The sequence below is a fragment of the Blastococcus sp. SYSU DS0541 genome (assembly GCF_054050875.1).
On record NZ_JBJHAD010000006.1, the window covers coordinates 172156 to 229099 of the forward strand.

Here is a 56944-nt window from a genome sequence, read left to right on the forward strand (position 1 = left end):
GATCGGGCTGGCCTCGCCGCCTGCGTCGTGCTGGGCAGGTACGTCGGCCGGCCGCTGGGCGGCAGAGCCGGGGCTCGTCTCCCTGGATCGAGGATCTGGGGTGAGGCGGCCCGACCGCCGGGGCCCTAGCATCGATCGCACCGCCTGCTCCGACCGTGGAGGAATCAGTGCTGGATGACGCCGACTTCGCCTATGTCAGTGCGACGGAGCTCGCCCGGCGCGTCCGGGACCGAGAGGTGTCACCGACGGAGCTCGTCGATGCCTGCGCCGCCCGGATCGAGGAGCGCAACCCCAGCCTGAACGCCTTCGTCTTCACCGACGTCGACGGCGCCCGGGGGGCCGCCCGGGAGGCGGAGAGGGCGCTCGCCGACGGCTCGGAGATCGGCCCGCTGCACGGCGTACCCACCGCGATCAAGGACCTGTTCGACTTCAAGCCCGGCTGGCCGGCCACCTTCGGCGGCGTCCGCGCGCTGGCCGACTTCTCCCTCGACGCCTACTGCATCTTCGCAGAGCGCGTCGAGAGGGCCGGCGCAATCATCGTCGGCAAGACCAACTCGCCGGTCATGGGCTTCCGGGGCACCTGCGACAACCCGTTGTTCGGGGCGACCGCCAACCCCTTCGACACCTCCCGGAACCCCGGGGGGTCCTCCGGTGGCAGCGCCGCAGCCGTGGCCGACGGGCTCGTGCCGTTCGCCGAGGGAACGGACGGTGGCGGATCGATCCGGATCCCCGCCGCCTGGTGCGGGCTGTACGGGTACAAGGCGTCGTTCGGGCGAGTTCCCTCGGTCGTCCGGCCGAACGCGTTCGGCAGCACGATGCCCTTCCTCTTCGAGGGACCCCTGACGCGCACCGTCGAGGACGCCGCCTTGGTGCTCGACGTGCTGTCGGGCTACCACCCGGGCGACGTGTTCAGCATCGACGGCCAACCGCACGAGTTCACCCGCGATGTGCGCCGGGACATCTCCGGCATGCGGATCGCCTATACCCCTGACTTCGGGGTCTTTCCCGTCGACCGACGTATCCGCGAGACGGTCGGCCAGGCGGTTCAGGCCTTCCGTGACGCCGGGGCCGTCGTGGAGGAGATCGACCTGACGCTGCCCTATGGCCAGCGCGAGCTCAGCGACCTGTGGTGCCGGCAGATCATGCTGGTCAACGTGGGCGCCTTCGAGAACATGAAGAAGAACGGTCTGGACCTGCTCGGCGAGCACCGCGACGACTTCCCTGACGGTTACCTGCGCTGGGCCGACCACGTGTACGGGATGACGATCAGCGAGCTCGACCAGGACTACGTGATGCGCTCCGCGGTCTACGACACCGTCCAGGCGGTGTACGCCGACTTCGACCTGCTGGTCACCCCCACCCTCAGCGCCATGCCGGTCCTCAACTCCGAGGTTCCAGGCACGACTGTTGGGCCGAGCGAGGTCGAAGGTGTCGAGGTCGACCCCTACATCGGCTGGTGCCCGACGTACCTGACCAACTTCACCGGTCACCCGGCCGCATCGATCCCGGCCGGGCTGGTCGACGGGCTGCCCGTGGGCATGCAGATCCAGGGACGTCGGTACGCCGACAGCGACGTGCTCGCCGCCAGCGGCACCTTCGAGTCGCTGCGTCCCTGGGCCGACAGCTACCACGCACCGCGCGATCGCGCCCTGGGACCCTCGGCCTGACCTCCACGTCCGTCTCCGGCTCCACGCTCGGCCCATTCACTGGACTTGAGCGATGCGGTTGGTAGGTCTCGGGGCAGGAAGCCGGCAACGCACGGATCGTCGCTCCGGGCCCGGGTTCGTCGGGGATCTCCGGTCCGCAGGGACGGTGCTGTGCGTGGCATCCGGCCGGACTGCCGTGTCGCGTGGATTGGTGTACCTCGTCCGTGTGCTGGCCTGCGTGTTGCTGACCATGCCGTCTGCAGGGCGGGCCGGTCGATCACCTCGTTCCCGTCGGTGGGCCTGGTGTTCCCCACTCCAGCAGTGAGGTCAGTTGCAGAACAGTCGGTGGTGGGTGTCGGCGAAGTTGACTCCTGCCGAGCTCACTCGTAGAGCTGCTGACCAGGCCCTGGCGTGTGGTCAGGCAGTCGGCGATGTCGAGGAGCTCGCGGCCGCCGAAGCGGGTGATCTGCACGGCACGCATGCAGGGAGGCCAGGGCGTGGCTCGTCGACCACCCGAGCCGGGATGACGGACGAGAAGTGGGCGGTCCGCTCCCGACGTGGTTGACCGGCCAGTCATGGGGGTCCGAGACTGGCCACCTCCTGTGGAGGGAGCCGGAGATGTCATGGAACGTCAAAGGCAGCTACGCCGAGACGTGCTCGTGCGAGCTGATGTGCCCCTGCAACCTCTCCTTCGACCACGGCGCCACCTACGACTACTGCCGCGCGACCCTGGCTTTCGACATCCGCGAGGGCGAGGTCGAGGGCACCGATGTCCGGGGCCGTCGTGTCGTGGCGATCATCGACACCCCGAAGGTCATGACCGACGGTGGCTGGCGTCTCGGCGTGTTCGTCGACGACCAGGCCGACGACGACCAGTTCGACAAGCTGGTCAAGGTCTTCGGCGGGCAGCTCGGCGGCCCGATGGCCGCGCTGGCTCCTCTCGTCGGCGAGATCGTCGGTGTCGAGCGGGCGGAGATCGAGATCGGCCACGAGGGGCTGCTGCACCGCGTCCGGGTCGGCGACGTGATCGAGTTCCAGGTCGAGGACATCGTGCCGTTCGGCAAGGAAGACGGGCAGCCGGTCCGGTTCGACGGGATGTTCCATCCGGCCGGGGCGAACCTGACCATGGCCGAGGCGCGGAGCTCGCGGATCGACGCCTTCGGGATCAGGTACGAGGGCAAGACCGGCCTGTCGACCTCCGACTTCTCCTGGGCCGCCTGACCGCCATGAGCGCGCCCACCCGGGAACGGCTCACCGCTGGCGGGGGGATGGGGCCCGCCTTCGCCGCCGTGCGGGTGCGGCTCGTCCTGGTCGCCGCGCTCGTCATCCTGGCCGGCGCTGGGTGGTGGTGGACCGCCGACCAGATGCGGGGCATGGACGAGGGGCCCTGGACCGGCCTGGGAACGCTCGGGTGGTTCCTGGGGGTCTGGGTCCTGATGATGGCGGCGATGATGTTCCCGTCGGTCGCACCGACGATCGCCCTGTACTCGCGCATGACCAGGCAGCGGTCTCCACTCCGACCGCTGCTCTTCGCCGGGGGCTATCTGGCCACGTGGGCCGGCGCCGGACTGTTCGCCTTCGCGCTCGCCGGGATCCTCGGCCGGGTGCCGGGTGACATTCTCGGCTGGGATCGGGCGGGCCGATGGATCGCGGGTGGCACGCTGGTCGTCGCGGCGGTGTACGAGCTGACCCCGTTGAAGGACGTCTGTCTCGGCAAGTGCCGCAGCCCGCTCGGGTTTCTGCTCGGCTCGTGGCGGGACGGTCGCCGGGGTGCGTTCCTGATGGGCGCGAAGAACGGTGCCTGGTGCGTCGGCTGTTGCTGGGCACTCATGGCCTCGCTGTTCGCCCTGGGCGTCATGAGCATCATGTGGATGGCGTTCGTCGCCGGGTTGATCGCGGTCGAGAAGACCCTGCCGTGGCGCAGGATCGCGACGTACGGGACAGCGGCGGTGCTGCTCGCGCTCGGCCTGCTGCTGTTCGTCGCCCCGGAAGCCATCCCGGCCCTCACGGTCCCCGGGGCGGGGGAGATGGACACGATGAGTCCGATGAACTCCTGAGGGGGCGGGAGGCCAGTCGCCGACTCGCACGACTGGGCGTGGTGGGTGACGGCGAAGGTGCTGCCGGCGGCCGGGACGTCGTAGAGCTGCTGATCTGCCGGCCGCAGGCTCGGGGACGTCGACGACGTCGGGACCTCGGGCACGCCGAAGCGGGTGATCTGGACTGGGTTCATGGGCGACGCCGGAGGATCACCCGAGGACGTCGGGATACCGTCGATGCCAGCGGCCGGGCCACCGCAGCGTCCTGGTGGCGCCGTCCTGAGTCGAGCTCCAGCCTGTCCGGGCCGCGGCCGCAAGAGAAGAGTCGGCGTCGTCGCACGTTCGCCGTACGGGCCGGGCCGACCGTTCATCGCGGGGCCATCCGGAAGACCGGCCAGCCGATCTCCGTGCGCCAGGCAGCCGGGTCGGCGGTGTCTCGTGGGCCGACCAGATACGTCTCCCGTACGGGCCCGGCGACGGCCAGCGCGTTGCTCACCACCCAGGTGCCGAGTTCGCCGTAGGTGACGTCGATGTCGTCGTGCTCGCCGACGTGGGTGGTCACGGCGAGCTCGACGGCGGGCAGGGTGACCGGGTGCACCCGGCCGTTGCGCGGCGGTTCCGCCGTCGGCCGGTACACGAGAACGTGCCCCCGGCCGTCCTCGAACAAGGCGTTGTCGTACAGCCCGCCCGGAGCACCGGTCGGCCGGCGAACCACGGCGTCCAGCTCGGCCATGGCGCCGGCGTACCAGCCGAGCACCTCCTCGTACGCCACGTCGTCCTCGACCGCTGCCACCGTCGTCGCCGGAACCGTGCGGAGCTCGACGTCCAACGGGGCCGGCTCCGGTCGGAGCAGCCGGCGCAGCGACACGACCGTGGCGCGAGTCCGTTCCAGCTCCGTCTCGAGTCGCTGAAGATGGTCGGCGACGAGGCCGGCACGGGTGCCCGGGTCGGGGGAGCGCAGGATGCGCTGGACGTCGGACAGCGGGAGGTCGAGCTGCCGCAGCCGGTGGATGACCTGGGCGATCGGGATCTGATCCGCGCCGTAGTAGCGGTATCCGGTCGTGGCGTCCACCGCCGCGGGCTCGAGCAGGCCGGCGTCGTGATAGCGGCGCAGGGTGCGCACGCTGAGGTGGGTCAGCCGCGAGAACTCCCCGATCGCCAGCATGGGTGAACTGTGCACCCTCTCCCCGGGGGAGAGTCCAGCGCTTGACCTTCCCTCATCGGACGGCCGCACCGTGGGGCCATGACCACACCGACCAGCATCCAGCCCGACCAGCTCCCGGCCACGATCCGCAGCTACCTGGCTGCGCACGATGACGGCGACGCGGACACCGCGCTCCGCGCCTTCACGCCCACCGCTGTGGTCGTCGACGACGGCGTCACCTACCGCGGGACCGAGGAGATCCGCCGCTTCCTGGCCAAGGCCGGGGCCGAGTTCACGTACACGAGCGCCCTCGTCGCCGCGGAGCGCACCGACGACGCGCACTGGGTCGCCATCAAGCACCTGGAGGGGAACTTTCCCGGTGGGGTCATCGACCTGCGCTACCGCTTCACGATGGACGGCGACCTCGTGGCGGACCTCGTCATCGCGCCGTGACCACGGTGGCCTCGTCGTCGTCGGTCTGCGCCGGAACGGGCCGCGCTGCGTGCGCCGGATGACGTCGACGACGACTCAGCTGACGGAGGTGCATGGCCCGGCGCCCGGCGAGCATCCCGGCATGGCTGCAGACCAGGACGACCCGGCGACGCCATCGCAGAGCAGGAAGTCGGCTCCGCTCAACGTCGTCCGTCAGCTCGCCGCGAAGCGACGGCAGATCCACGACTGCGACAACTGCCTCGCCGTACCGCGAACCGGAGAGGTCGTCCCGGCCCCTTACCGGGAACGTCCCGCCGCACTAGTTTGCCGTCGTCGAGGGCGGCGCGGATCGCGCGGCAGCCGAACGGTGGTGAGCGTTGATGGGCGCGAACATGGCGACAGCCGGCCTGGTGGGCCGGGACGCGGAGATCGAGGCGCTCGACCGGCTGCTCCGCGGCCTGCCGTACCGCGGCGCCGCCGTCCTCGTCCGCGGGGAGGCCGGGATCGGCAAGTCCGCCTTGCTCCGCCACGTGTGCGAAGCCGCGGCCCGCAGCGGGCTGCGGGTGCTCGCCACCACCGGCGTGGAGTCCGAGACGACCTTGCCGTTCGCCGGCCTCCACCAGCTGGTCCGGTCCCTGCTCGGTCGTCTCTCCGCGTTGCCCGCCCCACAGCGGCGCGCGCTGAAGGCGGCGTTCGGCATGACCGACGACGCTGCACCGGAGCTCTTCCTGATCGGTCTGGCGGCCCTGACCCTGATCAGCGACAGCGCCGCGGACCAGCCCCTCGTGCTCGTCGTCGACGACGCGCACTGGCTCGACCGGCCCAGCGCCGACGTCCTCGGTTTCGTCGCACGGCGGCTGGAGTCCGAGGCGGTGGTGATGGTGGCGGCCCAGCGCGACGGCTTCCCGCCCGTCCTCTCCGGTGCGGCGCTGGACGAGCACCACCTGGAACGCCTGGACCGTCGCTCCGCCGAGGACGTGCTGGCGCGTCGGGCACCCCAGCTCGATCCGGCCGGCCGCCGGCGCCTGTTGGCAGCGGCCGCGGGCAATCCGCTCGCGCTGGCCGAGCTGCCCCTGGGAGGCGCGCGGGACGACTGGGCACCCCTGACGCTGCCCGCGCGACTGGAGCAGGCGTTCGCGGCCCGACTCCCCGGGTTGGCCGACGCGACCCGGGACCTGCTGCTGGTCGCTGCCCTGGATGATGAGGGCGACCTGGGGGAGGCCCTGGTCGCGGCGTCCGCACTCCGCGGCGCCGAGGTCACCGCGGAGGCACTGGCCCCGGCCGTCGATGTGGGGTTGGTCGCCGCGGACGGCGGGAAGCTGGTCTTCCGTCATCCGCTGGTCCGCCACGCGATCCGGCAGCGAGCCACCCTCGCCGAGCGGCAGCGCGCGCACATTGCGCTGGCCGGGACGCTGCGCGGCACCGACCGGCAGATCTGGCACCGGGCGGCCGCCGCCGATGCGCCGGACGACGCGGTCGCCGCCGAACTCGAGGACGCTGCGGCCCGCGCCCAGCGCCGAGGTGGCGTGGCGGCGGCCCAGGCGGCGATCGAGCGCGCCGCCCGACTGACCGCTGACCCGGCGGAGCGGGCGCGGCGCTTCCTGCGAGCGGCCGAGCTGGCCTTCGAGTGGGGGCGTCCCGACGTCGTCGACCGCCTCCTGCGCGAGACGGCGGGCCTCGACGTTCCCGCCCGGGAGCGGGCCCGCATGACGGTGATCCGGGACGGGTTCGAGGAGGGCGTCCACGACGTCCGGGCGGGCACCCGGATGCTGACCGAGGTCGCCGCCACGGCCGCGGCCGACGGCCGGGCCGACCAGGCGCTGAGGTTCCTCCGGGCCGCGGCGCTGCGGTGCTGGTGGGCCGAGCCGGGCGCCGAGGCGCGGGACCACCTGCTGGAGGTCGTCGAGCAGACGCTCGACGCGGAAGACGTGCTCGTGCTCGAGGTGCTCTCCTACGTGGCGCCGTTCGACCGGGGGGCGATGCTCCACGCACGGCTGCGGGCCGTGTCCGACGGTCCGCTCGACACGGCGCCGGCGCAGGCCGCCGGCGAGGCGGCCAGCGTCGTGGGTGACTTCCCGCTCGCCGTCGAGTTCCTGACGTCGGCGGTGACCGGCCTCCGGGGCGACGGCCGGCTCGGGCTGCTGGGCCGGGCCCTGGCCGTGCAGGCGTGGAGCGCGCTCAACGTCGGGCGGTTCGACCTGGCGGCCACGGCCGCCGACGAGGCCGCCCGGCTCGCCGCGGACTCCGCCCAGCCGCTGATGGGAGCCGTCGCCCAGGTGGTCCGGTCGGTCGTCTCCGCTGTCTGCGGTGGCGAGGACGTCGAGGAACGCCTCACCGCCGCGGCCCGGCTCGGCCTGCAGGTCGACTCCAACGCCGTCCTGGCGGGTGTGCAGCTCGCCCGGGGCATGGTCACGCTCAGCCAGGGGCGGCACCAGGCCGCCTGGGACCACCTCGTCCGCCTCTCCGACCCCGCCGACCCTGGCCACCACCCCGTGGTGCGCAGCTTCGCCGTCGGCGACCTGGTGGAGGCCGCCGTCCACAGCGGGCACCGCGCCGAGGTCGAGCCGGTACTGACCGACCTCGAGGCGCTCGCAGCGCGCACGCCCTCACCGGTGCTCCACATCGGGCTGCGCTACGGCCGAGCACTCCTGGCCCCTGACGACGAGGCCGAGGAGCTGTTCGCGGCGGCCCTGGCGGCCGACCTGGGCTCTTGGCCCTTCCCCCGTGCCCGCCTGCAGCTGGCCCACGGGGCCTGGCTGCGGCGGTGCCGGCGGGCGGCGGAGTCCCGGGCCCCGCTGCGGGCCGCGCGGGACACCTTCGACGCCGTGGGAGCAGCTGCCTGGGGCGACCGGGCCCGGCAGGAACTGCGGGCCTCGGGGGAGCAGAGCAGGCCGCGCACCCCGGAGGCGCGCGAGCAGCTGAGCCCGCAGGAGCTGCTGATCGCGCAGCTGGCCGCGGAGGGCCTGACCAACCGGGAGATCGGCGCGCGGCTGTACCTCTCGCACCGGACGGTCGGCACGCACCTGCACCGGATCTTCCCTAAGCTGGGGATCACCTCGCGCGTCGCCCTGCGCGCCGCCATCGGTCCGTGACCGGCTGGTCCACCGTCGGCACGACGGTCATCTGACGTACGCGACGAGGGGGCCTGGCTTCCTACGGTCGATCCATCAGCGCTGACGCGGCCGAACCGGTCGTCCCGGTCGCTGCGGATCGAGAGGAACGACGATGACCATCGACACCGACGCGGGCACGACGGCCCAGGAGAAGCCGACCGTGGTCCTCGTGCACGGCGCGTTCGCCGAATCGGCCAGCTGGAACGGGGTGATCGAGCAGCTCAGGAGCGACGGCTACCCGGTCATCGCTGCGGCCAACCCGCTCCGGGGCCTGCGCGACGACGCCGACCAGCTGCGCAGCGTCCTGGACCGGGTGCGCGGCCCGATCGTGGTGGCCGGTCATTCCTACGGCGGCTCGGTGATGAGCGTGGCCGCCGACGGGCACCCCGGCGTCCGGGCGCTCGTCTACGTGGGCAGCTTCCTGCTGGAGGAAGGGGAGAGCACCGGTGAGCTGGCCGGGAAGTTCCCCGGCAACGAGCTGGGGTCCGCGCTGGACCCCGTTCCCGTCCGCGACGGGAACGGCGGCACGGTGACCGACCTGTACATCCAGCCGGGCAAGTTCCGGCAGGTGTTCGCCGCCGATGTTCCGCCGGAGGTCGCCGAGCTGATGGTCGCGACGCAGCGGCCCATCACCAGCGAGGCGCTGGAGGAGAAGGCGACGGCGGCGGCCTGGCGGACGATCCCGTCCTGGACCTTGGTCACGCGGCAGGACCTCGCCGTTCCGGCCGCGGCGCAGATCTTCATGGCCCAGCGGGCGCAGTCGACGGCCGTCGAGGTCGACGCCTCCCACGCCGTCGCCGTGTCCCGGCCCGGCGCGGTCGCCGACCTCATCGTCGAGGCCGCCCGCGCGACAGCCGGCTGAGACCCGCCCGCAACCGTCCCGCCCGCTCCGGGCCCCAGCTGACGGAGCGGGCTGGGCGCGGTCGGGAACGCTGCGCCACCCAGCCGTGAGTAGGCCGGAGCGACATGCAGGTCCTCGACCGGATCGGCATCTACCCCTTCGCGGATCCCGGGTGGGCTGATGGTGATCGGCCGCGACTACGACGGGGTGGGGTCCCGTTCGTGGCGGTGGTCACCGCGCTGGGCGGCGAACCGCTCAGTACGTGCGGTGGTGGGTGCCGGCGGAGTCGATGTCGGCGGCGGGGACGTCGCAGAGCTGCTGACCTGGACCCGCCTCCGGCTCGGGGGGGCCGACGACGTCGAGGACCCTCGGTCCCCGGGAACGGGTTCCGGATGGCCACGCATGCGCCCACGGGGTTTCGCGGCCCCTACCGGGGGCACAGTGCCGGAACGCGCCCGGGTGGAAAGAGCCGCACCGGGAGCGGCCCCCTGACGAGCCGGTTCCTCCGCGCATCGATGACGCGCAGCGGCCAGCGCGGCTCGTCGGTGCAGGACCGAGGGAACGACATGGGCACGGTGCGCGGCCGGAGCGTCTCTCCCGGGACTCCGTCATGGTGATGCGGCCCGAGGTGCGCCGGACAGCGGTCCTGCCGGAGCCGGTGATGACCGGGTCCTGGTGGCGGGAACCGTCGGACCACCAGCTCCGCGGGATGCGGCCCGAATCGACGGTCGACCTGGGCTGGGGCCGTCTGCTGTTCGGCCAGACCTACCCGTCCCTGCGGCGGCTGCTGGAGGAGTCCCGGCGGGAAGAGCAGGGGCTGCGGGGCATCTGCATCTACCCGCGGGATCCCCAGGTGCTCGTCGGGCTGGCTCCCGACGAGCTGTTCATCGACCCCTCGTACACGATGCGGCTGGACCTGCACCGGTACCGCCCTCGTCGCGAGCTGGTGCCCGACGTGTTCGTCCGGCTGGCGACGCGCCCCGCGGACCTGTGCGACATCAACCGGCTGCAGGCGGTCAACGGCATGCTCCCGGGCGACGAGCAGGTGATGGAGCGCAACCTCCACGGGCGGGCCGTCACCTACCTCGTCGCCGAGGACCGTCACACGGGCCGTCTCGTCGGAACGGTCACCGGCGTCGACCACCTGGCCGCGTTCGGGGATCCGGAAGGCGGCAGCAGTCTCTGGTGCCTGGCCGTGGACCGGGCGGGCGCGCCTGCGGGGACCGGGGAGGCGCTGGTCCGCGTGCTCGTCGAGCGCTACGCCGCGCGCGGTCGCGCCTACCTCGACCTCTCGGTGCTGCACGACAACGACGGGGCGATCGGCCTCTACCGCAAGCTCGGGTTCCGGCAGACGTCCGCGGTCTGCGTCAAGCGCAAGAGCCGGTTCAACGCGCCGTTGTTCGTCGGCGAGCCGCCGGAGCTCGACCAGCTGAACCCGTACGCCCGCATCCTGGCCGACGAGGCGCTCCGTCGGGGCATCCGCGTGGACGTCACCGACGCCGCCTTCGGCGAGCTGCAGCTGACCCTCGGCATGCGCAGCGTGTGCACCCGCGAGTCCCTGTCCGAGCTGACCACCGCGGTCGCCATGAGCCGGTGCGACGACAAGCGGGTCACCCGCCGCATCGTGCACCGGGCCGGGGTGCGGGTCGCCGCAGCGGCCGAGGCGCGCGACGGCGACCTGGGGCCCGCGGCGGAGCTCCTGGAACGCTGCGCGGAGGTCGTCGTCAAACCTGCCCGTGGGGAGCAGGGCAAGGGCATCACGGTGGGCGTCCGGGAGCGCGGGCACCTCGAGCAGGCGGTGGCGCTGGCGCTCCGGCACTGCCCCGACGTGCTCGTCGAGGAGTGCGTCCCCGGCGCCGACCTCCGGGTCGTGGTCATCGACCACGAGGTCGTCGCCGCGGCAGTCCGGCGCCCGGCGCAGGTGGTGGGGGACGGCGAGCGGGACGTCACGGCACTGATCCAGGCGGCCAGCCGACGGCGGGAGCGGGCGACGGGAGGGGAGTCGCGCATCCCCCTCGACGAGACCACCCGTGCCGACGTCCGCGCGGCCGGCTGGGGGATGGACGACGTCCCGCCCGCGGGACTGCGGGTCCAGGTGCGCCGCACGGCGAACCTGCACACCGGCGGGACGATCGAGGACGTGACCGACCGGTTGCACCCCCGGATCGCCGCAGCCGCCACGCGCGCCAGCCGCGCCATCGGCATCCCCGTGACCGGCCTGGACTTCCTCGTCCCCGACCTCGACGGGCCCGAGCACGTGTTCATCGAGGCCAACGAACGGCCGGGCCTGGCCAACCACGAGCCCCGGCCCACCGCGGAACGGTTCATCGACCTGCTGTTCCCGGAGACGCGCCGCTGAGGGCGGGCACGACGAGCGGGACGGCGTCCCCACGGCCGGTGACCGTGGGGACGCTTCCTGCCTGGCACCGCCGCCCCGCGACGGAGGACGGCCGGCTCCGTCAGCCCCGGGTCGCGAGGGCCAGCCGTGCGAGCGGGACGAGTGCGGCGCCCTGCACGACGGCCCCGGTGACGCTGACGGCGTTCGGGAACTCGCCGCTGGCGAGCACGAACCCGACGACGGTCACCACCGCCGGCCACCAGCCGATCGCGCCACGGGAGCGGTGCATGGCGACGGCGAGCGCCACGGTGCCCACGATGGCGCAGACGAGCAGCCACCCGACCGGGTCGATGATCGCCCCTTGCAGCCGGACGAAGGCAGCGACCCCGCCCGGCCGGACGGCGCCGTCCTCGACCATGGCGAGCGCGGCCAGCCGGAGCCCGACGAACGCGCCCCCACCGACCGCCCCCAGGGCCAGCAGCGCCGCGGACAGCGCGGAGGCGATCGGCGAGGTGCGCCGGAGGACCACCGCGGCGAGCGCGCCGACGGCCACCATCGTGGTCATCGCGAGCGCGTAGGCGAGCGTCGAGGCGACCATCGCGCCGCTGTCGGCGGCGACGGCGGTCAGGTACACCTCGGCGTCCTGGCGCGGTAGCCCGGCGCTGTTGAGCGCGTACTGCGCGGCCATGGCGACCGGCGACACCAGCGCGGCGCCGGCCAGGGCGGCCCGCCGCCATCCCCGGGCGCGGTGGGTGGGTGCGGCCGGCGCGGCGTCCCGGGTGCTGGCGCCGGTGACGACCGCCTGGTCCGGTGCGCTGAGCTCCGAGCCCATCCGGATCTCGGTCGTCGGTGCGGGGGTGCTGACGTGCTGGGTCATGGCGAACTCTCCAGGTCGTCTCGACGGCGGGGGTGCCGTGCGAGCTGCCGGAAGGCTCCGGGCCGCGACGTCCTGCCGTCATCGGACGCCGGTCCCGATCGGGTGCAGGACCGCCGTCCCTCCCACTCGGGACGCCCTCTGCTGAGAACATCCCGGCATGCACCCGCGCTCCGCGTCCGGTGATCGCCGCCGGCACCCGTGGCACCGTCTGGCCACCGCCGGCGGTGCGGCGTGCGTCGCGCTGGCGGCGGCCACCCTGGTGCTGCAGCTGCTGCCGGCTGACGGGCCGGACTACCCAGCCGGGGGTGCGCTGCGCGGGGTCCTGGCTGGGATCGCCTACGGCGCCCTCGGCGCCGTCGTCGCGGCCCGCCTGCCGCGCACGCCGGTCGGCTGGCTGATGGTCGTCGTGGGCCTGAGCAACGCCGTGTCGTCGTTCAGCGGCTCGCTGGCGCACCTGCTGCTCACCGGCACCCCCGGGGACCAGGTGGGCGCGCTGCTGTACTGGGTCGCCGGCTTCACCTGGGTGCCGGGCTACACGCTGGTGCCCTCGGTGCTCCTGCTCTTCTTGCCCACCGGATCCCTGCCGTCACCGCGCTGGCGATGGGTGGCGGGCGTGTCGGTCCTCGCCACGGTCACAGCCACCGTGGCGTGGGCGGTGACGCCCTACGACCAGCGCGACATCCCACCCCCCGTGTTCTACGGCGAGCTCGACCACCCGGTGGCCGTCGACGGCGCCTGGACCGTCGTGAGCGCCACCCTGCCCGTCGTGGTGCTCGCCGCGCTGCTCGGGATCGCCTCGCTCGTGCTGCGCCTGCGCCGGGCGTCGGGGCAGGAGCGCGACCACGTGGTCCTCGTGGCCGCCGGCGCCGTGGCGACGCTGGCGCTGCTGGTGGCGGGCTGGTTCCTGCCGGTCGCCTCGGCCGCCTTCGTCGCGGCGGCCATGGTGCCGCTCCCGGCCGCCATCACCTACGCCATGGTCCGCCGCCGGCTGTGGGACCTCGACGTCGTGGTCAACCGGGCGCTGGTCTACGGAGCGCTCTCCGTGCTGACGCTGGCCGCGTACGGCGGCCTCCTGGCAGTGCTCACCGGGCTGGCGCAGCGGGTGACGGAGGACTGGGACCTCCTCCTGTTCGTGCTCGCCGCGATGGTGGTGCAGCCGCTCAAGGACCGCGTGCAGCGGACCGTGAACCGGCTGCTGTACGGCCAGGCCGACGAGCCGCACGCGGGCGTGTCCCGGCTGGCGGAACGGCTGGCGTCCGCCAGTTCGCCGAGCGCCGTGCTCCCGACGGTGGTGGACGTGGTGGCGCGGACCCTGCGGCTCCCGTACGCCGAACTGCGCGTCGCCCACCACGGCGTGGTCGTGCACGGACGCCGCGACCCGCGGGCGGAGACGCTCACCGTGCCGCTCGTCTACTCCGGCCGCTCGGTGGGGGAGCTCGTGGTCGCCGTGCCACCCGGTGGCCTCGGTGAGCGCGGGCGCAGGTTGCTGGAGGAGCTGGCCCGCCACACCGCCGTGGCGGCGCACGCCACCGCGCTCCAGGCGGAGCTGCACCGCTCCCGCGAGCACATCGTGACCTCGCGCGAGGAGGAGCGCCGGCGGCTGCGCCAGGACCTGCACGACGACCTCGGCCCCGGCTTGGCCGCCACCGCCATGCAACTGGACGTCGCCGCCGACCTCGTGCACACCGACCCCGACCGCGCCGCCGCGGTTCTCGAGGCCGCTGCCGGATACCTGCGGGACAGCGTCTCCGGCGTCCGGCGCATCGTCGACGACCTGCGGCCGGCCGCGCTCGACGACCTCGGCCTGGTGTCGGCCGTGCAGGAGATGGCGGAACGCCTGCGCACCGCCGGGGTGGAGGTCACGGTGACGGGGGAAGGACCGCTGACCGGACTGTCGGCGGCGGCCGAGGTCGCCGCGTACCGGATCACCGCGGAGGCGCTGGCGAACGTGGCAAAGCATTCGGGGGCCCAGCACGTCGACGTGCACCTCGCGCACGAGGACGGGGTGATCACGGTGCGCGTAGCCGACGACGGGATCGGGCTGCCGCGGCAGGCGACGGCCGGGGTGGGGCTCACCTCGATGCACCAGCGGGCCACCGAGCTGGGCGGGACGTGCACCGTCACCGGTGGCAGCGGCGGCACGACGGTCGTCGCGACGCTGCCTGCGGACCACCACCCCACGGCTCCGGTCCCGGAACGGCTCGCGGAGGTCGCGACGTGACCGCGCAGCTCTCCGTCCTCGTGGCCGACGACCACCCGATGTTCCGCGCCGGCATCGCCGCGCTCGTCGACGCGCTGCCGTGGGCGCGCGTGGTGGGGCAGGCGGCCGACGGCGACGAAGCGATCGCGCTGGCCCTCACCGAGCGGCCCGACGTCGTCCTGATGGACCTGCACATGCCGGGCACCAACGGGCTCGAGGCGATCCGGACGCTGGCCAGCGAACTGCCCGCTGCGGCGTGCCTGGTGCTCACGATGGTCGAGAACGACGACACCGTCGCCGCGGCCCTCCGTGCGGGCGCGCGCGGCTACCTGCTGAAGGGGGCGAGCCGGCAGGAGATCACCCGGGCGCTCGAGGCGGTGGGGCACGGCGAGGTGATCCTCGGCGCGGCGGTCGGTCCAGCGGTGCTCACGCGGCTCATGACCCGTACCGAGCGGTTGACGCCGTTCCCGCAGCTGACCGAGCGGGAGCACGAGGTGCTCGACCTGGTCGCCCGCGGGTTGAGCAACGGGGAGATCGCCCGCCGCCTCTACCTGTCGGAGAAGACCGTGCGCAACGTCGTGTCGACGGTGTTGACGAAGCTGCCCGCGGAGTCCCGGCCCCAGGCGATCGCGATGGCTCGTGACGCCGGTCTCGGCGGTGCGGAACTCCCCTGAGAGGCGCGCGGCCCCTTCTTCCCCAGGGCTGGTCGGCCGCCGGAGCGCCTGCCCTGCCGGCCGGCACCTCCAAGTGGCGCGAGGCGGATCAGCGCGGGGCCACGCCGACGCGCGCCAGCCCGAGGGTGCGCTCCAGAACGCGGAACCGGTAGGCCGCGCTCAGGACGGCGAACCAGACCAGCAACGCCGGCAGCACGGTGAAGAACACCGGGTCCGCGGCGCCGGTGAGCCCGAAGTAGTCGCTGACGGCAGGGATGAACAGGCTGCCGGTGAAGACCGCGGCCAGCACGGCGACGAGCACGGCCGGGCGTCTGTCGCCGTCGGGCCGGGTCCACGCCGCGAACAACCGGCTCGGTGGCCGCAGGAACAGGATGAGCAGGAACGCGGCGAAGGAGACGAACGTGGAGAGGGCCGTCTGGGCGCCGATGGTCGCCGCCGCCTCGGCGAACCCGACGTCGTCCGACGAGAGCCCGGTGTAGCGCTCGAACGCGGCGAGCACCTCCTCGGGGGTGCCGGAGCGGCTCAGCCCTTCGAACAGGAACGTGTAGTGGTAGGCGTACAGCGCCACCCCGCCGGCGGCCGTGGTCACCGCCGCGGGGACGACGAACCGCCCCAGGTTCGCCAGCAGGTGCGGGTCGGGTGCGATCGGATGCGCCCACGCCGTCAGGAACAGCGTCGGCACCCCCACGGTGAGCAGGGTCAGCCCGACGTTGGCCGGTGAGTACGGGAAGCCCAGCCCCAGCATGGTGACGGCGAGGATCACCAGACCCTGGGTGCTGACCCGGGCCAGGAACACCTGCATCGAGGTGCCGATGCCGTTGATGATCCGGCGCCCCTCATGCTGTGCGGGCCGCAGCGCCGCGAGCGAGTCGTCGGTCAGCACGATGTCGGCGACGTCGCGCGCGACGGCGCTGCCGCTCTTCATCGCCACCCCGACGTGGGCCCGCTTGAGGGCGCGGGCGTCGTTGACGCCGTCCCCGATCATGGCGACGTAACGTCCCTGCCGGCGCAGCGACTCGACGAGCCGCTCCTTCTGCTCCGGGGCGATGCGGCCGAAGACCGCCGCCCGCCGGACGACCCGGTCCAGCTCGGGGTCGGACAGACCGTCGAGCTCGGCACCGGCCACCGGGACCCCGGCGTCCAGGCCGGCCTGCCGGGCCAAGGCCGCCACCGTGCGCGGGTCGTCGCCGGAGACGACCTTGAGGTCGATGCCGTCCCGCGCGAACCCCGCGATGGTCTCCGGCACGTCGGGGCGCAGCTCGTCGGCGAGGGAGACGACGGCGACCGGCTCGAGAGCGTGGAGCTGCGGTCGCCCGGCGGGGTCTCGGACAGGGGTGTCCGCGGCGGCGCGGGCGACGACGAGGACCCGGAGCCCCTGCGCGGTCAGGTCGCCCACGGTGTCGGTCAGCGAGGGACCGGAGAGGTGCGGACCCAGCCGGTCGGGCGCGCCCAGCACGTAGAGCCCCTCATCGGTGCGCAGCGCGCTCCACCGCAGGGCCGACGAGAAGGGGATCTCGTCGCGCACCGCCCACCTCTCGCCGGGCAGGGCGCCGGCCAGCGCCGTGGTGGTGAGGTTGGGCGCCGACGTGCTGCGGGCCATGGAGCCGACCAGCAGGCCGGCCGCCTCGGACGTCATCCCGCCGACCGGCTGCACCGCCGCGAGGCCGAGCCGACCGGTCGTCAACGTGCCGGTCTTGTCCGTGCAGACGACGTCGACGTTGCTGACCGACTCCACGGCGTTCACCTGCTGCACGAGGGCGCCGCGGCCGCTGCTCCTGGCCGCGCCCACGGTGTAGGCGACGGTCACGAGGAAGAACAAGCCGTAGGGGACCAGCCCCGAGAGCACCGCGGTGGTCTGCACGACCCGGACCAGGGAGAACCCTTCGAGCGCCGCCTGGAACAGGATCGTCACGCTCATCAGCGCGACGAGGAGCATCACCAGCCGGACGACGAAGTCGATGCGGTCCTGCAGGGGCGTCCGGTCGGTGCTGGACCGCCGTGCGTCCGCGGTCAGCCGGCTGGCGTAGCTGGCCGCGCCGACGTCCCGCGCCAGCTGGTACCCCTCGCCGCCGACGCAGAAGCTCCCCGACAGGAGGTCGTCACCCGGAACCTTGTGCAGCGGTTCGGACTCCCCGGTCAGCAGCGACTCGTCGACGTCGACCCGGCCGCCGTCGAGCACCGGCCCGTCGACGACGAGCTGGTCGCCGGGGCGCACGTGGACGGCGTCACCGCGGACGACGTCCTCCGGGGCCACCTCGACGTCCCGCCCGTCGCGCACGACGGTGACCCGGCTGCGGTCGAGCAGTTGCAGCCGGTCGAGCTTGCGCCGGGCGCGGATCTCCTGCACGGCGCTGATCGCGGCGTTGAGCAGGCCGAGGCCGACGCTGGTGAAGGCGTCGCTGTAGCGGCCCAGCGCGAGCAGCGCGGCGCCGATGACGAACAGGATGATGTTGAAGAAGGAGAAGACGTTCGTGCGGATGATCCGGGCGTAGCCGCGGGACGAGGCGCTCACGGCGACGTTGCCCTCGCCCCGCCGCCGTCGGGCCTCGGCCTCCCGCTGGGTCAGGCCCAGGGAGACGTCGTCGCCCAGCGCGGAGCCCGACTCCTGCACAGCCATGCGGCTCGACCTCCGTCATCCGGCCCGACCGGCCGCGCTCCTCCCGAGTCTGCCGGGCGCGGTCATGGGCCGCCTGCCCGAGGCCGGTCCCGAGCCGGGCCGGCGCCGCCGGCGCTCGCTCAGACCTCGACGGCGGTGCCGCAGACGCCGCACACCTCGAGCTCCCGGCGCTTCCACCGGGCGACGGGCACGAAGAACAGCGAGAACTGCCGGTACTGCCGGATGCGCGACCACTGCGTCGTGTTGTGGCAGTTCGGGCAGGTGCGGGTCGCGCCAGCGCCGAGGTGCTTGCGCTTGGTGCCGAACCCGAAGAGCAGGAACATCACGTCAGCCTAGGGAGCGGGCGGGTCACCCGCCTGAGGAGCTCCGCCCGTCCGCCGCGCGCTGCCGCCCGATCCGGTCCAGCGGCGACTTCCCGCGGGGCTCCGCCGGGGGAACGCCCTGCGGCCGCACGTCGTCGGGACGGCGGCCTCGGCGTCGAGCGACCCCGGCGGCGCTGTCACTCGCCGGGGTACGGCGGGGTGGAGTCGGCGACGACGGCGCCGCGGGCGCCCACGGGCCGCTCCGGCCCGACGGTCGAGTCGTGCACCGTCTGCCGCTCGGCCTCCGCGTTCACCGCGGCCCCGAAGAAGATCAGCAGGACCGTCGTCCACAGCCAGAACATGCTGATCGCCACGCCCGCGAGCGAGCCGTAGGTGGACTGGTAGCTGCCCAGCCCCTGGACGTAGGAGAAGAACCCGAAGGTCACCGCCAGCCAGACGACCGTCGCCAGGACCGATCCCGGCGTCAGCCACCGCAACCGGGCGCGCGCCCGGGCGGGGCCGAAGCGGTAGAGGACGGCGAGGGCGACCGCCATGAGCGCGGCCAGCGCCACCCAGGAACCCACTCGCACGGCGAGCCGCAGCTCACCCGGCGACCCGGCGAGCCCGGACCCTGCCATCCCCCCGACGGTGAAGAGGACGGCGAGGAGGACCGCACCCCCCAGCACGAAGACCAGGGCCAGCCCCACTCGGCGCGGGAAGCTCCGCGTCTCCGGTTCGTGGTAGGCCAGGCACAACCCGTCGATGAGGTAGGTCATCGCGGTCGTCGCCGTCCACAGCGCCACGACGAGGCCCGTGAGCCCGCGGAAGGTGAGCACCTGGGCCGAGGCCGCGGTGATCGTCGTCAGCTGGTCGGTGACGATCGACTCGAGCTCGGTGGGGAGCACGTTCGCCATCCCGGAGAGCTGCCGGCGCGCCGTCTCGGGCGTGTTCACGACGCCGTAGATCGACAGCGCCGTCACCAGCACCGGGGCGATCGACAGGACGGCGAAGAACGCGACCCCGGCGCTCTGCACCATCAGGCGGTCGCTGAGCACCTGGCGGCCGACCCGCCGGAGCACCCGCCACCACCCGGCGGGCGGGATCGTGTGCGGGGAGCGCGCGTCGTGCCCGTGCCCCCGGTCGCCCCCGCGGCGGGAAGAAGGTTCACCCCGGACGACGGCCATGGCACATCCCACATCCGGCAGCGCGCGGCCGCAACGGTTCCGCCTCCACGGGGGCCGCCGACCGGGTTGTGGCCGGAGGCCGGAGCCACCAGGGTGGGGCCCCTCCACCGGACCACCCGGCGCGACCGGTCCTCGCACCGACCGCACGGACGGAGGCACCGTGTCCCCTGACGTCATCGGACTCAGCCTGCTGGTGCTGGGGGTCCTGCTCCTGGTGGCCAAGCTCATCCGGATCCGGTCCCGGATCGCCCAGAAGCTCTTCCTCCCCAGCTCCATCATCGGCGGCTTCCTGGCCCTGCTCATCGGTCCCGAGGTGATCGGCGCGGTCGCCGAGGCGATCGGCGGCGAGGATGCCCCGCTGACCGGCGGCCTGTGGCCGGCGGAGTTCCTCGACGTCTGGGCGTCCCTTCCCGGCCTGCTCATCTCGGTGGTCTTCGCCACGCTCTTCCTCGGCGAGCGGATCCCCAAGGTGAAGGAGGCCGCCGAGCTCGCCGGGCCGCAACTGGCCCTCGGCGTCACCATGGCCTCCGGCCAGTACGTGATCGGGCTGCTGCTCGCCGTCCTGCTGCTCGTGCCCTTCCTCGGCCAGGACCCGATGGTCGGTGCGCTGATCGAGGTGGGGTTCGAGGGCGGACACGGGACGGCGGCGGGTCTGGGCACGACGTTCGCCGATCTCGGCTTCCCGGAGGGGCAGGACCTCGCCCTGGGCCTGGCCACGGTGGGCGTCGTCTCCGGCGTCGTCGTCGGCATCGCGCTGATCAACTGGGGGGTGCACACCGGCCGCGCCCAGGTGCTCGAGGACGACGCGAAGACCTCGCTGGCCGAGCAGCGCGGGCTCTACGAGAAGGAGGAGCAGAAGCCGGCGGCGATGCTCACGGTGCGCACCGCGTCGGTCGAGCCGCTGGCCATCCACTTCGCGGTCGTGGCCGTGGCGATCCTGCTCGGCCTGGCCCTGCTCGAGGGGCTGCAGGCCCTCGAGGCGGCGCTGTGGGCGGACACCGTGGAGCTCTTCGAGTTCGTGCCGCTGTTCCCGCTGGCGATGATCGGCGGGGTCGTGGTGCAGAAGGTGGTCGACCGGTTCGACCGCACCGGCATCGTCGACCGGCAGATGATGCTGCGCATCCAGGGCATCGCGCTGGACCTGCTCATCATCAGCGCCCTGGCCACGCTGTCCATCCAGGCGATCGCGGACAACTGGGTGACGTTCCTCCTCCTCGCGGTCGCCGGCCTCGCGTGGAACGTCGGTGTCTTCGTGTTCCTGGCGCGCCGGATGATCCCCCGCTTCTGGTTCGAGCGCGGTATCGGCGACCTGGGGCAGTCCCTCGGGGTCACGGCCACCGGGCTGATCCTGATCCGGGTCGCCGACCCCAACGCCGCCACCCCGGCCATGGAGGCGTTCGGCTACAAGCAGCTGGCCTTCGAGCCGTTCTTCGGCGGCGGGCTGGTCACCGCGGCGTCACTGCCCCTGATCGCGCAGTTCGGGCCGGTGCCGCTGCTGGTCGTCATGGCCGTCCTCCTAGCCGTGTCTCTGGGGGTCGGCATCCTCTGGTTCGGTCGGCGGACCCCGGCCGAGGAGGAGGCGCGGGCCCCGGACGGCTGATCCGGCACGTCCGCGGCCGCAAGGGTCCGGGCGCGCGAGGTCTTGCCCCCCGGGCGCCGACGGCGCAGCCTCAGGTCATGACGCAGGGCGGCACCACCATGGGCACCGTCGTCCGGTGGGACGGCGAGGAGCACGGCGCGGTGATCGAGGCACCCGACCTGCCCGGTGGCTGCTGGGCCGACGCAGCCGCGGTGGAGGGCAGCAGCACCGGTCCGGGGGAGCTGCGGGCGGGTCAGGTCGTCGAGGTGGAGTGGACCCGCCCCGGCGCCCACGACCTCCCGTTCCGCGCCCTGCGGGTGGTCCCGCGGCACGACCTGCAGGCCACCGTCGGGGGCTGACCCGAGGGGTAGGGGCGGCGACGTCCCGGACCCCGGCGCCACGCGGGGTCTACTGTGGGGGCCGTACCGGCCGCGGGCCAGCATCCCCTCGCCTGGCGAGGAAGCCCGCTGGTGCGACCGGTGCTCCCGTCATCGCCTGACGGCTGACGGTCCCACCGTGCCCCGGGGGCGTGCGGCGCGAGACGCCGATCTCCCACCGCCGCGGAGCGGGCCGGATCGCGGAGCCCTCCGCGGGACGCAGTCCCGCGACCTCCGCCGTCCGGCCGGAGGGGCCGAGTGCGCGTCCTGCCCGGCAACCCTGCCGGGCAGTGCAGAGGAGGAGTCTGTGGCTCGACCAGCACGGCGCTCGACGGGCGCCCGGCGCGGCGCCCCGCGCACCCAGCGGCGCGTCCGCGAGGGCGACGTCATCGCGGTGCTCGCCCGCGCCGTCCGCGACGTCGAGGCGGCGGTCAAGCGCGACCGCGTGACGCCCTCGGTGCGCGCGGAGTTCCAGGCCATCGCGCTGGTGCTGCGCGAGGAGCGCGCCCGCGTGCAGGCCGACCAGAGCACAGGTGAGGGCCGCCGGGGCGAGCAGCTCAAGCGGCTCGACGGCATCGCGACGATCCTGGCCACCACCGCCGTCCGCAACTCCGGCCTGCTGGCGCTGCTCTCCGACGACGCCGTCGCCTCCGAGGCCGCCCGGTCGCACCGGCGCGAGCTGCTCGCCGCCGCCGGCATCGAGGCGCCCGTGGAGGAGGCCCCGCAGCCGGTGGAGGCCGCTCCCGTGCTCGCGGCTCCCGAGCGCCAGGTCGTGCCGCAGTCGGTCATCTCGCGGCAGCTGGCGAACCCCTTCCTGGCCCCCGACTTCGACGCCGCGCGGGCGAGCGCCGTCCGACCGCGCCGGCTGGCCGGCTGGGAGCTGCTCGAGCCGCTGTTCAACTCCTTCGAGCGCGCCGGCGGCGGCGCCCCCGCGTGCATGCCCCTGCCCTTCCCGAGCTCCCAGTTCACCCCGGCGGGGCTGGAGCTCATGCCGCACCAGGGGCAGCTGGTCGCAGCCGCGGCGGGCGGTCACCGCACCTTCCTGCTCGCCGACGAGCCGGGCCTGGGCAAGACGGCCCAGTCGCTGCTCGCGGCCGAGGCGGCGCAGGCGTTCCCGCTGCTGGTCGTCGTCCCCAACGTCGTGAAGACCAACTGGGCGCGCGAGGCCGCCCGCTGGGTGCCGCAGCGCCGCGCCACCGTGATCCAGGGCAACGGCGAGAACGTCGACGGCTTCGCCGACATCGTGATCGTCAACTACGAGGTGCTGGACCGGCACGTGGGCTGGCTCGGCGACTTCGGGTTCGGCGGGATGGTGGTCGACGAGGCGCACTTCATCAAGAACAAGAGCTCCCAGCGCTCCCAGCACGTGCTCGAGCTCTCCCAGCGCCTGCGGCTGCGCAGCGCCCGGCCGCTGCTCATGGCGCTCACCGGCACGCCGCTGATCAACGACATCGACGACTTCCGGGCCATCTGGCAGTTCCTCGGCTGGATCGACGACGAGAAGCCGCTCGGCGAGCTCATGGAGTGCCTGGAGGGCACCGGCCTGACGCCGGCCGACCCGGGCTTCTACCCGGCGGCCCGCCAGTGCGTCATCGACCGGGGCATCGTCCGCCGGCGCAAGGTCGACGTCGCCGCCGACATCCCCGCCCGCCGCATCGCCGACCTCCCCGTCGAGCTCGACGACAAGGCCGGGCGCTCGATCCGCGCGGCCGAGCGGGAGCTCGCCCGCCGTCTCGTCAAGCGCTACGACAGCGCCCTGGCGGCGCGGGAGTCGGCCACCGAGGTCGTCGGCATCGACCACGCGCTCGTGCGCAAGGTCGCCGGCTGGGAGCTCAAGGACTCGACCTCGACGACCGGTGGTGACAACGTCTTCACGATGATGCGCCGGATCGGGCAGGCCAAGGCCGGGCTCGCCGCCGACTACGCGGCCCAGCTGGCCCGCAGCGCCGGAAAGGTCGTGTTCTTCGCCAAGCACATCGACGTCATGGACGTGGCCGAGGAGACCTTCGACGGCATGGGACTGCGCTACTCCTCGATCCGCGGGGACCAGACGCCCTCGGTGCGGCAGCGGAACATCGACGCCTTCGTCAACGACCCGGACGTCGCCGTCGCGGTCTGCTCGCTGACCTCCGCCGGGGTCGGGATCAACCTGCAGGTCGCCTCCAACCTCGTCCTCGCCGAGCTCTCCTGGACCGACGCCGAGCAGACGCAGGCGATCGACCGCAGCCACCGGATCGGGCAGACGGAGCCGGTGACCGCGTGGCGGATCATCGCCGCGCAGACCCTCGACGCCCGCATCGCCGAGCTCATCGACAGCAAGGCCGGCCTCGCCGCCCGGGCGCTGGACGGCTCGGACGAGGAGATGCAGGGCTCGGCCGACGTCCAGCTCGAGGCGCTCGTCGCGCTGCTCACCGCCGCACTGGAGGACCGATGACCGCCGAACCGCTCCTGACCGAGGCGACGCGCGTCGCCGAGCTCCTGCTCGAGGTGCAGACCCGCGTCAACCGGCGGATCGACGGCGAGCTCGCGGAGCTGCTGCCCGTCGTGCAGCGGCAACTCGGCGTCGCGCCCGGCGGTGCGGCCGACCTCTCCGACCTGGTCAACACCCGGATCACCGGCTCCAGCGTCGTCGTCACCCCGGCCGCGGTCGCCGCCGTCGTGCCGGTGCCGGCGGACTCCGCCGTGACCACGCGCGCCGCGCGGCGTGCGGTGACCGGGATCCTCACCGGCGCCGACGAGCGCCTCGCGGTCATCGCCGGGCCCTGCTCGATCCACGACCCGGAGGCCGCGCTCGACTACGCCGCCTTCGTCGCCCGGATGCGCGAGCGGCACGGCGCGGACCTCGAGATCCTCATGCGCACCTACACCGAGAAGCCGCGCACCGAGGTCGACTGGAAGGGCTTCGCCTACGACCCGTTCCTCGACGCGTCGAGCCGGATCAGCGTGGGGCTGGTCGCCACCCGGATGCTGATGTGCCGCATCACCGCGGCAGGGGTGCCGGTCGCCGCGGAGCCGCTGAACGCGCTGACCCCGCAGTACGTCAACGGGCTGGTCACCTACAACGGGGTCGGCGCGCGGAACGTCACCGACCAGACCGCCCGGGAGCGGGTCTCGGGGTTCTCCTCGGTCGTCGGCTTCAAGAACTCGCCCGAGGGCAGCGTCGAGTCCGCGATCCAGGCGGTGATGACCGCGCGGGCGCCGCACCAGTTCCTCGGGGTCGACGCCCACGGCGTCTCCGCGCAGCTGTCGACGACGGGCAACCACACCGGTCACGTCATCCTGCGCGGCGCCAAGGACGGCCCGAACTACTCGGCCGCCCACATCGCCGACACCCGGCGCCGGCTGGCCGCACGCGGGCTGCCGGAGGTGATCGTCGTCGACGCCTCGCACGGCAACAGCCAGAAGAACCACCTCCGGCAGATCGACGTCGTCCGCGACCTCGCCGGGCAGATCGCCGGCGGGGAGCAGGCCATCCGGGGCGTGATGGTGGAGAGCAACCTGGTCGCCGGACGGCAGGACCTCGACCAGGCGCGGCCCGGCGACCTGGAGTACGGCAAGAGCGTCACCGACGCCTGCGTCGACCTCCCGACGACCGAGGAGCTCCTCGCCGAGCTCGCCGCGGCGGCGCGCGCCCGGCGCGGCTGAGCACCCTCGCCCGTGGGGCGGTGCGGTGCGGCCAGTACGGTCGGCCGTCCGTCCGACCAGGCAGGAGGCCCGATGTCCGGTGACCCGGAGATGCTGCTCGTGGTGAACCGGGCGGCGGGCACCGCCCAGGACGACCGGGTGGAGGCCGCGGTCGCCGGGCTGCGGAAAGGTGGCGACGTCTCCGTCGCCGCCACCGCCGACGCCGCTGACCTCGACGAGGCGCTGGCCGCCCACCCCGGCTCCCGTGTCGTGGTGCTGGGCGGTGACGGCTCGGTGCACGCGGTGGTCGCCGCCCTCGACCGGGCCGGGCGGCTCTCGGCCGACGAGCCGGTCGGCATCATCGCGTGCGGCACGGGCAACGACCTGGCCCGCACCCTCGGGCTGCCGCTGGACCCGGCCGACGGCGCCGCGGCCGTGCTGGCCGGCGTGCCGCGCCCGCTGGACCTGCTGCGCGACGACGCCGGGGCCGTCGTGGTCAACGCCGTCCACGCCGGGGTGGGTGCGGAGGCAGCCGCGGAGGCGCACCGGCTGAAGCAGCGGCTGGGTGCGGTGGCCTACCCGGTGGGCGCGGCGATCGCGGGGCTGGGGGACACCGGCTGGCCGCTGCGGGTGGAGGTCGACGGGCGCGTCGCCGTCCACGAGGCCGAGGCGTGGGCCGCCGACGGCGAGCAGCCCGTGCTCATGGTCGGGGTGTGCAACGGCGCGACGATCGGCGGCGGCACAGCGCTCGCCCCGGACGCGCGGCCCGACGACGGCCTGGCCGACGTGGTGGTCTGCGCGGCGACCGGACCGGTCGCCCGCGCGGCCTACGCGGCGGCGCTCACCGCGGGCCGGCACCTCGACCGGCCCGACGTGCTGCTGCTGCGCGGCCGCGAGGTGCGGATCTCCGGCGGGCCGGTGCCCGTCGACGCCGACGGTGAGCTCGGCGAGCTGCGGCAGACCGGTGGCTGGCGGCTCGCGCACCACGCCTGGTCGGTGCTGGTGCCCCGGTAGCGGCTCAGGCGCGGCGCTCCAGCCGGCGGCGGACGACGGCGGCCTGCTCCGGCGAGCCGATCAGCGCGCCGATCTCCGCCTGCTCGGCGGCCAGCCCCTCGGCGAGCGGCACCCGGCCGGCGAGGTCGACCAGCCGCTTCACCGCCCGCGTCGCGCTGCGGCTGTGCCCGGCGATCTCGGCCGCCAGCTCCAGCGCGGCGGCGAGCGGGTCGGCGGCCTCGCGGGTGGCCAGCCCCAGCCGCACCGCCTCGGTGCCCGACACCTTCCGCCCGGTCAACGCGAGCTCCTTGGCGACGTCGCGGCCGACCAGCTCGGGCAGCAGCTGGGTGCCGCACATGTCGGGCACGATGCCCCACAGGATCTCCATCAGCGACAGCTGCGCGTCCGGCGCGACCAGCCGGATGTCGGCACCGAGCGCGATCTGCAGGCCACCGCCGAAGGCCACGCCGTGCACCGCCGCGATCACCGGCGCGGGCACCAGCGACCAGACGTGCACCACCTGCTGGGCCAGCGCGCCGGCCGCGCCCAGCGGCTCCGGGGCGGTCGCCTCGCGCTCTCGGGTCCGCTCCTGCCCGCGTTCGGCCATGTCCGCAAAGGAGCCGAAGTCCAGGCCGGCGCAGAAGGCCCGGCCGGCCCCGGTGAGCACCACCGCGCCGACGTCCTCCCGGGCCATCAGCTCCTTCCCGGTGGCCAGTATCGCGGCGAACATCGCCTGGTCCAGCGCGTTGAGCTTCTCCGGTCGGTCCAGCCGGACGGTCGCCACGCCGTCGGTCACCGTGAGCGCCACCCGGCGCGAGACGTCGTCAGCCACCTCCGCTGTCTACGGGCGGCCCGTCCCGCCTGTCAACGCCGGGTGCCGGCGCGCGGGGCTACCGTCCGTGCATGCCCGCCGCCGCCGCCCGCACCGCTGCCCGCCTGCTGCTCGGCGCGGTCATGGTCGGTGCCGGCGTGCTGCACCTGACCACGCAGCGGGAGGAGTTCCGGGCCCAGGTACCGGCCTGGTTCCCCGTCGACGAGGAGTTGACCGTCCTGGCCTCGGGCGTCGTCGAGATCGCGCTGGGGGCCTCGTTCATCGCGCTCCCGCGGAAGCGGCGGCTCGTCGGCGGGCTGCTGGCGGCGTTCTTCGTGGTGATCTTCCCCGGCAACGTCGCGCAGTACGTCGAGGGCACCGACGCCTTCGGCCTGGACACCGACCGCAAGCGGTTGGTCCGGCTGTTCTTCCAGCCGCTGCTCGTGCTGTGGGCGCTGTACGGCGGCGGCTGGGTGCGGCGCCGCCGGCACGACTGACGCCCGCCCGTCACCGCGCGTCGAGCAGCACCCCGGACAGGAGGCGGCTCAGCTCCTCGTGCGCGTCCAGCGGCAGCACCGCCGACACGTGCTGGTCGGGCCGGACCAGGACCATGCACCCCCGCTCGCGGTCGACGCCGCGCAGGTCGAAGACGTCGTCGCTCTTCGGGTCGGGGGCGAACGCCTTCTCGTGGTCGACCAGCCCGAACCGGCCCTTGCGCGGCAGCAGCGCGGGAGGGAGCGACTCGACGGCCAGGTCCCGGTGCCCCTGCTGGAAGACGCCGCGGATGTCGATCACCGAGTCGGGGGCGGCGCCCGCAGGGGTGTACCGGGCCACCGGCGATCCCGCCGACCGGAGGTGCTCCAGCAGCACGCGGGCGCGCGAGGCGGGGGAGGTCGGCTCCGCGGCATCGGCGAAGACGTACAGCCGCCAGGCACCGTCCGCGCGCGCGACGTGCCCCAGCTGCACGGGCTTGGCGTCGGCGACCCGCACCACGGGGGCGGAGTGGAACCGCATCCCCACCGGGTAGCCCTCGGCCAGCGCCTGGTGCTCGCCCTCCCCGGTGATCAACGACGGCGCGTACCGCGTGGCGACACCGGCGGTGAACCGGCCCTGCCGCACGAAGTAGCGCTGGAACTCCTCGGGGTCCACGCCCTCGTCGCTGCCGCCCTCCTCCCTCGGCGGCGCGCTGAACATGCGGGCGAACTCGCGGTCGAAGTCGATGAGCTCCTGGGCGACCGCCTGCCGCTCCTCGGAGTAGGTGCGCAGCAGCTCGGGCCGGGCGGTGCCCCGCAGCACCGCGGCCAGCTTCCACCCGAGGTTCCAGGCGTCGGCCATCGAGACGTTCATGCCCTGGCCGGCCTTGGCGCTGTGCGTGTGGCAGGCGTCGCCGGCGATGAAGACCCGCGGCAGCCGGGTGGACTCCTCCTCGGCGGGGACGTCGTCGAACCGGTCGCAGAGCCGCTGGCCGATGTCGTAGACCGACCACCAGCCGACGTCCTTCACGTCGATCGAGTACGGGTGCAGGATCCGGTTGGCGACGGCGGCCAGCTTCTCGGGCGTGACGGTGCGCCGGTCGTGCAGGTCCCGGTCGGCGACGGCGTCGAGCTCGATGTAGAGCCGGACGAGGTAGCCGCCCTCGCGCGGGATGACCAGCAGGTTGCCCTGGTTGGCCGAGTGGACGGCGGCCTTCAGCCGGATGTCGGGGAAGTCGGTGACCGCCAGGACGTCCATGACGCCCCACGACGAGTTCATCGGATCGCCGACGAGCTCCCGGCCGATCGCCGTCCGGACGCTGCTGCGCGCGCCGTCGCAGCCGACGACGTACCGCGCGCGGATCGTCGACGTCTCGCCGGTCTCCCGGCCGCCGGTCACGTGCCGCAGGGTGACCGTCGCGCCGTCGGCGTCGACCTGCACGTCACTGGCGTGCAACCCGTAGAACGGCTGCAGCCGGCCCGCCGACCGTGCCATGTGCTCGCGCAGCCAGGCCAGCATCCGCGCCTGGTTCACGATCACGTGCGGGAACTCCGACAGGCCGTCCTCGACGTCCTGGACCCGGCCGGTGCGCGTGATGCGGGTGCGGTCGGCCGGGTCGGGGCGCCAGAAGGCGACCTCGTTGACCCAGTAGGCCTCCGCGACCAGCCGGTCGGCGAGGCCGAAGGCCTCGAACATCTCGACGGTGCGGCAGGCGACGCCGTCGGCCTGGCCGACCTGCAGCGGCCCGTCCCGCCGGTCGACGACGACGGTGCGGATCTCGGGGAAGGCGGCCAGTTGCGCGGCGAGCACGAGACCGGCCGGGCCGCAGCCGACGATGACGACGTCCGCCTCGTCGGGCAGCCCCTCCGGCCGGGTCGCGACCGACGGGTGCGGCTCCTCGACCAGCGGATCGCCGGGCCGGTAACCATCCAGGTAGAACTGCACTGCTCGACCCCCTCGTCGTGGTGCGCCGCACCGACCGTGCCCGACGTTCCGCAGAGGGGGATAGCGTTTTCTGCTGTGAGGAACAGGCCGGCGTACGCCATCGGCTCGGTGGACTCCGCCCTGCTGCTGGCCACGCTGCTCCAGCAGGAAGGTGCGCTCCGGGTGACCGACGTCGCGGCGCGCCTGGGCGTCTCGGTGTCCACGGCGCACCGGCTGCTGGGGATGCTCGTCTACCGCGACTTCGCCGAGCAGTTGCCCGACCGCCGGTACGCGCCCGGGCCGGTCCTGCGCCCCGACGGGGTGCCGCAGGCGCCGGTCGCCGCCTTGCGGGAGGCCGCCCTGCCGCACCTGAGGCGGCTGGTCGACGCGGTGGGGGAGACCGCCAACGTCGTGCTGCTGGCCGGGGCCGACGTGCGGTTCGTCGCGACGGTGGAGAGCCGCCAGGTGCTGCGCGTGGGCGACCGCACCGGCCGCATGCTGCCCGCCCACCTCGCCTCCGGCGGCAAGGCCGTGCTGGCCACGATGGACGCCGCCCGGCGTGCTGCCGTCCTCGGGCCGCTGGACCCCGACGTGGCCGCACGGCTGGACCGCGAACTGCGCACCGTGGGGCGCCGGGGCTACGCCGTCAACGACCAGGCCACCGAGGCAGGGCTGACGGCGGTCGGGGTCGCCGTCCCGGCGGCGGGTGGCTTCGAGGGGGCGGCGCTCTCCCTCGCCGCGCCCTCGGCGCGGTACTCGGCGGACCTGCTGCCCGGTTGGGTCGCCCACCTCGCGGACGCCGCGGCCGCGGTCGCCCGGGACCTCGCCGGCCGCCCGGTCGCGTGAGGCGGTGATCACGTACCCGCCGGTATCCGGTGGGACCGGCGGGCAGGCACTAGGTTCGGGGGCGACCGGGTCGTCGGCACAGGGGAGTGGGACGTGGGCAGGTCGGTGCTCGTGACCGGCGGGAACCGGGGGATCGGGCTCGCCATCGCCCGCGCCTTCGCCGAGCAGGGGGATTCCGTCGCCGTCACCCACCGCGGGAGCGGCGCACCCGACGGGCTGTTCGGCGTGCGCTGCGATGTCACCAGCAGCGAGGACGTCGACCGCGCGTTCGGCGAGGTCGAGGAGCACCAGGGGCCGGTCGAGGTGCTGGTGAGCAACGCCGGCATCACCCGCGACGGCCTGCTCATGCGGATGAAGGAAGCGGACTTCACCGACGTCGTCGACGCCAACCTGACCGCCGCGTACCGGGTCTCCAAGCGCGCGGCCGCCAAGATGGTGCGCGCCCGTTCGGGGCGGATGGTCTTCGTCTCCTCGGTCGTCGGGCTGCTCGGCTCGGCCGGCCAGACCAACTACGCGGCGAGCAAGGCCGGGCTCGTCGGCCTGGCCCGATCGATCGCCCGCGAGCTCGGCAGCCGCGGCATCACGGCCAACGTCGTCGCGCCCGGCTTCGTCACCACCGACATGACCGCGGAGCTGCCGGAGGCCCGGCAGAAGGAGATCCTCGGGCAGGTGCCGCTGGGCCGGTACGCCGACGCCGACGAGATCGCCGGCGTCGTGCGGTTCCTGGCCTCGGACGCGGCGGCCTACATCACCGGGGCGGTCGTCCCGGTCGACGGCGGACTGGGAATGGGGCACTGATGAGCGGCATCCTCGAGGGCAAGAAGATCCTGATCACCGGGGTCCTCACCGAGGCGTCGATCGCCTTCGCCACCGCCCGGATCGCGCAGGAGCAGGGCGCCACCGTCGTGCTCTCCAACTTCGGGCGGGCGCTCTCGCTGTGCCAGCGGATCGCCAAGCGGCTGCCGCAGGAGGCCGCCGTCGTCGAGCTCGACGTCACGGACGACGAGCACCTGTCGACGCTGGCCGACCGGCTGCGCGAGCAGGGCTTCGAGACCCTGGACGGCGTGGTGCACTCCATCGGCTTCGCGCCGCAGGAGGCGATGGGGGAGGGCTTCCCGGAGGTCGCCTGGGAGCACGCCGCCACCGCGTTCCAGGTCTCGTCCTGGTCCTACGCCTCGCTCACCCAGGCCTGCCGGCCGCTGCTGGCCAACCCGTCGTCGGTCGTCGGGCTGACCTTCGACGCCTCCGTCGCCTGGCCGGTGTACGGCTGGATGGGCGCGGCCAAGGCGGCGCTGGAGTCGGTCAGCCGCTACGTGGCCCGCGAGCTCGGCCCCGAGGGCGTGCGGTCCAACATCGTCGCCGCCGGGCCGCTGCGCAGCATGGCCATGAAGTCGATCCCGGGCAGCAAGCAGTTCGAGGAGGCGTGGGAGGGGCGCGCGCCGCTGGGCTGGTCGGTCACCGACACGGAGCCCGCTGGCAAGGCGGTCGTCGCCCTGCTCTCCGACTGGTTCCCTGCCACCACGGGCGAGATCGTCCACGTCGACGGGGGCTTCCACGCCGTCGGCGTGTGAGTGCATCCGCCGACGCCCCGCAAGAGGAAAGAACCCACGTGCCCCGCGCCAACGTCGACATCACCCCTGCCGGTCAGCGTCCCGACGAGGACCCCTCGCTGGCCGTCCGCAACAACGGCGGCGTCCCGCCGTCGGCGGAGCCCGCCCCGCCCGGGCGGCGGGAGGCGCTGCTCCTGCTCTCCTTCGGCGGCCCCGAGGGCCACGACGACGTCATGCCGTTCCTGGAGAACGTCACCCGTGGGCGCGGCATCCCGCGCGAGCGGTTGGCGGAGGTCGCCGAGCACTACCACCACTTCGGCGGCGTCAGCCCGATCAACGACCAGAACAAGGCCCTGCTCGCGGCGCTGGAGGCCGAGCTCCGGGCGGCCGGGATCGACCTGCCGCTCTACTGGGGCAACCGCAACTGGGCGCCGTACGTCGAGGACGTCTGGCAGCAGATGACCGACGACGGCATCCAGCACGCCTACGTGCTCGCCACCTCGGCCTACGCCTCCTTCTCCGGGTGCCGGCAGTACCACGAGGACATCGCCCGCGCCCGGGCCGCGCTCACCGGGGACGCCGCGGCACCGGGTGGGCCGACCGCGGAGAAGCTGCCGCACTACTTCGACGCCGACGGCTTCGTGCGCGCCAACGCCGACGCCCTCACCGCGGCGCTGGCGGAGCTGCCCGAGGAGGTGCGCAACTCCGCGCGCCTGGTGGCGACCGCGCACAGCATCCCCGACTCGATGGCCGCCGTCGCCGGGCCGGAGGGGCACGCCTACGAGGCCGAGCTCCAGGCCGCCGCCCAGCAGGTCGTGGACCTCGCCGCTCCCGGCCGCCCGTTCGACCTGGTGTGGCAGAGCCGCAGCGGCCCGCCGTCGGTGCCGTGGCTGGAGCCCGACGTCAACGACCACCTGACCGCCCTGGCGCAGGCCGGGGAGAAGGCCGTCGTCCTCTTCCCGGTCGGCTTCGTCAGCGACCACCTCGAGGTGATCTGGGACCTCGACAACGAGGCCGAGGAGACCGCCGAGGAGCTCGGCCTCGCCTTCGCCCGGGCCGCCACCGCCGGCACCCACCCGGCGTTCGTGACGGCGCTGCGGGAGCTGCTCGAGGAGCGCCGGGCAGGCGGGGAGCCCCGCCTGGGCACCAACTGCCCGGCCTCCTGTTGCTACGTCCAACGTCGGCCTACCGGCCTCCACGGCGGCCAGGAGCCGTCCCCGGCCTGATCGGAGCCGCTGCTTCGTGCCTGCGCGGGACCCTCCGGGCCCCACTCGGCGCGGGTCGCCCGGCGGCGACGGATCCCGCCGCCGTCACCTCGGGATGTCGTTGTAGGCGGCGGTGATCGCCCCGCGCACCGCGTCGGCCAGCGGGCGCAGGGCGGAGTCCCGGGCGGCGATCTGCGCCTGGTTGACCGCCGCACCCGGCGCGTCGGTGGTGGCCAGATCGAGCACCGCGGCCAGCCGCTGCGCCCGCCCGAGCACCGACAGCGCCAGCGGGTCGTGGTCGAACGGCAGGCCGGGGGCCGGCTTCGGCCGCGCCAGGTCGGCCAGCAGCGCGGGGACCTCGGGGTGCCACCGCGCGAGGTCCAGCCCGGCCAGCGTCCGGGCGGCGTCGCCGACGGCGAGGTCCAGCGCGCCGGACACCGACCGGAGCGTGCCCTCGACCGGCGGCGGGGGCAGGGCGCCGGTCAGCGGGAACGCCGTCCAGGTGACCACCTCGGGGCCCGACCGCGGCACCAGGGCCACCCGCTCGCCGACCGCGGCCTGGCCGGCCTCCAGGGCCGCCGGTGCGAGCCCGGGTACCGCCGGCAACCCCCGGACGTCGCCCGGCACCGGCAGCACCAGCCGCAGCCGCCGCTCGCCCAGCCCGCGCAGCGCCGTGAGGGCCGCGCCGAGCGGGACGGCCGCGGGCTCGCCCGGCAGGCCGGTGACGAGGTGGGCGTGCTCGCCGGTCAGCGCCTCCAGCGTCTCGTCGTAGGAGCTGCGCCCGGAGAGCCAGGCGGTGGCCCAGACCGCGAGCCGGCCGGCGGGGACGTCGTGCACCGGTCGAGGTTACGACGCGGCGGCCGCTCCGCAGGCGGGCGTCCCGGGCGCCCGGCTCTGCCAGACTCGGGCCATGGCGTGGTTGCTGTGGTTGATCGGAGCCGGGGCGCTGGCGGTCGGGGAGATGTTCACCCTCGACCTGGTGCTGCTCATGCTGGCCGGTGGGGCCGTCGGCGGGATGGCGGTCGCGCTGCTGGGTGGGGCGCTGTGGTTGCAGCTGGCGACCTTCATCATCGTCTCGGGTGTCCTGCTGGTGGCGGTGCGGCCGATCGCGAAGAAGCAGCTCACCGACCGCACGCCGCTGCAGCTCGACGGCGTGGACACGCTGATCGGCCGGACGGCGGTCGTGAGCGCGGACGTCGACGCCTCGGGCGGCCGGATCCGGCTGGGCGCCGACGAGTGGAGCGCCCGCAGCCAGCACAGCGCGGAGTCCTTCACCGTCGGCGAGACCGTGCGCATCCTGCAGGTCGACGGCGCGACGGCCGTCGTCGGGGACGCGCTGGAGTGAACGCCGTCCCCAGGGTGCTGACCCGGCCGGACCCGGCAGGGCAGGATCGACGGTGACCCCCGACGAAGGGAGCCAGCCGTGGATGCGGCGCTCATCGCACTGATCGTCGTCGCCGTGCTCGTGATCATCGTGATTGCGAAGAGCGTGACGATCGTCCCCCAGGCCCAGGCCAAGGTCGTCGAGCGACTGGGTCGGTACAGCCGCACCCTCTCGCCCGGCCTCTCGGTCCTGGTGCCGTTCGTCGACCGCGTGCGCGCGACGATCGACCTGCGCGAGCAGGTCATCTCCTTCCCGCCCCAGCCGGTGATCACGGCCGACAACCTGCAGGTCGGCATCGACACCGTCGTCTACTTCCAGGTGACCGACCCCCGGCTGGCCGTGTACGGCATCGCCAACTACATCACCGGCATGGAGCAGCTGACGACGACGACGCTGCGGAACGTGGTCGGTGGCCTGAACCTCGAGGGGGCGCTCACCGGGCGCGACGGGATCAACAGCCAGTTGCGCTCGGTGCTCGACGGCACGACCGGGCCCTGGGGTCTGCGGGTGGCGCGCGTGGAGATCAAGGCCATCGACCCGCCGCCCTCCATCCAGGACTCGATGGAGAAGCAGATGCGCGCCGACCGCGACAAGCGCGCCATCATCCTGACCGCCGAGGGTGCGCGGCAGTCGGCCATCACCACGGCCGAGGGCGAGAAGGCCGCGGCGATCCTCTCCGCCGAGGGCAAGAAGCAGGCCGCGATCCTCGAGGCGGAGGCCGAGCGGCAGAGCCGCATCCTGCGCGCCGAGGGTGAGCGCGCGGCGCTTTACCTGCAGGCGCAGGGTCAGGCGAAGTCGATCGAGACGGTCTTCCAGGCCATCCACGACGGCAAGCCCGACCAGGGTCTGCTGGCCTACCAGTACCTGCAGACGCTGCCGCAGATCGCGCAGGGCGACGCCAACAAGATGTGGATCGTCCCCAGCGAGTTCAGCAAGGCGCTGGACGGGCTGGCGAACCTCGGCGGCGCCGGGGAGGGGAAGTCCTGGATGGACGTGCCCCCCGCCCGCGACGGTGACGGCGGCAGCGGCCCGAAGGACGGCGGGCTGGACACCAGCACCTGGTTCGAGTCGCAGCTGCCGCGGGCGGCCGACCAGCCCGAGGCGAAGATCGAGCTCTCGAGCATCACCGACACCGCACCCGCGGTGCCGACGCCGCCGCCCCTGTCGCAGGTCGCCCAGGACGTGCGGGACAGCGGCCCGGCCGCCGATCCGCGCAACCGGGCCGGCAGCGACGACCCGGACGCGCCGGACGGCCCGCCGCAGCTGCCTGCGCAGTAGCGACCGCCGGACGCCGATGGCCCAGAACTCGTGGAGTTCTGGGCCATCGGCGTCCACGGCCTTCTCCAGGGGCCCGCCCTGAGCCTGGCGACGTGCTGGTAGGGCCTCCCTGCAGGGGCCCGCGCCTGAGCGTGCGAGGTGCGGGGGGCAGGGAGGCCCTTCCTCAGTCCTTGAGCAGGCCCTCGCGGAGCTTGGCCAGGGTCTGGCTGAGCAGGCGGGAGACGTGCATCTGCGAGATGCCGATGTCGGCGGCGATCTGCGACTGGGTCATGTTGCCGAAGAACCGCAGGATGAGGATGCGGCGCTCGCGGGCCGGGATGGTGGCCAGCAGCGGCTGGAGCGACTCGCGGTACTCCACGCCCTCCAGCGCGGCGTCCTCCTCGCCCAGCGTCGCCGCCAGGGTGGGGGAGTCGTCCTCGCCCGAGAGCCGCTCGTCCAGCGAGCTGCTGCGGTAGGCGTTGGCCACGGCCAGGCCCTCCAGCACCTCCGCGCGCGGGATGCCGAGGTGCTCGGCCAGCTCCGACGGCGTGGGCGCACGGCCGTTCTTCTGCGCCAGCTCGCCCACCGCGGCGTTGAGCGACAGGTGCAGCTCCTGCAGCCGGCGCGGCACCCGCACCGACCAGCCCTGGTCGCGGAAGTGCCGCTTGATCTCCCCGGTGATCGTCGGGACGGCGAAGGAGAGGAACTCCACGCCCCGCGTCGGGTCGAACCGGTCGATGGCCGCGATCAACCCCAAGGTGCCGACCTGCAGCAGGTCGTCGAAGGGCTCACCGCGGTTGCTGAACCGGCGCGCGAAGTGGCGCACCAGGGGGAGGTGCTCCTCGACCAGGATCTCCCGCAGCCGCTCCCGGCGGGGGTCGGCCTTCTCCAGCGTGGCGAGCTCCGCGAACAGCGGTGCCGTCCGCTCGGCCCGGCGCCGGTTCTCCGACAGCGGGGGCGCGTCCGGCTCCACCTCGGCCACCGGCTCGGCGTCGGCCACCGGCGCGGCGTCGGCCACCGGCGCGGCCGAGGTGCCCCGAGTGGGCTGCTCCGGGATGGCGACCGGCTCGTCCGCCGGGGGGTCGACCGGCGTGCCGTCGGTGGCGTCCAGCGGTTCCTCCTCGACGGAGTCGGCGGCGGCCGACCGGCTCACCGGGCCACCGAGACGTTGTCGTCGCTGCCCACGCCGGCCGGGCGCTGGCCCGGCAGGTACTTGGCGAGCGAGATGACGGCGACCGGGACGTCGTCACCGTTGCCGCCGGGCATCTCGCGCTCGGTGGACCGGCGGCCCTCCACGGAGTCGACCAGGGCAGCCAGCACCGCCCAGCCGAACCCGTCGGTGGGCACCTCGGTGCCGTCGGAGGTGGGCACCCAGGCGCTGATGTGCAGGCCGGCCCGGGTGGTCTCGAAGACGACCGTGAGCGGCGCATCGCCCTCCACGATCGTCGACAGGGTGGCGCAGGCCTCGTCGACCGCGAGGCGCAGATCCTCCACCGCGTCGAGGTCGTAGTCCATGCGCATCGCCAGGTCACCGGCCATGGCCCGGACCGCGGGCAGCTGGGTCGGGGTGGTGGGCACCCGCAGCTCCAGCCGTTCCGCGCGCCGTCCGTCCTGCGCGAGGGGGGCCCTCGAGTCGACCATCCGTCGTCCGCTCCTTCGTTCCCGGCGCGCTCGACCCTCGAGCCGCGGCGGTCCTACGTGTCGGGCGGCCCGGCCTCCGGTGGGGGCGCGGACCGGGCTCCCGGTCAGTGCACAAGGATGCTGCCTACCCGGCCCGCACCGACCGCAAAACGTGGCGCGGACCACGGGTTCTACGCCGCGGGACGCGGTTGCCGCCACCGGGGCCCTGCTGTTTGCTGGCCGGAGATGAGCACCGGTTCCGGCAGTCTGCCACCCCGTACCGACGGCGCCCTGGACGAGGGCTCCGCCGTGCTGCTCGCTGCCATGGAGAGCTCGCCCGACGCGCTGTTCTGCCTCGCGGCAGACGCCGCCGAGCCGCTGTGGGCCAACGCCCGCGCCCGGGGCCTGGAGGCGCGCCGCGGCGGCCTCCCCGAGCTCTCCGGTCGCCCGCTGGCCGACCTCGTCGACGCCGCGGTGCGCGCCGGCCGGACCGAGACCCTCAGCGGCGCGCTCGGCCCCGAAGGACCCATGGCGACGGCCACGGTGCGTCCCCTCGCGGTCGCCGGCGGGCCGGGTGCCCTCCTGGTGATCGAAGCGCTCGCCGCCGACGACGTCCACCGGGCGCAGCAGGCCTTGTTGCCGCCGTCGCTGCCGATGCTCCCCGACGTCGTGCTGTCCGGCAGCTACCACCGCGCCACCGAGATCTCGGCGGCCGGCGGTGACTGGTACGACGCCGTGCCGCTGGGCAAGGGGCGGGTGGCCCTGGCGGTGGGCGACGCCGTCGGGCACGGGGTGGCCGCGGCCGCTGCGATGAGCCGGCTGCGCGGCGCGCTGCGCTCGGTCCTGCTCGGCGACCCGGAGCCCGCAGCCGTGCTCGCGGCGCTCGACGCCTTCGCCGCCCAGATGGACGACGTCGAGGGCACCTCGGTGTTCTACGGCGTCCTGGACGCCGCCAGCGGGCGCCTGGTCTACAGCGCCGCCGGGCACCCCGCGCCGCTGGTGGTGGACGCGGGGGGCCGCAGCACGTTCCTGACCGTGACCCCCCGGCCCCCGCTCGGCAGCCTCCCCGGGGCTCCTGCCCCCCTGCACGAGGCGCAGCTGGCCCAGGGCGCCACCCTCGTGCTGTTCTCCAACGGCGCGGTCGCCGGACTCGACGAGCCCCCCGCCGAGGCGCTCGAGCGGCTCGGCTCCGCCGCCCGTGAGGCGCTGGACGAGCCCGGTGCCCTCGACGTCGAGGCGGCGGCCGGGCTCGCCGGGGCGATCGCCGAGGGCGTGCGCCGGCCGCACGGCTGGCTCGACGACGTCGCCGTCCTCGTCGCCCACCGGCGGGCCACCACCCACGAGGCGCTCCGGTTGGACCTGACGGCGGTGCCGGCGGCGCTGCCCGGCGTGCGCCGCCGGCTCAACGCCTGGCTGACCGAGCTGGGCATGGGGGAGCAGGACCGGGTGGGGGTCATGGTCGCCGTCGGGGAGGCCTGCGCCAACGCCGCCGAGCACGCCTACCGGGGCGCCGAGCCCGGCCCGATGTCGGTGACCGCGCAGGTCGACGTCGACGGCGTCCTCACCGTCACCGTCCAGGACGAGGGCACCTGGCGCCCGCCGGACCGCGACCCCGGCGACCGGGGGCGCGGGCTGCTGATCATGCGGCAGCTGGTCGACGGCGTGACCCTGACGGAGGACCACGGGACGACGGTGACGTTGAGCTTCCGGCTGCGGCGGACCCCGGACGAGGAGACCGATCCGCAGCGCGTCACCGACGGCGCCGACGTGGTGGTCGACCGCGAGGGCCCGCGCCCCGTCGTGCGGGCGGGGGGTGCCATCGACGCCGCCGCCGCCGAGCAGCTGCGCATCCGGATGCTGGAGGCCAGCCACGGCGGCGCCATCCCCATGGAGCTCGACCTCTGCGAGGTCGCCCTCTTCAGCAGCGCGGCGGTCCGCGTCGTGCTGGCCATGGCGCGCATCGCCCGGGACGAGTCGTGGCGCCTGGCGGTGCACGCCCCCGCGGGCGGCGTCACCCGCCATGTGCTGGAGATCAGCGGCCTGGACGGGCTGGTCGACCTCCGCTGAGCTGTGACCCTGCGTACCACGGCGTTTGCGGAACGCCTCCGGTGCCCATGGACGGTCCGTGAGACTGCGGCGCAGCGACGTGCACGGCCCCGGCTTCCGACGCCGCAGGGCCGGGCGCGGCTTCGCGTACTACGACACCGACGGCACCCTGATCCGGGACGACGAGCGGCTGGACCGCATCCGGTCGCTCGCCGTCCCGCCCGCCTGGAAGGACGTCTGGATCTGCCCGTGGCCCAACGGGCACATCCAGGCGACGGGGCTGGACGCCGCGGGACGGCGGCAGTACCGCTACCACGACGAGTGGCGCGCCCGCCGGGACGCCGAGAAGCACGAGCGCGTGCTCGAGATCGCCCGCCAGCTGCCCGATGTGCGCGACGCCGTGCGCGCGGGCCTGCGCAGCCGCGGTCTCAGCCGGGAGCGGGTGCTGGCCACCGCCATCCGGCTGCTCGACCTCGGTGCGTTCCGCGTGGGCAGCGAGCAGTACGAGGAGGAGAACGGCACCTACGGCCTGGCCACGCTCAAGCGCTCCCACGTCTCGGTGCGCGGCGAGCGGACCTTCTACTCCTACGTCGCCAAGGGCGGCATCGAGCGCGAGGTGGAGATCACCGACCGGCCGACCGCCACCGTCGTCCGCCAGCTGCTCGAGCGCCCCGCCGACGCGGGCGAGGACCTGCTCGCCTACCAGACCGAGGACGGCGAGTGGCGCGACGTCACGAGCGCGGAGATCAACGCCTACCTCAAGGAGATCAGCGGCGCCGAGATCTCGGCCAAGGACTTCCGCACGTGGACGGCGACCGTGCTCATGGCGGCCGCGCTCGCCGAGGCGCCCCCGCCGGCGTCGAAGACCGCCCGGAAGAAGCTGGTCAGCGCCGCGTACAAGCGGGTCAGCGAGCAGCTGGGCAACACGCCGGCGGTCTGCAAGGCCAGCTACGTCGACCCCCGCGTCGTCGACCGGTTCGAGCACGGCGAGACGGTCGCCGAGGCGCTGGGGGAGGCGGACGAGGCGGAGGCCGACCGGGACACCCAGAAGGTGCTCGAGCAGGCCGTCTGCCGTCTGCTCACCGCCTGAGCACGACGAAGGCCCCCCGGCGGACCGGGGGGCCTTCGTCGTGCTCGGGACGAGGCGTCGCTAGCGGGCGTCGGCGATCGTGAAGAGATCGATCAGGCCGGTCACCTCGAGCGGCCGGGTGACGGCGCGCGTGGTGGCGATGAGGCGCAGGGCGACCTCGCGGCTGCGGGCCGACTTCTGCGTCTCGACCAGGACGGCGAGACCGGCCGAGCCCAGGAACTGGACGCCGGACAGGTCGATCACCAGCTCACGCGGCTGCTGCTCGAGCTGGCTGTCGAGGGTCGAACGGAGGACCGGAGCGGTGAAGGTGTCCACCTCGCCGACGACCGTGACCGTGACAGCGCCGTCCTCGTCGGTGGAGGTCGACAGCGTGATCACGTCGTCGAAGGGTGCCTCGGTGCCCTCGGTCGACACGTCGGGCTGCCCCTCGGCGGGCAGGTCGGAAGTGGTCACGGACAGTGGCTCCTCTCGGCGGACCCGGACGACGGGCCGCCCGGACAATCTACCGCTCCGCGTCTCCGGGGGCCCGGGCCCCCGGCTCGCGGTGGTCGAACGTGTCGCGCACCGGGCCACCGGGCCCGGCACGTTGCGGCTGCCTGCTGAACCGCTGACCCAACGTAGACAACCTGCCGGGCGCGCGCCAACCCACCCCCCCGGCGGGCACCCGGTCGGGGCCACGGGGGGTGGGTCGGTGGTGCGTGGGGGGAGGGGCTCAGCCGTCTATGACGTGGACGGCGGACTCCTCGGGACCCTCACCCCCCACGGGGAGGTCCGCGGTGGCCTCCACGTCGTCGGCCGTGCGGTTGGTGCCGGAGTCGCTCTCGGGGGTGGTCGAGGTGTCCTGCTCCAGCTGGGCCTCCGCCCGCGACGGGTCCTCCGCCGGCCGGACGTCGAGCGCGTCGTCGGGCAGCTCCCGCTCCAGCCGGCCGGTGAGCGACTCGCCCTCGGACTGCTCCCGGGCGGTGGTGCCGAAGTCGGTGGTGGCGGTGGGCCGCTCGCCGGGCAGCGGCGCGAACTGGGGATCCTCCTTCCACGCCTGCGTGGGGGAGTCGTCCTGCGCCACCTCGGGGATGCCGTCGTCCTCGGGGAAGACGTCGCGCGCGGTCTGGCCCTCGGGCTGCGTCATGCGGTGCCTCCGTCTCTGCGCGGGGTGCGCGCGTGGTTCTCGCCGGCGTCGCACGGGGACGCCGCGCCGGTCGGGGGACCGGCGTCGGACTCCCGCCGTACCCGGGTGCCCGGCCGCCATGCGCCGGTGTGGGTCCTGGCACTGCCTCCGTGCGGGCGGCATGGTCGTGCGCCCGCCGGGTAGCGGGGGGCCATGGCGATCGCAGACGAGGTCCAGCGGGTCGGAGCACCCCTCCGCCGGTGGGCACGCACCCAGAAGCGCGAGTACACCCAGGGCGAGCCCCGGCCGCTGGCCGGGGACCTGGGGGCCATGGGCGTCTACGCGAGCCTGGTGGCCGGCGGCGCCGCGGCGGTGCGGGCCGCCGGCAAGCAGCTGCCCGACCGCATCCCGCCGGGCGACGTCGCGCTGCTGACCATCGCCACGTTCCGGCTGGCCCGCCGCATCGCCAAGGACCCGGTCACCAGCCCGCTGCGGGCACCGTTCGTGCGCTACGAGGGGACGTCCGGGCACGCCGAGGTGGCCGAGGAGGTGCGGGAGCACGGCGGCGTCAAGCACGCCGTCGGCGAGCTGCTGACCTGCCCCTTCTGCCTGGCCCAGTGGGTGGGGACGGCGTTCGTCTTCGGGTACGTGACCGCGCCCCGGGCCACCCGGCTGGCCGCGCTGACCATGACGACGGTCGCCGGCTCCGACGTCCTGCAGTTCGTCTACGACTCGATCCAGAACGGGGCGCTCGCGCCGGCGGACGACGGGGCGGCCGAGCAGGTGTGAGAGGTCCGCGGTCCTCCGTCGGGGGGACCCGGCGCGGCGTTCGCGCTGCCGCGGAGGGCGCCGCGGACCTATCCTGCGATCTTGACCCGGCTGCGGGTCCGGGACCGCCCATCGGAACGGGCGCGAGGGAGGGTCGGCATGCGATCGATCTGGCGCGGCGCCGTGTCGTTCGGCCTGGTCAGCATCGGCGTGAAGCTGTACTCGGCCACCGAGGACAAGGACATCCGCTTCCACCAGGTGCACGCCGCCGACGGCGGCCGCGTGAAGTACCGGCGGGTGTGCTCGGTAGACGGCGAGGAGCTGGAGTACTCCGACATCGCCAAGGGCTACGAGCTGCCCAGCGGCGAGGTGGTGATCCTCACCGACGAGGACTTCGAGGAGCTGCCGCTCAGCACCCGCCGGGAGATCGAGGTCCTGGAGTTCGTCGACCAGGGCGAGATCGACCCGATCATGTTCGAGAAGACCTACTACCTGGAGCCCGACGGCCCCGCGGCCCGCCCCTACGTGCTGCTGCGCGACGCGCTGGAGAACGCCGGCCAGGTGGCGATCACGAAGATCGCGCTGCGGCAGCGCGAGTCGCTGGCGGCCCTGCGCGTGCGCGACGGCGTCCTGGTGCTGCACACGATGCGGTGGCCGGACGAGATCCGGCGCCCCGACTTCGCCTTCCTCGACGAGGACATCTCGGTGCGGCCGCAGGAGCTGACGATGGCCGAGGCGCTCATCGGCTCGATGACCACCGAGTTCGACCCGACGCAGTTCACCGACGACTACCGCGAGGCGATGACCGCCCTGCTGGAGGCGAAGCAGAGCGGCGGCGAGGTGGCCCAGCCGGCGGCCGAGGCCCCGGACGACGGTGCCGCCGTCGTCGACCTGATGAGCGCCCTGCGCCGCAGCGTCGAGCGGGCCCGGGGCGGCGCGGCGGACGACGCCCCCGCCGAGCCGGCGAAGAAGGCGACGTCCGCGCGGAAGGCCGCGCCGCGGAAGGCGGCGGACGACACGGGGGAGAAGGCGCCGGCGAAGAAGGCCGCCGCGAAGAAGGCCGCCCCCCGGAAGGCGGCGGCCACCCCGGCGAAGAAGACGACCGCGCGGGCCGCCGGCGGCGACAAGCCACCGGCCAAGCGGGCCCGCCGCAGCGCCTGAGGTGGCGGCGCCCGAGCCGGCCGACCTCCCGCTGCCGATGCTCGCCGTCCCCGGGGAGATGCCCGCCGAGGACGACGGGTGGGGCTTCGAGTTCAAGTGGGACGGCGTCCGGGCGGTCGCCGGGGTGCGCGACGGGCGGCTGACGCTCGCCTCGCGCAAGGGCGGCGACATCACCGTCCGCTACCCCGAGGTGGCGCGGCTCCCGGAGACGCTGGCCGCTCGCGACGCCGTCGTCGACGGTGAGGTCGTGCTGATGGACGCCCGGGGGCGGCCGGACTTCGGCGCGCTGCAGAGCCGCATGCACCGCACCGGGCCGGAGGTGCCGCGCCTGGCGGCGGCGGCGCCGGTGAGCTACCTGGTCTTCGACCTGCTCGCCCTCGACGGCACCGACCTGCGCTCGCACCCCTACGCCGAGCGCCGGGAGCTCCTCGACGAGCTGGCCCCGGCCGGTGGCCGCTGGGTGCTGACGCCCTGGTTCCCGGGTCAGGGCGCGGAGGTGCTGGCGGCGAGCGAGGAGAACGGCCTGGAGGGCGTCGTCGCCAAGCGGCTGCGCTCCCCGTACCGCGAGGGGGTCCGCAGCCCCGACTGGCGCAAGGTCAAGAACTTCCTGACCCAGTCGGTCGTCGTGGGCGGGTGGCGGCCCGGGCAGGGACGGCGCGCGGGCACCATCGGCTCACTGCTCGTCGGCGTGCCGGACGAGGACGGCCGGCTGGTGTACGTCGGGCACGTGGGCACCGGCTTCGGCGACCAGGACCTGCGCGACCTGCAGCGGCTGCTCACCCGGCGGCGCACCCCGCCCTTCGACGGCCACCTGCCCCGCGAGGTCACCCGCGACGCGCACTGGGTGGAGCCCGACCTCGTGGGCGAGGTGGCCTACGCGGTGTGGACGGCGGAGGGCCGGCTGCGGCACCCGATCTGGCGCGGCGTCCGGGACGACCTCGAGCCCGATGACGTGGTGCGGGAGTCGTGAGCACCGTGAGCGGAGCGTCCCGCGGGAGCGAACCATGAGCCCCGCCAAGCAGCTCGTCGAGATCGGCGGCCGGCGGCTCGCGGTGTCGAACCTGGAGAAGGTGCTCTTCCCCGAGGTCGGCTTCACCAAGGCGCAGGTCATCGACTACTACGTGCGGATCGCGCCGGTGCTGCTGCCGCACGTGGCCGGTCGCCCGGTGACCTTCACCCGGTGGCCCGACGGCGTGGAGGGGCCTGCGTTCTTCGAGAAGAACAGCGCCCGGCACGCCCCGGACTGGGTGCGCCGGGTGACGCTGCCGAGCCCGGGCAGCTCGCGGGGGCGCGAGACGCTCGACATGGTCCTGCTGGCCGACGTCCCGGACCTGGCCTGGGCGGCGAACCTGGCGGCGCTGGAGGTCCACGTGCCGCAGTGGCGGGTCGACGACGACGGGGTGGCTCAGCTGCCCGACCTGCTGGTGCTCGACCTGGACCCGGGGCCCGAGACCGGCCTGTACGAGTGCTGCCTCGTCGCCGAGCGCCTGGGGGAGCGGCTGGAGGCCGACGGGCTCGATCCGGTGGTGAAGACGTCGGGCTCCAAGGGCATGCAGGTGTACGCGCCGATCGAGACGCCCGGTGACCGGGAGCACCCGAGCCGGTACGCGAAGAAGCTGGCGCAGGAGTTGTCGGCCGAGACGCCCGACCACGTCGTCTGGCGGATGGAGAAAGCGCTGCGCCCGGGCAAGGTCCTCATCGACTGGAGCCAGAACAACCCGGCCAAGACGACGGTGGCGCCGTACTCGCTGCGGGCGCGGGCGGGGGCGACGGTCTCCACGCCGATCGGCTGGGACGAGGTCGACGCCGTCCGCGACGGCTCCCTCGACCCGGCCGAGCTGCGCTTCACCACCGACCAGGTGCTGGCCCGCGTCGAGGAGTACGGCGACCTGTTCGACGTCGCCGGCGCCGTGCGCGCATCCCTCCCCGGGGTGTGAGCGGCCGCCCCTCTCCGGGGGCGCCGGCCCGGCTCTGGGACGATTCCGGCCATGTCCGCCGCTGGTCAGCTCGATCCCCGCACCGCCGACCTGGGACGGCTCGTCGTCCGCTGCCCCGACCGTCCGGGGATCGTCGCGGCGCTCAGCGGTCTGATGGCCGACGTCGGCGCGAACATCACCGAGTCCCAGCAGCACTCCTCCGACCCCAGCGGCGGCATCTTCACCCTGCGGCTGGAGTTCGTGCTGGCCGACCTCGCCGGCCGGCGCGCCGAGCTCGAGGAGCGGCTGGGCGAGCTCACCCGCGCCTGGCGGCTCACCTGGCGGCTGGTCGAGGCCGCGCACCGCCCGACCGTCGCCGTCTTCGTCAGCCGCACCGACCACGTGCTGCAGGAGCTGATCTACCGGGTCCGCGCCGGTGATCTGCGGGCCGACATCACCGCGGTGGTCAGCAACCACCCCGACCTGGAGCCGGTGGCGGCCGCGGCCGGCATCCCCTTCCACCACGTGCCGGTCACGCCGGGCGCCAAGGCCGAGGCCGAGACGCGGGCGCTGGAGATCGTGGGCGACGTCGACCTGGTGGTGCTGGCGCGCTACATGCAGATCGTCTCGCCGGAGTTCTGCGCGCGGTTCCCCGAGCGGCTGATCAACATCCACCACAGCTTCCTGCCGGCGTTCGTGGGCGCGAACCCGTACCAGGCCGCACACGACCGCGGGGTGAAGCTGATCGGCGCCACCGCGCACTACGTGACCGCCGAGCTGGACGCCGGGCCGATCATCGAGCAGGAGGTCGCCCGCGTCGACCACCGCGCCACGGTGGAGGACATGCGGCGGGTCGGGCGCTACGTCGAGCGGCAGGTGCTGGCCCAGGCGGTGACGTGGCACGTGGAGGACCGGGTCATCGTCGAGGGCGACCGCACCATCGTCTTCGCCTGACCACCACGCCCCCGTCCGCGCGATGATCAGGTGACCTGATCGCGCGGTGTCCTCCCTCGTGGTGCACGGTGAGGGAGGACGCTCGATGATCAGGGAGGCTGATCGTCGGGGCGGCGAGGCCCGGCCGTCTTCACCCACAGTGGACGCCCTTTTCTTGACTGACTCAAGAAAAGGGCGTTGGATGGATCCCGATGGAGACGACCTGGGCGCACCAGCTGCGAGAGGCAGGGCTGCGCGTGACGCGTCCCCGCCTGTCGGTGCTGAGCGTGCTGGCCGACCGTCCGCACGCGGACGCCGAGACGATCGTGACCGGCGCCCGCGTGCTGCACCCGTCGCTGTCCCCGCAGGCCGTCTACGGCGTGCTCAAGGCGTTGGTCGCCGCGGGGATCGCCCGCCGGATCGAGCCCGCGGGTGCGCCCGCGTTGTTCGAGCTGCGGGTCGGCGACAACCACCACCACCTGGTCTGCCGCTCGTGCGGCGCGGTCGCTGACGTCGACTGCACCGTGGGCGCAGCCCCCTGCCTGGCCCCGTCGGACACGGCCGGCTTCGTCGTCGACGAGGCCGAGGTCGTGTTCTGGGGCCTGTGCCGGACCTGCCAGGACCGCGGCCGCAGGGTCGCGGACGCCACCGAACCTGAGCGGCTCGAAGAGCACGGAATCCGAGGAGGAACGAGAGCATGACCGACGTCGCATCGCAGGGCACGGCGCCCAGCCAGGCCGACAAGCCGGTCCTGACCAACCGTCAGGGCCACCCGGTCTACGACAACCAGAACCAGCGGACGGTGGGCGCCCGGGGCCCCGCCACGCTGGAGAACTACCAGTTCCTCGAGAAGATCAGCCACTTCGACCGGGAGCGGATCCCGGAGCGCGTGGTGCACGCCCGCGGCGTGACCGCCTACGGCTACTTCGAGGCCGACGGCACCGTCGGCGACGAGCCGATCGCGACGTACACCCGCGCGAAGCTGTTCCAGGAGAAGGGCAAGCGCACCGACGTCGCGCTGCGCTTCTCGACCGTGGCCGGTGGCCGCGACTCCTCGGAGATGGCCCGCGACCCGCGCGGCTTCGCCGTGAAGTTCTACACCGAGGAGGGCAACTGGGACCTCGTCGGCAACAACCTGGGCGTCTTCTTCATCCGGGACGCCATCAAGTTCCCCGACTTCATCCACTCGCAGAAGCCGGACCCGGTCACCTTCGAGGCCAACGTCGCCGAGCGCGCGTTCGACTTCTTCAGCCAGACCCCCGAGGCCATGCACATGGTCTCGCTGGTCTTCAGCCCGCGTGGGCTGCCGGCGTCCTACCGGCACATGCAGGGCTTCGGCGTGAACACCTACAAGTGGGTCAACGCCCAGGGTGAGACCGTCCTGGTCAAGTACCACTGGCTGCCCAAGCAGGGCGTGAAGTCCTACACCGCCGCGGACGGTGCCGCCGTCCAGGCGCAGACCCTCGGTGCGCACACCAAGGACCTCTACGACTCGATCGCCGCCGGCGACTTCCCGTCGTGGGAGCTGCACGTGCAGCTCATGAGCGACGACGAGCACCCCGAGCTCGACTTCGACCCGCTGGACGACACCAAGGTGTGGCCGGAGGAGGTCTTCCCGCTCCGCAAGGTCGGGACGATGACCCTGAACCGGATGCCCGAGGACTTCTTCGCGGAGAACGAGCAGATCGCCTTCGGCACCGGCGTGCTGGTCGACGGGCTGGACTTCTCCGACGACAAGATGCTGGTCGGCCGGACGTTCTCCTACTCCGACACCCAGCGCTACCGCGTGGGGCCGAACTACCTGCAGCTGCCGGTGAACCGCCCCAAGGTGCCGGTGAACACCAACCAGCAGGGCGGCCCGATGTCCTACGGCCGCGACAACGTGGGCGCCAACCCGCACGTCAACTACGAGCCGTCGATCACCGGCGGGCTGCGCGAGGCGACCTACCCCACGCACGACGAGCAGGGCCCGGTCATCAACGGCCGGCTCACCCGCAAGCGGATCCCGCGGACCAACGACTACAAGCAGGCCGGCGAGCGCTACCTGCTCAGCGAGCAGTGGGAGAAGGACGACCTGGTCACCAACCTGGTCGGCGCCCTCCAGCAGTGCCGCCGCGAGATCCAGGAGCGGATGGTCTGGCACTTCTTCATGTGCGAGGACGAGTGGGGGCAGCGCGTCGGTGACGCGCTCGGCATCACCGCCGACGACGTCCGGGGCCTGCCGCCGCTGCAGACCCAGACGCTCACCGAGGAGGAGCAGCAGCGCGCCGCCAACCTCGGCAAGAACGGCCCGCGCGACGTGACCGGCCTGGTCATGACGCACTGCGTGCCCAACGAGCGGGTCGTCGTCGCCGGCTGATCCTCGGGCGACACCAGCACCACCGCGGCGGGCCGCGACCGGATCACCGGTCGCGGCCCGCCGTGCGTCGTCCGCCGGTCCCGACCCCGCGGCCAGGTGCGCCGCGGGCCGGCCGAGCAGGTCCGGCCGGCGGCGTCCTCCCTCACCGCAGCGCGTCCACCCTCACCGCACACCGCGAGGGAGGACACGCCACGATCAGGGAACCTGATCCCGGCCCGGGGCGCGCGGGGTCGCTGGGCCGGCGACGAGGGGGCTCACTCCCGGCGGCGGTCCTGGTCGGCGAGGAACCGCTCGAACTCGGCGCCGATCTCCTCGGCGCTGGGCACCTCGCCGGTGCTGCCGAGCAGGTCGGTGCCCTCGCGGGCGGCGGTGAAGGAGTCGTACTGCTGCTCGAGGGCCGCGACGACGGCGACGTTGTCGGCCGACCGCGCGATCTGCGCGTCGACCTCGGTGCGGTGCAGCTCGGCGGCCTCGCGCAGCGCCTCGGTGGGCAGCCGCAGGCCGGTGAGCTGCTCCAGGTTCTCGAGCAGCGCGAGCGACGCGGCGGGGTAGGTGGCCTGCGCCAGGTAGTGGGGCACGTGGGCGGCCACCCCGAAGGCGTCCACCCCGGCCTCGCCCATGCGCAGCTCCAGCAGCGCCGAGACGCTGCCCGGGATGCGCAGCTCGCCCCAGTAGACCGGGTAGGACTCGATCAGCTGCCGGCGCGTGGCGTGGGCGGTGACGGTGACCGGCCGCGTGTGGGGGACCGGCATCGGGATCGCCTGCAGCGCGGCGACGGAGGTGACGCCGAGCCGCTCGACCAGCCCGCCGACCGCGGCGACGAAACGCTCCCAGGCGTAGTCGGGCTCGGCGCCGTGCAGCAGCAGGAACGGCGCGCCGGCGTCGTCCTCGACGGCGTACAGCAGGATCTCCGGCGCGGTGAAGGCTTCGTAGCGGTCGGCGTTGAAGGTCATGCGTGGCCGGCGGGCCCGGTAGTCGACGAGGCTGTCGACGTCGAAGCGGGCGATCACCTCGTGCGGGAGGCCGGCCAGCAGGTGGGCGCCGGCGAGCGTGCCGGCGGAGGCGGCGTCGAAGTCGCCGGCCAGGTCGTGCACCAGCACGAGCCCCTGCCGCTCGGCCGCGTCGCCGACCGCCGCTTCGCGGGCGAGGAACGGCTCCGCCGCCGGGAGCAGCTCGACCAGGTCGTCCGGTCGCTGGGCCACGGGGCACCTCCTGTGGGGGTCGTGCGGCGTGACGGCGGGTCACACCTCGCCCGGTAGAGCCGCCGGGCGCACCGCCGCATTCCCGGTGGGGTGCGCCCGGCCGCCCTGTTCAGCGGTTCGCCGTCTCCTGCCGGCCCTCGCGCCCGTCGGCGTCCTGGCCCGCGGGCTCGGCGACCGGCTCGCGGGTCAGGTGGGCGCCGACCTCGTCGGGGACGATCTGCGCCCGCGTGCCGTCGGGGAGGATCTCCGGCGACTTCCCGTCGAGCTGGTCACGCGCGTAGCGGTAGGCGACGGCGATGAGCGCGGTGACCGGGACCGCGAGGAAGGCGCCGACGATGCCGGCCAGGCTGGCGCCCGCGGTCACGGCCAGGATGACCACGGCGGCGTGCAGGTTCAGCCCCCGGCCCTGCAGGATCGGCTGCAGGATGTTGCCCTCGATCTGCTGCACGAGGATCACGATGCCGAGCACGATCAGGGCCGTGGTGAGGCCGCTGTCGACGAGGGCGATCAGCACCGCGAAACCGCCGGCGACGAAGGCACCGATGATCGGGACGAAGGCGCCGAAGAAGGTCAGCACCGCCAGGGGCAGGACCAGCGGGACGCCGAGGATCCAGAGCCCGAGGGCGATGAAGAAGGCGTCGAAGAACCCCACCAGGGCCTGCTGCCGGATGAACTCCGACAGCGTCGACCAGGTCTTGTAGGAGAGGGCGGCGACGTGCGGGGCGGCCGGGGGGCCGGTCTGCGCGGCGAGCCACGGCACCCAGCGGGGGCCGTCCTTGAGGAAGAAGAAGGTCAGCACCAGCGCCAGCACCAGGTTGATCAGGATCCCGCCGATCGCGGTGGCCCCGGTGACGGCGTAGGAGGCGATGTTCTGCGCGTTGCCCTGGATCGAGTCGATCGCCTGGTCGACGGCGGTGCCGATCTGCTCCTGGCCGAGGTTGAACGGCGGGCCGGTCAGCCACTCCTGCAGCTGCTGGAGGCCCACGCTGACCCCGTCGGCGAGCTCCTCGACCTGCCGGACGACGGGGGGCGCGATCAGCGCGATGATCCCGCCGAAGGCGGCGAGGAAGGTGAGCAGGACGGTGAGGGCGGCCAGGGCTGCCGGCCAGCCGTGGTTGCGCAGGAAGCGGGTGGGCGGCCACAGCACGGTGGTGAACAGCAGGCCCAGCACGACCGGCAGCAGGACGACCCAGAGTTGTCCGACGACCCAGCCGAGGACGTACACACCGCCGACGATCAGCAGCAGCTCGGCCGAGGCGACGGCCACGGCCCGGCTCGCCCGGTGCAGGCGTTCCCCGCGCTCACGGGTGGGGGCGGGGGCGTGCGTGGCCGGCTGGACACCGGCCTCCGGCGTCGGCTGGTCGGGCTCGACGTCGTCGGGGGTCCCGTCCGGCGGCGGGTCGGTGCGACCGGGCAAGCGGATCCTCATGCACCGATCTCAACACAGATGTGCGCGACCGACCGGGCAGGAAACGATCATCACACCCGCGTCGTAGCGTGCGCGTCATGCCGAAGATCGCGACCGCCGACCGGGTCGACCGGGAGTCCCTGCTGGAGTTCCTCCGCCCACGGCACCGGGCGGTGCTGCTCACCCGACGTCGCGAGGGGGGCGTCCAGCTCTCCCCGGTCACCTGCGGGGTGGACGCCGAGGGGCGGGTGGTCGTCTCCACCTACCCCCAGCGGGCGAAGGTGACCAACGCCCGGCGCGACCCCGCGGTCTCGCTGTGCGTGCTCTCCGACGAGTGGGACGGTCCGTGGGTGCAGCTCGACGGGGAGGCCGAGGTGCTCGAGCTGCCGGAGGCCCTCGAGCCCCTGGTCGAGTACTACCGGTCCATCAGCGGGGAGCACCCCGACTGGGCGGAGTACCGCGCGGCCATGCAGCGGCAGGGGAAGGCGCTGGTCCGGGTGACCGTGACCGCGTGGGGCCCGATCGCGACCGGCGGCTTCCCCGCCGAGGTGGCCGACAAGCTCTGAGACTTGCACGCGGAGGTGAAAGGTGTAAGTCTTTCGCGATGGTGTACGTCCTGACCGTCGACCAGCGAGGCAGCCGGCGCGGGCCCGACCGTGTCGCCGACGTGCTGGCCGAGCTCAACGCCGGCGTCGGCGCGGTGCTGGCCTTCGAGCGGACGGCGGGGGACGAGTTCCAGGGTGTCCTGGGTGAGCCGGAGACGGCGGTCGACGTCGCCCTGCGGCTGGTCCGGCTGGGCGGGTGGAGCATCGGCATCGGCGCCGGGGCCGTCCAGCACCCGCTGCCTCCCAGCACCCGGGCCGCGGCGGGGCCGGCCTTCCTGTGCGCCCGGCGTGCCGTCGACGCGGCCAAGCAGCGGTCGGTGCGCCTGGCGGTGCGCGGGGCGGTAGCCTCCGACGCCGCCGATGCGCAGGCGGTGCTCGGTGCGCTGGCGGTCCTGGTGGGGCGCCGCAGCCGGCAGGCGTGGGAGGCGATCGAGCTGGTCGAGAGCGGGCGGACCCAGGCCGAGGCGGCCGAGGCGCTGGGGATCACCCGGCAGGCCGTGGGCCAGCGCCTGAGCGCCGCGTCCTGGGACCTCGAGCGCGAGCTGCGGCCGACGGCGGCCCGGCTCCTGGAGAGGGCGGCCGGATGACCGTCGCGGTCCTCGTGCTCCTCGCCCTGGTCTGCGTGACCGGGCTGGCCCTGGCCCTCCGCGGCGAGCGGGCCTCCGTCGCCACCGGCGCGATCGCCCTGGTGGGCGCGCTCGCGGTCGCCGCCGCGTTCGCCTGGCCGGCCACGGGCGGGGCGGGCGCGGCGCAGGCCGGCGCGGCGCTCGCGGCGCTCGCCGCGGTCACCGGTGGCGGTCCGGTGGCGACGGCGGTGCTGCACGCCGCCGACCCCGCCGCCGCCGGGGTGTCGGGCGGGCCGCAGGATCCCGAGATCCTCCGGGGCGGGGCCTGGATCGGCGTGCTGGAGCGGGGGGCGATCGCCGCCACCCTCCTCGTCGGCTGGCCCGAGGGGCTCGCCGTCGTCCTCGCCGTCAAGGGGCTGGGCCGGTTCTCGGAGCTGCGCGCGCCGGCGGCGGCCGAGCGGTTCATCGTGGGCACCCTGGCCAGCGGGCTGTGGGCCGCCGGCTGCGTCGGGGTCGCGGTCCTGCTCCGCGGCTGACCGGGGCACACGCCGAGCGGGCTGTGCCGTACGGAGGGAAGACTGGGGCCCCGTCGCCGTTCCCGCCCCTGGAGGCCTGGTGCCCGAGTCGCGTGCCCCCGGTGGCGCCCGCAACCCCGACCTGCTGACCGTCTACTGCAACGACCACCTCGCCGCGGCCACCGGCGGCGTCGAGCTCGTCACCCGCATGCTCGGCCACCACCGCGGCGGGCCGCACGACGACGCGCTCGCGGAGCTGCTCGACGAGCTCCGCGAGGAGCGCGCCGCGCTGCTGACGACGATGCGTGCGCTGGGGGTGCCGGTGCGCGAGTACAAGCAGGCCGTGACATGGGCGGCCGAGAAGCTCGGCCGGTTCAAGCTCAACGGGCGGCTCTTCACCCGCTCGCCGCTCAGCGACCTCGTCGAGTGGGAGTTCATCGCCACCGCGGTGGTGGCGAAGCGCGCAGGGTTCGAGACCCTGCGCGCCCTGGGCGAGGTGGACCGACGCGTCGACGTCGAGCTGTTCGAGCGGCTGATCCACCAGGCGGACCGGCAGCACGACTGGCTCGTCGTAGTCTGCCGCGAGGTGGCGGCCTCGGTCCTCGGCGGCCGGGTGGAGACCGCCGCCGGCGACGCCGACGCCTGACCGGGAGGACGACGATGTGCCACGACCACGACAGCCGACCGCCGGCCCCTCCGCGCAACGGCCCGGTGCGCGAGCGCAGCACGACCACGCTCACCGCGGCCGACGGCGCCTCCTTCACGGCCGCCACCGCGCTGCCCGAGGGGACCGCGCGCGCGGGGGTGGTCGTCCTCCCCGACATCCGCGGGCTGCACCCCTACTACGTCGCCCTGGCCGAGCGGTTCGCCGAAGCCGGGCTGGCCGCCGTGGCGATCGACTGGTTCGGGCGGACCGCCGGGGTGTGCGCCGACGGCGTCCGGCCCGAGGGGTTCGACTGGCAGGCGCACATCCCGCGCACCACGCCCGAGGGGATCGACGCCGACGTCACCGCCGCGATCGCCCACCTCCGCGACCGGGCCGGCGCGGAGCTGCCGGTGGTCACGGTCGGCTTCTGCTTCGGCGGCAGCCACGCGTGGCGGCTGGCCGGCGGCGACCTGGACCTGGCCGGCTGCGCGGGCTTCTACGGGCGCCCGGCGCTGGTGGGGGGCGCCGCCGACCGGGCGCACCTGCCCACGGTCATGCTGGTCGCGGGCGCCGACACCGTGACGCCGCTGGAGGAGCAGCGGGAGCTGGCCGAGCGGCTCCGGGCGGCCGGGGCGGAGGTGGACCTCGCCGTCTACGACCGAGCGCCGCACTCGTTCTTCGACCGCTCGCACGGCGAGTGGGCCGACGCCTGCCGGGACGCGTGGGAGCACGTGCTGGCCCTCACCGACCGCGTCGCCCGCCGGTGACCCCGCCCGCCTGGGGCGCGTTGCCCGGAACGGAGGTGCGAGTGCGCGCGGCGACCGCCGACGACCTCCCGGCCCTCGTCGCGCTCCTGGCCGACGACCCGCTCGGCCGTCGGCGCGAGCGAGCCGCCGATCCGGCGCCCTACCGGGCGGCGTTCCGGCGCATCGAGGAGGACCCGGCGCACCTGCTGGCGGCCGCCGTCGACGGGGCGGACGTCGTCGGCACGCTGCAGCTCTCGCTCGTGCCGGGGCTCTCCCGCGGGGGCGCGCTGCGCGGGCAGATCGAGGGCGTGCGGATCCGCTCCGACCGGCGCGGCGGAGGCCTCGGCGCAGCGCTGCTGACCTGGGCGGTCGCCGAGGCCGGCCGGCAGGGGTGCGCGCTGGTGCAGCTGACCAGCGACCTGGCCCGGCCCGACGCGCACCGGTTCTACGCGCGGCTCGGCTTCGTCCACTCGCACGCGGGCTACAAGCTCGCGCTCTGACCTGCCGGCCGACGGGGGTGCGGGCCCGGTCACCGCCGAGGTGCCTACGCTGGGTCGGGTGAGCGGCCAGCCGATCGACCCCGGAGTCATCGAGCTCGCCGGGCGGGTCTTCGACCTCGCCCGCGGCGGGCACACCGGCGAGCTCGTCGCCTACCTCGACGCGGGCGTGCCGGCGAACCTCACCAACGACAAGGGCGACACCCTGCTGATCCTCGCGGCCTACCACGGGCACGGCGACACGGTGGCGGCCCTGCTGGCGCGCGGCGCCGACCACGGGCGGGCCAACGACAGGGGGCAGACGGCCCTGGCCGCGGCGGTGTTCAAGCAGTCGGCCGAGACGGTCGAGGCGTTGCTCGCCGCCGGCGCCGATCCCGACGCGGGCGGACCGAGCGCCCGGGAGACCGCGGCGTTCTTCGACCTGCCGGCCATGACCGCGCTGCTCGACGCCCGCAGCTGACGGGCTCGGCGGAACCGGTGCGGCCGCGGGCGACGGAGGGGGAGGCGGGCGTGGCAGCAAGTCCCGGGCAGCCGGCGACCGGCGAGCTGATCCCGCCGGCGGAGCAGAGCGCCCCGCAGCCCGCCGGGGTGGAGCCGGTCGTGCCGCTGCCGGCCCCCGAGCCGGGCCTGCCGCGCTGGCTGCTGCTGGTGGGCGGCGCGGCCGCCGCCACGATCGCCGTCGCCGGGCTGCAGGCGGTCGCCTGGCTCGTCGCGCCGGTCTTCCTCGCCCTGGTCGTCGTCGTCGCGCTCACCCCCGTGCAGCGGTGGCTGCGCCGCATCGGCACGCCCCGCTGGCTGGCGACGACGGTGCTGCTCCTGCTCGTGTGGGCGGTGCTGCTCGCCTTCGTCGCCCTGCTGGTGGTCTCGGTGGCCCAGTTCGCCGCGCTGCTGCCCGACTACGCCGACCGGGCCCAGATCCTGATCAACGACGTCGTCACCGACCTGAACAGCCGGGGGATCGTCTCCGGTCAGCTCTCGGACCTCGTCGAGCAGATCGACTACGGCTCCCTGGTCGGGCTGGCCACCGACCTGCTGAGCCGGCTCACCGACGCGGCGACCACACTGGTGCTCCTGCTCTCGGCGCTGGTGTTCATGGCCATCGAGAGCAGCGGCTTCGGCCGGCGGCTGGCGCTCATCGGTGCCGAGCGCCCGCACCTGCCGGTGGCCCTGGGCCTGTTCACCCGCGGCACCCGCAGCTACCTGCTGGTGAGCACGGTGTTCGGGGCGATCGTCGCGGTGGGCGACACCATCGCCCTCGCGCTGCTCGACGTGCCTGCCGCGCCGCTGTGGGGGCTCCTGGCGTTCATCACCAACTACGTGCCCAACATCGGGTTCCTGCTCGGGGTGGCGCCGCCCGCCGTGCTGGGGCTGCTCGCCGGCGGCTGGGGCGACTTCGTCGCGATCCTGGTCGTCTACTCGCTGCTGAACTTCGTGGTGCAGACCCTCATCCAGCCGCGCTTCGTCGGCGACTCGGTGGGCCTGTCCATGACGGTGACGTTCGTGGCGCTCCTCTTCTGGGGCTGGGTCCTCGGCGCCCTGGGCGCGCTGCTCGCCATCCCGCTGACCCTCCTGGTCAAGGCCCTCATGGTGGACGTCGACCCGCGGGGGCACTGGCTGGACGCGCTGCTGCGCGAGGAGCCGCGCGCCCCGCGGACCACGCGCGCCCGGCGGCGGATGGCCGACCGCCACGCCGCGCTCGCGTCGATGCGGCGCCTGCACCACCACCCCTCCCGCCGGTCGGGGGCGGCCGACGCGGAGCACGAGGAGACGCCGACCCCGGCGGGGCGGTCCTGACCGCGCAGGAGCTGGTCGTCCTGGTCGGCCTGCAGGGGAGCGGGAAGAGCACCTGGGTGGGGGCGCACCTGGCCGGCACCCACGTCGTGGTCAGCAAGGACCACTGGCCCAACGCCCGGCGTCGCGAGGCGCGCCAGCAGCGGGTCGTCGCCGAGCTGCTCGCCGCCGGGCGCAGCGTCGTCGTCGACAACACCCACCCCGCGCCGGAGGACCGTGCGCCGCTCGTCGCCCTCGCCCGGGAGGCGGGGGTTCCGGTGCGCGCCGTGTGGCTGGACACCCCCGCGGAGGTCTGCCTGGCCCGCAACGCCGCCCGCACCGGCCGGGCCCGCGTGCCGCTGGTGGGCCTGCACGCCACCCGGGCCCGGTTCGTGCCGCCGTCGGTGGACGAGGGCTTCGACCGGGTGGACGTCGTCCGGCACGCTCCGCCGCGGGCCGGGTCGGACCATGTGACGGCGGCCGCAACCGGCGGCCGTAACGTGTCGGGCGCAGCTCGCCGCGCACCGGGGCCGTCCGCCCCGGTGACTGCAGGCATCCGAGACG

54 protein-coding genes (2 of these 54 running past the window's edge) are annotated in these 56944 nt (G+C 74.2%); 40 read left to right on the forward strand and 14 right to left on the reverse strand.

Translation table 11 applies throughout. From position 1 onward, the window contains the following. The 4 genes from ACI794_RS09230 to ACI794_RS09245 all read left to right on the forward strand — a co-directional run. Window positions 1–178: the final stretch of a threonine/serine exporter family protein gene (locus ACI794_RS09230; RefSeq protein ID WP_456616220.1), read on the forward strand. It extends 491 nt beyond the left edge of the window; only the last 178 of its 669 coding nucleotides appear in the window; its start codon lies off the left edge, out of view; its stop codon occupies window positions 176–178. Then, the gene (locus tag ACI794_RS09235; protein ID WP_456602464.1) at window positions 156–1667 is read left to right on the forward strand and encodes an amidase; all 1512 of its coding nucleotides are present in this window, start codon (window positions 156–158) and stop codon (window positions 1665–1667) included. The genes ACI794_RS09230 and ACI794_RS09235 overlap by 23 nt, the downstream gene beginning before the upstream one ends. 597 nt (window positions 1668–2264) lie before the next feature. Beyond that, complete coding sequence (locus ACI794_RS09240) at window positions 2265–2867, forward strand: DUF1326 domain-containing protein (protein ID WP_456580541.1); 603 nt, start codon at window positions 2265–2267, stop codon at window positions 2865–2867. Window positions 2868–2935: 68 nt separating this feature from the next. Then, window positions 2936–3703 (forward strand): DUF2182 domain-containing protein, encoded by a 768-nt coding sequence (locus ACI794_RS09245; protein ID WP_456616221.1) that lies wholly within the window; start codon window positions 2936–2938, stop codon window positions 3701–3703. Between the two features lie 346 nt (window positions 3704–4049). Here the strand turns inward: ACI794_RS09245 and ACI794_RS09250 are convergent, their stop codons facing one another. Further along, the gene (locus ACI794_RS09250; protein WP_456602462.1) at window positions 4050–4847 is read right to left on the reverse strand and encodes a MerR family transcriptional regulator; all 798 of its coding nucleotides are present in this window, start codon (window positions 4845–4847) and stop codon (window positions 4050–4052) included. 78 nt (window positions 4848–4925) lie between these two features. On the opposite strand from ACI794_RS09250, the gene ACI794_RS09255 reads away from it, so the two are divergent. From ACI794_RS09255 to ngg, 4 genes are all read left to right on the forward strand, one after another. After that, window positions 4926–5279, forward strand: coding sequence for a nuclear transport factor 2 family protein (locus ACI794_RS09255; protein WP_456616222.1), 354 nt, complete (start codon window positions 4926–4928; stop codon window positions 5277–5279). 359 nt (window positions 5280–5638) lie between these two features. After that, window positions 5639–8350 (forward strand): ATP-binding protein, encoded by a 2712-nt coding sequence (locus ACI794_RS09260; protein ID WP_456616223.1) that lies wholly within the window; start codon window positions 5639–5641, stop codon window positions 8348–8350. Window positions 8351–8483: 133 nt separating this feature from the next. Further along, window positions 8484–9233, forward strand: a complete 750-nt coding sequence (locus ACI794_RS09265) for an alpha/beta fold hydrolase (RefSeq protein WP_456616224.1) — start codon at window positions 8484–8486, stop codon at window positions 9231–9233. 589 nt (window positions 9234–9822) lie between these two features. Further along, window positions 9823–11571: an N-acetylglutaminylglutamine synthetase gene (gene ngg, locus ACI794_RS09270; RefSeq protein WP_456616225.1), complete on the forward strand. Its 1749-nt coding sequence runs from the start codon at window positions 9823–9825 to the stop codon at window positions 11569–11571. Between the two features lie 100 nt (window positions 11572–11671). On the opposite strand, the gene ACI794_RS09275 is transcribed toward ngg, so the two are convergent. Beyond that, complete coding sequence (locus tag ACI794_RS09275) at window positions 11672–12427, reverse strand: hypothetical protein (protein ID WP_456616226.1); 756 nt, start codon at window positions 12425–12427, stop codon at window positions 11672–11674. Between the two features lie 157 nt (window positions 12428–12584). Here ACI794_RS09275 and ACI794_RS09280 point away from each other — a divergent pair, with 157 nt between their 5' ends. Both ACI794_RS09280 and ACI794_RS09285 read left to right on the forward strand, forming a co-directional pair. After that, window positions 12585–14648 carry a sensor histidine kinase gene (locus ACI794_RS09280; protein ID WP_456616227.1) on the forward strand — a complete coding sequence of 688 codons (2064 nt, stop codon included), beginning with the start codon at window positions 12585–12587 and terminating at the stop codon, window positions 14646–14648. After that, a complete protein-coding gene (locus ACI794_RS09285; protein ID WP_456580548.1) occupies window positions 14645–15301 on the forward strand; it encodes a response regulator in 657 nt (218 codons plus the stop codon). Before ACI794_RS09280 ends, ACI794_RS09285 begins: the two co-directional genes overlap by 4 nt. 88 nt (window positions 15302–15389) lie before the next feature. Here ACI794_RS09285 and ACI794_RS09290 read toward each other — a convergent pair whose 3' ends face one another. The 3 genes from ACI794_RS09290 to ACI794_RS09300 form a co-directional block, all read right to left on the reverse strand. Continuing rightward, window positions 15390–17918, reverse strand: coding sequence for an HAD-IC family P-type ATPase (locus ACI794_RS09290; protein WP_456616228.1), 2529 nt, complete (start codon window positions 17916–17918; stop codon window positions 15390–15392). Between the two features lie 119 nt (window positions 17919–18037). Further along, window positions 18038–18241 carry a zinc-ribbon domain-containing protein gene (locus tag ACI794_RS09295; RefSeq protein ID WP_456616229.1) on the reverse strand — a complete coding sequence of 68 codons (204 nt, stop codon included), beginning with the start codon at window positions 18239–18241 and terminating at the stop codon, window positions 18038–18040. A gap of 176 nt (window positions 18242–18417) precedes the next feature. Beyond that, entirely contained in the window at window positions 18418–19404 is a 987-nt protein-coding gene (locus ACI794_RS09300) for a YihY/virulence factor BrkB family protein (protein WP_456602438.1), read from the reverse strand. Between the two features lie 160 nt (window positions 19405–19564). Here ACI794_RS09300 and ACI794_RS09305 point away from each other — a divergent pair, with 160 nt between their 5' ends. The 5 genes from ACI794_RS09305 (at window position 19565) to ACI794_RS09325 (ending at window position 25998) form a co-directional block, all read left to right on the forward strand. Beyond that, entirely contained in the window at window positions 19565–21004 is a 1440-nt protein-coding gene (locus ACI794_RS09305; protein ID WP_456602437.1) for a sodium/glutamate symporter, read from the forward strand. 77 nt (window positions 21005–21081) lie between these two features. Further along, window positions 21082–21342 (forward strand): hypothetical protein, encoded by a 261-nt coding sequence (locus tag ACI794_RS09310; RefSeq protein WP_456602436.1) that lies wholly within the window; start codon window positions 21082–21084, stop codon window positions 21340–21342. A gap of 325 nt (window positions 21343–21667) precedes the next feature. Continuing rightward, complete coding sequence (locus ACI794_RS09315; protein WP_456616230.1) at window positions 21668–23794, forward strand: DEAD/DEAH box helicase; 2127 nt, start codon at window positions 21668–21670, stop codon at window positions 23792–23794. Then, a complete protein-coding gene (locus ACI794_RS09320; protein ID WP_456602434.1) occupies window positions 23791–25005 on the forward strand; it encodes a 3-deoxy-7-phosphoheptulonate synthase in 1215 nt (404 codons plus the stop codon). Before ACI794_RS09315 ends, ACI794_RS09320 begins: the two co-directional genes overlap by 4 nt. 72 nt (window positions 25006–25077) lie before the next feature. Continuing rightward, window positions 25078–25998, forward strand: a complete 921-nt coding sequence (locus ACI794_RS09325) for a diacylglycerol/lipid kinase family protein (protein ID WP_456602433.1) — start codon at window positions 25078–25080, stop codon at window positions 25996–25998. Window positions 25999–26002: 4 nt separating this feature from the next. On the opposite strand, the gene ACI794_RS09330 is transcribed toward ACI794_RS09325, so the two are convergent. Continuing rightward, window positions 26003–26809: a crotonase/enoyl-CoA hydratase family protein gene (locus ACI794_RS09330; protein ID WP_456602432.1), complete on the reverse strand. Its 807-nt coding sequence runs from the start codon at window positions 26807–26809 to the stop codon at window positions 26003–26005. Window positions 26810–26880: 71 nt separating this feature from the next. Between ACI794_RS09330 and ACI794_RS09335 the strand changes: the two genes are divergently transcribed. Continuing rightward, window positions 26881–27285 carry a DoxX family protein gene (locus ACI794_RS09335; RefSeq protein WP_456602431.1) on the forward strand — a complete coding sequence of 135 codons (405 nt, stop codon included), beginning with the start codon at window positions 26881–26883 and terminating at the stop codon, window positions 27283–27285. Between the two features lie 10 nt (window positions 27286–27295). Here the strand turns inward: ACI794_RS09335 and ACI794_RS09340 are convergent, their stop codons facing one another. After that, entirely contained in the window at window positions 27296–29206 is a 1911-nt protein-coding gene (locus ACI794_RS09340) for an FAD-binding monooxygenase (RefSeq protein WP_456616231.1), read from the reverse strand. A 75-nt stretch (window positions 29207–29281) separates the two neighbouring features. Between ACI794_RS09340 and ACI794_RS09345 the strand changes: the two genes are divergently transcribed. The 4 genes from ACI794_RS09345 to ACI794_RS09360 all read left to right on the forward strand — a co-directional run bounded on the left by ACI794_RS09345 (window position 29282) and on the right by ACI794_RS09360 (window position 32807). Beyond that, the gene (locus tag ACI794_RS09345; protein ID WP_456602429.1) at window positions 29282–30031 is read left to right on the forward strand and encodes an IclR family transcriptional regulator; all 750 of its coding nucleotides are present in this window, start codon (window positions 29282–29284) and stop codon (window positions 30029–30031) included. Between the two features lie 93 nt (window positions 30032–30124). After that, window positions 30125–30829: a 3-oxoacyl-ACP reductase FabG gene (gene fabG, locus ACI794_RS09350; protein ID WP_456602428.1), complete on the forward strand. Its 705-nt coding sequence runs from the start codon at window positions 30125–30127 to the stop codon at window positions 30827–30829. Next, the gene (fabI, locus tag ACI794_RS09355) at window positions 30829–31602 is read left to right on the forward strand and encodes an enoyl-ACP reductase FabI (protein WP_456602427.1); all 774 of its coding nucleotides are present in this window, start codon (window positions 30829–30831) and stop codon (window positions 31600–31602) included. Before fabG (ACI794_RS09350) ends, fabI begins: the two co-directional genes overlap by 1 nt. Window positions 31603–31640: 38 nt before the next feature. Then, a complete protein-coding gene (locus tag ACI794_RS09360) occupies window positions 31641–32807 on the forward strand; it encodes a ferrochelatase (protein WP_456616232.1) in 1167 nt (388 codons plus the stop codon). Between the two features lie 84 nt (window positions 32808–32891). Here the strand turns inward: ACI794_RS09360 and ACI794_RS09365 are convergent, their stop codons facing one another. Then, window positions 32892–33623 carry a hypothetical protein gene (locus ACI794_RS09365; protein WP_456602425.1) on the reverse strand — a complete coding sequence of 244 codons (732 nt, stop codon included), beginning with the start codon at window positions 33621–33623 and terminating at the stop codon, window positions 32892–32894. 73 nt (window positions 33624–33696) lie between these two features. Here ACI794_RS09365 and ACI794_RS09370 point away from each other — a divergent pair, with 73 nt between their 5' ends. Both ACI794_RS09370 and ACI794_RS09375 read left to right on the forward strand, forming a co-directional pair. Then, window positions 33697–34131, forward strand: a complete 435-nt coding sequence (locus ACI794_RS09370) for an NfeD family protein (protein WP_456602424.1) — start codon at window positions 33697–33699, stop codon at window positions 34129–34131. A 78-nt stretch (window positions 34132–34209) separates the two neighbouring features. Next, window positions 34210–35448, forward strand: coding sequence for an SPFH domain-containing protein (locus tag ACI794_RS09375; protein WP_456582934.1), 1239 nt, complete (start codon window positions 34210–34212; stop codon window positions 35446–35448). Between the two features lie 163 nt (window positions 35449–35611). Here the strand turns inward: ACI794_RS09375 and ACI794_RS09380 are convergent, their stop codons facing one another. Both ACI794_RS09380 and ACI794_RS09385 read right to left on the reverse strand, forming a co-directional pair. Beyond that, a complete protein-coding gene (locus ACI794_RS09380) occupies window positions 35612–36580 on the reverse strand; it encodes an RNA polymerase sigma factor SigF (RefSeq protein ID WP_456616233.1) in 969 nt (322 codons plus the stop codon). Continuing rightward, a complete protein-coding gene (locus ACI794_RS09385) occupies window positions 36577–37068 on the reverse strand; it encodes an ATP-binding protein (protein ID WP_456581135.1) in 492 nt (163 codons plus the stop codon). Before ACI794_RS09385 ends, ACI794_RS09380 begins: the two co-directional genes overlap by 4 nt. A 225-nt stretch (window positions 37069–37293) precedes the next feature. On the opposite strand from ACI794_RS09385, the gene ACI794_RS09390 reads away from it, so the two are divergent. Beyond that, a complete protein-coding gene (locus ACI794_RS09390) occupies window positions 37294–39114 on the forward strand; it encodes a SpoIIE family protein phosphatase (RefSeq protein ID WP_456602421.1) in 1821 nt (606 codons plus the stop codon). A 58-nt stretch (window positions 39115–39172) separates the two neighbouring features. Beyond that, window positions 39173–40183, forward strand: a complete 1011-nt coding sequence (locus tag ACI794_RS09395; RefSeq protein ID WP_456581137.1) for a DNA topoisomerase IB — start codon at window positions 39173–39175, stop codon at window positions 40181–40183. Window positions 40184–40243: 60 nt separating this feature from the next. Here ACI794_RS09395 and ACI794_RS09400 read toward each other — a convergent pair whose 3' ends face one another. Together ACI794_RS09400 and ACI794_RS09405 are read right to left on the reverse strand one after the other, a co-directional pair. Continuing rightward, window positions 40244–40636 carry an STAS domain-containing protein gene (locus tag ACI794_RS09400; protein WP_091933845.1) on the reverse strand — a complete coding sequence of 131 codons (393 nt, stop codon included), beginning with the start codon at window positions 40634–40636 and terminating at the stop codon, window positions 40244–40246. A 259-nt stretch (window positions 40637–40895) separates the two neighbouring features. Next, on the reverse strand, window positions 40896–41309 hold the full coding sequence (locus ACI794_RS09405) for a hypothetical protein (RefSeq protein ID WP_456581138.1): 414 nt from the start codon (window positions 41307–41309) through the stop codon (window positions 40896–40898). A gap of 192 nt (window positions 41310–41501) precedes the next feature. On the opposite strand from ACI794_RS09405, the gene ACI794_RS09410 reads away from it, so the two are divergent. The 7 genes from ACI794_RS09410 (at window position 41502) to ACI794_RS09440 (ending at window position 48425) form a co-directional block, all read left to right on the forward strand. Continuing rightward, on the forward strand, window positions 41502–42077 hold the full coding sequence (locus ACI794_RS09410; protein ID WP_456602419.1) for a DUF1360 domain-containing protein: 576 nt from the start codon (window positions 41502–41504) through the stop codon (window positions 42075–42077). Between the two features lie 138 nt (window positions 42078–42215). Next, entirely contained in the window at window positions 42216–43217 is a 1002-nt protein-coding gene (gene ku / locus ACI794_RS09415) for a non-homologous end joining protein Ku (protein ID WP_456616234.1), read from the forward strand. 1 nt (window position 43218) lies between these two features. Then, the gene (gene ligD, locus ACI794_RS09420; protein WP_456616235.1) at window positions 43219–44187 is read left to right on the forward strand and encodes a non-homologous end-joining DNA ligase; all 969 of its coding nucleotides are present in this window, start codon (window positions 43219–43221) and stop codon (window positions 44185–44187) included. Window positions 44188–44221: 34 nt separating this feature from the next. Beyond that, window positions 44222–45154, forward strand: a complete 933-nt coding sequence (gene ligD, locus ACI794_RS09425) for a non-homologous end-joining DNA ligase (protein ID WP_456616236.1) — start codon at window positions 44222–44224, stop codon at window positions 45152–45154. 51 nt (window positions 45155–45205) lie between these two features. Continuing rightward, window positions 45206–46087 (forward strand): formyltetrahydrofolate deformylase, encoded by an 882-nt coding sequence (purU, locus tag ACI794_RS09430; protein WP_456581143.1) that lies wholly within the window; start codon window positions 45206–45208, stop codon window positions 46085–46087. A 191-nt stretch (window positions 46088–46278) separates the two neighbouring features. Beyond that, window positions 46279–46767 carry a Fur family transcriptional regulator gene (locus tag ACI794_RS09435; RefSeq protein WP_456616237.1) on the forward strand — a complete coding sequence of 163 codons (489 nt, stop codon included), beginning with the start codon at window positions 46279–46281 and terminating at the stop codon, window positions 46765–46767. Next, window positions 46764–48425: a catalase gene (locus ACI794_RS09440; RefSeq protein ID WP_456602414.1), complete on the forward strand. Its 1662-nt coding sequence runs from the start codon at window positions 46764–46766 to the stop codon at window positions 48423–48425. Before ACI794_RS09435 ends, ACI794_RS09440 begins: the two co-directional genes overlap by 4 nt. A gap of 254 nt (window positions 48426–48679) precedes the next feature. On the opposite strand, the gene ACI794_RS09445 is transcribed toward ACI794_RS09440, so the two are convergent. Both ACI794_RS09445 and ACI794_RS09450 read right to left on the reverse strand, forming a co-directional pair. Then, window positions 48680–49627: a proteasome assembly chaperone family protein gene (locus tag ACI794_RS09445; RefSeq protein WP_456602413.1), complete on the reverse strand. Its 948-nt coding sequence runs from the start codon at window positions 49625–49627 to the stop codon at window positions 48680–48682. Between the two features lie 109 nt (window positions 49628–49736). Then, on the reverse strand, window positions 49737–51044 hold the full coding sequence (locus ACI794_RS09450; RefSeq protein WP_456616238.1) for an AI-2E family transporter: 1308 nt from the start codon (window positions 51042–51044) through the stop codon (window positions 49737–49739). 89 nt (window positions 51045–51133) lie between these two features. Here ACI794_RS09450 and ACI794_RS09455 point away from each other — a divergent pair, with 89 nt between their 5' ends. The 9 genes from ACI794_RS09455 to fabG (ACI794_RS09495) form a co-directional block, all read left to right on the forward strand. Next, window positions 51134–51601: a PPOX class F420-dependent oxidoreductase gene (locus tag ACI794_RS09455; RefSeq protein WP_456581148.1), complete on the forward strand. Its 468-nt coding sequence runs from the start codon at window positions 51134–51136 to the stop codon at window positions 51599–51601. A 38-nt stretch (window positions 51602–51639) separates the two neighbouring features. Beyond that, window positions 51640–52227 (forward strand): hypothetical protein, encoded by a 588-nt coding sequence (locus ACI794_RS09460; protein WP_456602411.1) that lies wholly within the window; start codon window positions 51640–51642, stop codon window positions 52225–52227. After that, a complete protein-coding gene (locus ACI794_RS09465; protein WP_456602410.1) occupies window positions 52224–52742 on the forward strand; it encodes a hypothetical protein in 519 nt (172 codons plus the stop codon). The genes ACI794_RS09460 and ACI794_RS09465 overlap by 4 nt, the downstream gene beginning before the upstream one ends. 79 nt (window positions 52743–52821) lie before the next feature. Continuing rightward, entirely contained in the window at window positions 52822–53367 is a 546-nt protein-coding gene (locus ACI794_RS09470) for a hypothetical protein (protein ID WP_456616239.1), read from the forward strand. 14 nt (window positions 53368–53381) lie between these two features. Continuing rightward, window positions 53382–54134, forward strand: coding sequence for a dienelactone hydrolase family protein (locus ACI794_RS09475; RefSeq protein WP_456616240.1), 753 nt, complete (start codon window positions 53382–53384; stop codon window positions 54132–54134). Window positions 54135–54175: 41 nt separating this feature from the next. After that, entirely contained in the window at window positions 54176–54613 is a 438-nt protein-coding gene (locus ACI794_RS09480; RefSeq protein ID WP_456616241.1) for a GNAT family N-acetyltransferase, read from the forward strand. A gap of 58 nt (window positions 54614–54671) precedes the next feature. Then, window positions 54672–55070: an ankyrin repeat domain-containing protein gene (locus ACI794_RS09485; RefSeq protein WP_456616242.1), complete on the forward strand. Its 399-nt coding sequence runs from the start codon at window positions 54672–54674 to the stop codon at window positions 55068–55070. Between the two features lie 50 nt (window positions 55071–55120). Next, window positions 55121–56404: an AI-2E family transporter gene (locus ACI794_RS09490; protein WP_456616243.1), complete on the forward strand. Its 1284-nt coding sequence runs from the start codon at window positions 55121–55123 to the stop codon at window positions 56402–56404. A 20-nt stretch (window positions 56405–56424) separates the two neighbouring features. Then, window positions 56425–56944 carry the beginning of a 3-oxoacyl-ACP reductase FabG gene (gene fabG / locus ACI794_RS09495; protein WP_456616249.1) on the forward strand. 782 nt of this gene lie beyond the right edge of the window, so 520 of the gene's 1302 nt are visible here — the first part of the coding sequence; its start codon is at window positions 56425–56427; its stop codon lies off the right edge, out of view.

Coding starts and splice junctions, on each gene's coding strand:
- ACI794_RS09460 (WP_456602411.1), top strand. CDS start 51,640: ATGGTGTACGTCCTGACCGTCGACCAGCGAGGCAGCCGGCGCGGGCCC.
- ACI794_RS09440 (WP_456602414.1), top strand. CDS start 46,764: ATGACCGACGTCGCATCGCAGGGCACGGCGCCCAGCCAGGCCGACAAG.
- ACI794_RS09320 (WP_456602434.1), top strand. CDS start 23,791: ATGACCGCCGAACCGCTCCTGACCGAGGCGACGCGCGTCGCCGAGCTC.
- ACI794_RS09275 (WP_456616226.1), bottom strand. CDS start 12,427: ATGACCCAGCACGTCAGCACCCCCGCACCGACGACCGAGATCCGGATG.
- ACI794_RS09255 (WP_456616222.1), top strand. CDS start 4,926: ATGACCACACCGACCAGCATCCAGCCCGACCAGCTCCCGGCCACGATC.
- ACI794_RS09300 (WP_456602438.1), bottom strand. CDS start 19,404: ATGGCCGTCGTCCGGGGTGAACCTTCTTCCCGCCGCGGGGGCGACCGG.
- ligD (WP_456616236.1), top strand. CDS start 44,222: ATGAGCCCCGCCAAGCAGCTCGTCGAGATCGGCGGCCGGCGGCTCGCG.
- ACI794_RS09265 (WP_456616224.1), top strand. CDS start 8,484: ATGACCATCGACACCGACGCGGGCACGACGGCCCAGGAGAAGCCGACC.
- ngg (WP_456616225.1), top strand. CDS start 9,823: ATGGTGATGCGGCCCGAGGTGCGCCGGACAGCGGTCCTGCCGGAGCCG.
- ACI794_RS09310 (WP_456602436.1), top strand. CDS start 21,082: ATGACGCAGGGCGGCACCACCATGGGCACCGTCGTCCGGTGGGACGGC.
- ku (WP_456616234.1), top strand. CDS start 42,216: ATGCGATCGATCTGGCGCGGCGCCGTGTCGTTCGGCCTGGTCAGCATC.
- ACI794_RS09290 (WP_456616228.1), bottom strand. CDS start 17,918: ATGGCTGTGCAGGAGTCGGGCTCCGCGCTGGGCGACGACGTCTCCCTG.
- ACI794_RS09390 (WP_456602421.1), top strand. CDS start 37,294: ATGAGCACCGGTTCCGGCAGTCTGCCACCCCGTACCGACGGCGCCCTG.
- ACI794_RS09435 (WP_456616237.1), top strand. CDS start 46,279: ATGGAGACGACCTGGGCGCACCAGCTGCGAGAGGCAGGGCTGCGCGTG.
- ACI794_RS09410 (WP_456602419.1), top strand. CDS start 41,502: ATGGCGATCGCAGACGAGGTCCAGCGGGTCGGAGCACCCCTCCGCCGG.
- ACI794_RS09465 (WP_456602410.1), top strand. CDS start 52,224: ATGACCGTCGCGGTCCTCGTGCTCCTCGCCCTGGTCTGCGTGACCGGG.
- purU (WP_456581143.1), top strand. CDS start 45,206: ATGTCCGCCGCTGGTCAGCTCGATCCCCGCACCGCCGACCTGGGACGG.
- ACI794_RS09280 (WP_456616227.1), top strand. CDS start 12,585: ATGCACCCGCGCTCCGCGTCCGGTGATCGCCGCCGGCACCCGTGGCAC.
- ACI794_RS09405 (WP_456581138.1), bottom strand. CDS start 41,309: ATGACGCAGCCCGAGGGCCAGACCGCGCGCGACGTCTTCCCCGAGGAC.
- ACI794_RS09260 (WP_456616223.1), top strand. CDS start 5,639: ATGGGCGCGAACATGGCGACAGCCGGCCTGGTGGGCCGGGACGCGGAG.
- ACI794_RS09325 (WP_456602433.1), top strand. CDS start 25,078: ATGTCCGGTGACCCGGAGATGCTGCTCGTGGTGAACCGGGCGGCGGGC.
- ACI794_RS09385 (WP_456581135.1), bottom strand. CDS start 37,068: ATGGTCGACTCGAGGGCCCCCCTCGCGCAGGACGGACGGCGCGCGGAA.
- fabI (WP_456602427.1), top strand. CDS start 30,829: ATGAGCGGCATCCTCGAGGGCAAGAAGATCCTGATCACCGGGGTCCTC.
- ACI794_RS09240 (WP_456580541.1), top strand. CDS start 2,265: ATGTCATGGAACGTCAAAGGCAGCTACGCCGAGACGTGCTCGTGCGAG.
- ACI794_RS09475 (WP_456616240.1), top strand. CDS start 53,382: ATGTGCCACGACCACGACAGCCGACCGCCGGCCCCTCCGCGCAACGGC.
- ACI794_RS09335 (WP_456602431.1), top strand. CDS start 26,881: ATGCCCGCCGCCGCCGCCCGCACCGCTGCCCGCCTGCTGCTCGGCGCG.
- ACI794_RS09370 (WP_456602424.1), top strand. CDS start 33,697: ATGGCGTGGTTGCTGTGGTTGATCGGAGCCGGGGCGCTGGCGGTCGGG.
- ACI794_RS09250 (WP_456602462.1), bottom strand. CDS start 4,847: ATGCTGGCGATCGGGGAGTTCTCGCGGCTGACCCACCTCAGCGTGCGC.
- ACI794_RS09295 (WP_456616229.1), bottom strand. CDS start 18,241: ATGTTCCTGCTCTTCGGGTTCGGCACCAAGCGCAAGCACCTCGGCGCT.
- ACI794_RS09455 (WP_456581148.1), top strand. CDS start 51,134: ATGCCGAAGATCGCGACCGCCGACCGGGTCGACCGGGAGTCCCTGCTG.